Origin of the sequence: Thalassotalea sp. LPB0316 (genome assembly GCF_014898095.1) — a bacterium.
In the GTDB taxonomy this organism is placed as follows: Bacteria; Pseudomonadota; Gammaproteobacteria; order Enterobacterales; family Alteromonadaceae; genus Thalassotalea_G.
On the sequence record NZ_CP062946.1, the window covers coordinates 1,499,456 to 1,557,126 of the forward strand.

Consider the following 57,671-nt stretch of genomic DNA (forward strand, 5'->3'; position numbering starts at 1 on the left):
AATTAATCGCTTTGTAGATTGTTAAAAAAATGTTTAGCGCTATACCCGATTCAATGTAATAATACTTTCGTAGATGTAGGTAAAGATGTACCTACAACTTCTCCTTTTCGTTGTTTTCTCTTGTGTACAGACTGTTTATTACCGCTGGCATCATCAATTTATGATGATTTGAGGTATCTTGCTAAGAGTTATTTAAGGTCTGTTTTTCCCGGTTAGGTTTTGTTTAGATGATTGATAACACGCGTTATATAAAAATTGATGATTGGTACTTCGAAATTAAAATGGTTAAAGCGATCAAGGTCGACGAATTTGGTCAGCCATATTCCGCTGTTGCAAACTGCAATATTAATGGCGATCAAATGTACATTGATGGGCTACTCACTAAGGATGATGAAAAGTTTTCTAAAGATGACGTCAATGCGTTTTTAAAGTTCTGCCAAAAATTAGGCATTGAAAGTGTTTCTTATCATCGAATGAAAGATGGCCAAGCCGTGTTAAAACATATGAAACAAGATGAACAAGACTCGATTAAGATAGCTTAACCACAACAGGCTGCTCTATGTTGGCTAAAATAAGCTAGTGACATTGGTGTAGGCGATATATTCAAAATGAAAAGGTGATACCCGAGAAATCGGTTATCTTCTTATTTCATCGACTAATCATTAGATAGGCAAAATGACACTGACGTTTTCACGGAAATGACGATTTAGTGCCTAATTAGTAAGTTATCCAACCTAGCTTCTATAGTATTTAACCTTTCACTAAGTTGAAGTTTCAGTAACGCTAACTCAGACTTTAGCGCTTTCACTTCTTGATTCATTATTACATCCTGTAATTTTATTATTATTTTATTTCAGTTTATTACCTACTTAATAAATTTGCTACTAGAGATTTTTGTCAAACATGTGGTAGACAAATTATAGGGTTTTATACAACTGAACACTTAATGGTTTAACTCATGGGAACACATTTTAAGAAGTGAAAAGCTAACTGTAAGCCTTATTTTTTTGGCTTTTGGAGATAACGAGATAGTGCAGCTTCTGGCGTAGTATAAAAACAAAAAGCCCCATTACCAGAGGTTATGGGGCTTTAAATCACTTTGCCGAAACAGTACAGTGAGAGCGTTGATAAGGCTGCGTTTATGCCTCTTCTTCAACTTCTTTTTGTGGCGCAGCTTTGGTTAAAAACAACTCGCGTAGCTTGCCATCAATTTCTTGTGCAATAGCAGGGTTTTCTTTTAAGAAGTCGACTGCTTTTGCCTTACCTTGGCCAATCTTGTCGCCTTGGTAGCTATACCAAGCGCCCGCTTTTTCAATCATTTTGTTTTGCACGCCAAGGTCAATTAATTCGCCAAAGTTGTTAATGCCTTCACCGTAAAGAATTTGGAATTCAACTTGTTTAAACGGCGGAGCAATTTTGTTTTTAACGACTTTTACGCGAGTCTCGTTACCGACGATCTCATCACCGTTCTTTACAGCACCAATGCGGCGAATATCTAAACGGACAGAAGCGTAGAATTTTAATGCGTTACCACCGGTAGTGGTTTCTGGGTTGCCAAACATAACACCAATTTTCATACGAATTTGGTTAATGAAGATCATCATGGTGTTTGATTGCTTCAAGTTGGCTGTTAATTTACGCATAGCTTGTGACAGCATACGAGCCTGTAAGCCCATGTGAGAATCACCCATCTCACCTTCAATTTCCGCTTTCGGCGTTAATGCGGCTACCGAGTCAACTACGATCACATCAACTGCGCCTGAGCGCGTTAACATGTCACAAATTTCTAACGCTTGCTCACCCGTATCAGGTTGAGACACTAATAATTCATTAATGTTTACACCTAGTTTTTCCGCGTAAATTGGGTCAAGTGCGTGCTCTGCATCAACGAAGGCACAGGTTTTGCCATTTTTTTGCGCTTCAGCAATAACTTCAAGGGTTAAGGTTGTTTTACCACTTGATTCTGGACCGTAAATTTCAACAACACGACCCATTGGTAAGCCGCCAGCACCTAAGGCAATATCTAAACCTAATGAACCCGTAGAGATCGTTTCTACATCCATACTACGGTTTTCACCAAGTTTCATAATTGAGCCTTTACCAAATTGACGTTCAATTTGACTCAATGCTGCTGAAAGTGCTTTTTCTTTGTTTTGGTCCATTGCAATGGCTCCGGTTAATCATCAATATTTGTAAAATTGAAATTAGTATACTGTATAGTTTTACAGTATCAACAGTTTTCCATTAAAAATTTTTGTTATTTTTATAATATGCTGTTTTTTAATAGTTTATTTTGTATCTTTGACTTTGTTAGCGGTAATGAATCAGTTGTTTGATTTTTGTTCAACGCAAATATCCTCAGTAATTGTGCAAATTTCGCGGATTTATTTTCGTCTCTTATGGCATAATAAATTAATTGTAATCAGACTGATAAAAATAGCTAATAAACATGACAACAAGCCCTGCCGATTTCTCTTCACATACACCCATGATGAAGCAGTACTTAACGATAAAAGCGGAATTCCCAAACATTTTATTGTTTTATCGGATGGGGGACTTTTATGAGCTGTTTTTTGATGACGCGAAAAGAGCGGCAGATTTACTCGATATTTCATTAACCGCGCGCGGTAAGTCAGGTGGTAATGCTATTCCTATGGCCGGGGTGCCTTATCACGCGGTTGAAAACTATCTTGCGCGACTGGTTCAACTTGGCGAGTCGGTTGCTATTTGTGAACAAGTCGGTGATCCGGCGACGAGTAAAGGCCCAGTTGAGCGTAAAGTGGTTAAGGTGGTAACACCTGGTACCGTTAGTGATGAAGCATTATTAACCGATAGACAAGATAATTTATTGGTCTCGGTATTTGAAGAACAAGGTCATTTTGGTGTTGCTTATCTCGACATTAGTTCTGGTCGCTTTGTCGTTACTGAGCCAGCATCGAGTGAACAGCTTCAAGCCGAGTTGCAACGTCTTGCACCGGCAGAGTTGTTATATCCTGAATCGTTTCGTGAATACGGTTTAGTTCAACACTATAAAGGCGTGCGTAAACGCCCTGATTGGGAATACGATTTTGATACCGCAACCGCGGTGCTAACTCAGCAATTTGGCACTAAAGATTTGTCTGGTTTTGGCGTGAGTGATAAACAATACGCAATTTGTGCTGCGGGTTGTTTGTTTCAATACGTAAAAGATACTCAACGCACAGCACTGCCACATATTCGCTCGATTATTAGTGAGTCGGCAACCACTGGCGTGGTACTCGATGCCGCAACGCGAAGAAACTTAGAGTTGACCCAAAACTTACAAGGCGGTCTTGAAAATACCTTAGCGTCTATTCTTGATACGAGCATTACCCCAATGGGCTCTCGTTTGCTTAAGCGGTGGATCCATTTCCCGTTACGTGACTTACAGGTATTAACCGCGCGTCAGGTGGCTGTTCGTAATATTCTCGATTTAGAACTTGGTGATATTTTAGCGCAAACGCTTAAGCCGATTGGCGATATTGAGCGTATTGTTTCTCGTATTGCTATGCGCTCAGCAAGACCAAGAGATTTCGCTCGTTTGCGAAATGCCTTGATGAATTTACCAAATTTAGCCGAGGATCTCGCTGATGTTAGCGCACCACATTTAACCACAATTGCATCAGCCGTTGCGCCACAGCCAGTATTACAAGTGTTACTTGAAAAAGCGATCGTCGATAATCCTCCGGTATTAATTCGCGATGGTGGCGTTATTGCGTTAGGCTACAACGCAGAACTCGATGAATTGAGAAATTTAAGTCAAGGTGCGAGTGATTACCTTGAGCAATTAGAGCTTCGTGAACGTGAAGCCACGGGGATCGCAACACTAAAAGTTGGTTATAACAAGGTTCACGGTTTTTATATTGAGATTAGTCGAGCTTCATCAAATCAAGTCCCTGGACATTATATTCGCAGGCAAACGTTAAAGAACAATGAGCGCTTTATCACTGAGGAGCTAAAACAGCACGAAGAAAAGGTATTGACGGCACAAAGTCGATTTTTGGCGTTAGAGAAAAAGCTTTATGATGAACTGTTTGAGTTAATTTTACCTGATTTAGAAATACTGCAAGCGTTAGCGACAAATTTAGCCGAGCTTGATGTGCTAAATACCTTTGCGCGTACTGCTGAAAGACTGAATTACGTACAACCTGAGCTTACTGTTGAGCCGGGCATTCGGATTGAAGGCGGTCGCCATCCGGTCGTTGAACAAATGACTAGCGAGCCCTTTATTGCCAATCCCGTCACACTTGATAGCAATCGTAAAATGTTAGTGATCACAGGTCCTAACATGGGCGGTAAATCTACCTATATGCGTCAAACCGCATTGATTGTGTTAATGGCTCATATTGGCGCTTTTGTGCCTGCTCAATCTGCAACTATTGGCTTAGTTGATCGGATTTTCACGCGCATCGGTGCTTCGGATGACCTAGCTAGCGGCCGTTCAACTTTTATGGTCGAGATGACTGAAACCGCTAATATCTTGCACAATGCCACAGAAAAAAGCTTGGTATTACTCGATGAAATCGGTCGTGGAACCAGTACCTATGATGGGCTTTCACTTGCTTGGGCGTGTGCAGAAATGCTGGCACTTAAAATAAAAGCATTTACCTTATTTGCCACCCATTACTTTGAGCTAACGATGTTATCGGAGCAAATTGCTACTTTAGCCAATGTTCATCTAGATGCAGTTGAGCACGGTGATAACATCATTTTTATGCACGCCATTCAAGAAGGGGCGGCAAGTAAAAGTTTCGGTCTGCAAGTAGCGCAATTAGCAGGTGTACCTAAAGACGCGGTTAAACGAGCCAAACAAAAACTTGCCGAGCTCGAAAGTGATCACAAACAGCAACTTATGCCGGCTAGTAGTGATCCTATACCTCAACAGCAGTTGTCATTAATTGAGCAGCCTCATCAAGTGGTAGAGCGATTAACAAAACTTGATGTTAATGACATGAGTCCAAGACAAGCGCTAGACCTCTTATATGAGCTTAAATCCCTTATTTAATTATCAGCTAGCTTATTTTGTATAAATAAATTTGCGAGAAGTTGATTGATCACCTATAACTCTAGTGAACAAAATCAAAAGGAATTGATATGTCACTTGCCAGTAAAGGATTAGTCGCACAAAAGCACTGTTCAACTAATTCAACCCAATGTGTAATCGGCCTCAAACATCTTAAGCTCATACTTAGCTTGTTGATGCTACTCGCTTTTTTGCTATTCGGCTTTTTGTTTGATGCCATTCGGCTAGATGTGAGCCGATGGTTGTCTTTTGGCTCCCTTTCACAACCGGAATATGTTCAGCCGGTAACGGTTAAAAATGTTTGGATAAAGCCTGGTGATTACATTCACGTGGGCACAAAATTAATGACATTAACGATTGATGATAGTACTGAAAAGGGGAAAAAATTAGCCCATAAGCTTGGTAATTATGTAAGACAGCAAGTGGAATATTATCGGGGGCAAATCGCTGAACTTAAATTACATAAGCGCGATCAAACCTCGCTGCTAAATCAAGAATTGAAAAATGTCCAAAATCAACTTGTCGCGTTGAAATATTTCAACCACACAGCCAGTGAAGCGGCTATGAGCCAGCAAAATCGAGAGCATCATATCGGACGGTTATCAAAGCGCCAACACGACCTTACTATGCAATTAAGAGACTTGCCGCTAAATATTCAAGAGCAATTACGAGTGTTAAGTTGGTTAAAAACCGATCTACTTTATCAACTCGAAAATATTGAACAACACAATACTTACCATCTGATTGCCGAACAAGAAGGGCTTGTTAGGCATGTTTATTTTAACCATGGCGATATTGTGTTAGCTAAAAGTGCCTTAATCAGTATTTCACCTGCAAATACAGGGAGACTGCCGCACATGGCGAGTCGCCCAGAGTTCCGAGCGAACCTCATGCCATTAGAAACTGAGATTGGCTTAATTGGCAATCAAAGTGATGACTCTATTCGCACTGTCGATATAAAACTAAGAAAAGCCGCATTTCGCTATTTGCATCAATAGCTTTGTTTCCGCCTGTAAGCTTGCTATCCAAAGTTTCGTCATGCAAGGAACTGGTTTTATGCAGTGATATAAAATAGGCAATCGCTCTGCGCAATGGCTATATCGGTTGTCGCCATAAAAATCTGGAAGTCACAGGCGGCAATTAAACGGCTATCTTCAAAGTAAAAATAGTCGTCAATGACGTTGTTTTGATTTTCATCGATGAGCACTAAATTCTCTAAGCCCATGTGATCTAGCCAACCGAGAATTTGCCCTGCTCGGCAAACGCCGTAATTAAATTGAGTAATGTTTTCGATAATCGTCACGCCATCATCGCCTTTGTCCTCTAATGCAAATACAAGATCGGTATCTTTTGCCAGTTGTAAGCGCATTGGATGATGGATCACTTTAATTGCTTGTTTGTGTGACAGTGTTAAGTCAACACTATTTGCCAAAATAGCGATTGCATCAAAGGCAACTTTGTTGGCTTGAATGTCTTGGCAGCCACCACATTCTAGGGTGATGACGGGGCAGTCGATATCGATCTCCATCAACGCACCAAGAGCAATATGAGACAAAATGACGTTGTCACAGAAAAAGCTGGCAAGCTTCAGGTGTTGTTTAGTCATATGGCTACTAACACAAAATGCTGGACTGCTGCCCGAGGTGTTATGCATGTCGACAACGAGCACAGGGGATACTTGCCTGATCGCTTGTTCAATAATATTTGCCCGTAAATAGTATTCGCGATTTTCTTGGTGGTTAAAACAACGATTGATATCCTTGCCACCAGGTAAAAAACGATGGCTAAATAATGGCGTTGCTTGAGCGGCTTCTACCGAGCAGATAATAAAACGCAAGTTTACTTTATTTTGCCATGGTCTTTGATTTAGCCATTGATGTAAGGCGATAAATCCCGACGGCTCGTTGCCGTGTAGTAGTGTTGTAATGACATACCACTGATCGCTATCAGGGCAAGTAATATCGATAACTGTTGGACTACACAGAGAGAGTAAAAACTGTTTGTAGTCGGCTTTTAAAGTAATGTTATCTGGATTTTCTAGGTAACATACATCAGAAAAATCTATTGCCATATTTGTTCCCATTGACTGACCGGTTGGCAAGTTCTGCAATTCGATAAATACAATTGTGTGAGTTGGTGGCAAGCATCGTCACTTGATTGGCTTTTCATCAGGTGCTCGAGAGTTTTCTTTTGCCAGATGGCACCAGTGACGCCTGTCGCGAGCCTTTGACGAATAATAGTTAAGAATTTATCAGCTTCTTGTTCGCTAATGTTTAATGAAAGTAGGCCGTCTTTGGCAATGGGTAAGAGTTTGTCGATAACTTCGGTAATGTTCACTTCACCGACGTGATATTTGTGTTTTAACGGCCAAAGTACTTTTGCCGATAAGCCTGATTGAGCTGCTCGATAAAAGTTGTATTCGGCATATTGAAAAGGCAAAACACTGGTATAAGCGTCAATATCTTTGGCGACACCTGTGGCAAGGCCGATTGCAAAAGCAGCATTGGCTAACATGTCGATACTGGTTGGGCCGGCGGGAATCGCTCTAAACTCGAGACGAATATGGCCATTGCCGTCGTTACAGTAAACTGGTCGGTGCCATGGCCAAGTCGTACCTAAATGCAATGACAACTCTTTGAGCGGTGGTAATTTTGTCTCGCTTTTAGTGTCAAAAATAACTGGGATCACAGGTTCAAACAGGCAGACTGCTTGAGAAAATAATTGCCAAGCACTTCCTTGCAGCCAACCAAAGCCAAAGTTTACCCGCGGTTGCTCTTGCCAAGGCGTACTGTCTGGGCGCCGAATATCAATGGATTGTTTAAACAAGGCGATGCGTGTTTCATCCCAAAGTCTTTTACCCAGAAAAACTGAGGAGTTAGCGCTAATCGCGGTAACGAGCGGTAGCGTCAATTGCGCCGCATTATAGACGGCGGTAAATTGCTCTGGCGCTATCATTAAATGCACTTGGAATGAGGTATTGGCACCCTCTGCGCTAATATCTTCTAGATCAATAGCGAGTGATTCATCACCGTTAATATTGATTTGAAAAACATCGCCACGGGCTTTGTAGAGATAGTTTGACAAGCAGTGATAGCGAGGAATGTCGGTCATAAACTCAGCATTAAGGTGCTGTTTTTTTAAGGTCGGTAAAATACCGATTGGCAAGACATTGATATTTAATTGCTCCGCAACGCGCTCAAGGTGGTCAGTTTTGTCTTGCATTTGCCGTTGAAGTGTTGAAAACGGTGTACCCGCTAAATCAACGGGTGCTAGATTTAATTCTAAATTGTATCGGTTGAGTTCAGGTTGGTACTGAGGATCATCAAGTGCTTCAAGTAAGGTTTGGTTGGATAAGCTAATATCGCCATTGTCGTCGATTAAATACATTTCAAGCTCGGCGCCAAATTTTAATTTGCCACGACCAAAGTTAGGTTGCTGAACAATCTCTTGAAGCGTATCTAGTTGCTCGCGAATTACCTGTTTAAACGTATTAAACTGTGCTTGATCAAAACTTACTTGCTCAATGTTTTGCCCCATATAACTCTCCTGATATCTGCCACCAAAGACCAACTCATTGAGCTTATTAGTTTTTTATATTGGCTCGGGTTTTTGTCTAGGGGCTATGCAAATAATAGTTCCTATTAACTCATGTTGACATAAAGTGGTTGAGCTCTATTTGATATGAGTCAAAAAACGAACAGTTACTTTCGCGGTGAGATAAAAGACAAAGCCCCGATAACGAGGCGTTGATTGAGTATAATTGAATAAGTTATCGCACTTTATGGATGGCGCTTGAATACTTTGGCTTGGTCACCGGTTAAGTCAAAACATAGTCTATCGTGTAGTCTTGATGCTCGACCTTGCCAAAATTCAAAATAATGAGGCTTCACTCTAATGCCACCCCAAAAATCCGGTAACGGTACTGTCTGATCTTTAAATTTTTCGGTGAAGTGTTTTACGCTATCTTTAAGTTCGTTGTCACTCGCCATTTCTTTACTTTGATGTGATGCCCATGCCCCGATTTGGCTGCCGCGATCACGTGAGTGAAAGTAACGCTCTGACTGCGCTTTTGAGGTGTGCTCAATGTGCCCTTCAATACGCACTTGGCGTTGTAGCACCCCCCAGTGAAAGAGCAGAGCGATTTTACTGTTTTCTTCTAGTTGTCGATGCTTGTCACTGCCGTAGTTGGTATAAAAAACAAAGCCGTCATCGTCAAATGCCTTGAGTAAAACCATACGCGACTTGGGTTGGCCATCTTTACCACAGGTACTAATCGACATAGATTCAGGCAACAAAATACCTGCTTGATTAGCTTCGTTGAACCATTTAGTAAACAGCTCAAGTGGGGTTGTTTGATGGTCGAGTTCAGGCATTGGCAAGGCAACACCTTGACCAAACGTAAGTAAACAACGCAGTTTTTCGAGAAAAGTCATAGCAATAAAAAAGGTGTTAAAAATAATATTCTAACACCTTATACCGATTATAGAATTATCTAGATCAATGATTTTTCATATAATCTATTGTTAAGTTACTTAATAATTTAACGCCAAGCGACATACCGCTTTCGTCAATTTTAAACTCTGGGGTGTGATGGCCTGGCGCTTGGTCAGCGGGAATGTCGCGACTCTTACCGCCAACAAATAAATACAAACCTGGCACTTGCTCTTGGAAGAACGAGAAATCTTCTGCGCCAGTCACTGCTTTACTTAGCTTAACATTCTCGTCACCAGCAGTGGCTTTGAGCACGGGTAACATTTCACGCATTAACTCAGGTTGGTTGTAAGTGATTGGGTACTGGTAATCCAAGGGCAGTGTAACTTCGGCTGTGGCATTCATACTGGTGGCAATTGCGTTAACTTTGCGGTGCACAGCTTCGTGAATGTGTTTACGTGTATCTGGATTTAAGCTGCGAATCGTGCCGATCATTTCAACTTGATTTGGAATGATATTCGAGCGGTTACCACCGGTAATCTTACCAACACTGACCACCGCTGCACTATCAATTAACTCGACTTCTCGACTGACAATGGTTTGCAGACCCATAATGATCTGTGCAGAGGTCACAATAGGATCCGCGCTTAACCAAGGGTAGGCGCCGTGCGATTGCTTGCCATTAACAACGATTTTAAATGGATCAACTGCGGCCATAATACCGCCTTCTTTATAATGGACCGTACCAACGTCTTTGTCAGAAGATATGTGTAAGCCAAAAATAACATCTACGTCAGGGTTTTTCAGTACACCTTCTTTGACCATAACTTCAGCGCCGCCAACTTCACCTGCTGGCGCACCTTCTTCAGCGGGTTGGAAGATAAATTTAATCTTACCTCTTAGTTGATCTTTCATTTGAGTAAGAATCGTTGCTGCGCCCATGAGCATGGCAATATGGGTATCATGACCACAGGCATGCATAACGCCTACTTGATTACCGTCGAGCTCGCCGATAGCTTTAGAAGCAAACGCTAAGCCGGTATTTTCCGTAACGGGTAAGCCATCGATATCGGCGCGCAGTGCTATCGTTGGCCCTGGTTTGCCCGTATCGAGTAAACCAACTACCCCTGTTTTTGCAATCCCCGTTGTGACCTCGAGATTTAATCCTTGTAAAAACTCGGCGATAGTTTTCGCTGTTTCAAACTCGCGGTTAGATAGTTCAGGGTGTTGATGAAAATGACGGCGCCACTTAATGACATCAGCTTCGATGTTATCGGCAATTTTGGCGACTTGTTGAGTGTCAGCAAACGCTGGAGCAGCGAAAGATGTGCCAGCTAGTACTAGGCTAGCGATGAGTGTTTTTTTCATTGGTAATGCCATTTTTATTGTTAATTTATGACATTACCTTACTGAAATAAACGCATGATAGCTATTAAAAAACAATAAAATTAGAGCTCCCAGTCATCGGTGTCATCTAATAATAATTTGAGTCTTTTTTGTTCGAGTATATCGTCAATCCGCTTGCGAGCAATTGAATTTCTTTTATCTTGCTCATCCTGTAAAAAGCGTTGGTCTTGCTCGTTAAATTCTTCAGTGTTGTTTAAATTTTCAAGTTCGTGGTTATTCATAGTTCACCTACAAAATGGCCTAAACAATGATGCGATTATCTTTAATCGGCATAACTTGAAAATAGTCAAAAATTTTAGAAGTGTTAAATAAATATTTGTATTTTTATGTAATTGTAAAAGTTTTCAGATCAAAAAAGCCGGAAATTTACGTCTCATTTCCGGCTTTGCTATTTGGTATAGCTTGTACTTTACTGTTACCAGCCCTCAACACCTTTCATATCAGGCAGTTGATGAGCAATGCCTTTGTGGCAGTCGATACAGGTTTTTTCACCGCTCGCCAACGAGGTTGAATGCATCTCTGCTGCGCGGTTACTTTGTGCGGTAAAATCCATATAATCAAAGTTATGACAGTTACGGCACTCTAGCGAGTCATTAGCTTTTAACCTTGCCCATTCGTGTTCTGCTAACTCACGGCGCTTGGCGAGAAACTTCTCTCGGGTGTTAATGGTGCCAAATATTTTACCCCAAACTTCTTTCGAAGCTTGCATTTTCCGAGCTATCTTATTGGTCCACTTGTGCGGCACGTGGCAATCAGGGCACGTTGCGCGAACACCAGAACGGTTAGTAAAGTGAATGGTAGGTTTTAGCTCAGCATAGACATTGCTCTCCATCTCATGGCACGAAATACAAAATTCTTCAGTATTAGTAAGCTCTAATGAAGTGTTAAATGCACCCCAGAAGATAATGCCGGCAATAAAGCCACCAAAAGTCAGAAACCCTAAGCTGTAGTATTTACTCGGGGTTGAGAGCGTATGCCAAAACTCTTTCAGTTTTTTCATTAATTTCATGGCCGCTCCTTATTGAGAGTCCGATTTGGCTTTCATCAACTGATGCATATCAACAAAGGTATTGTCGACCAGCGGTTTAGCGTTTTGCTGGGTCACGTGACACTGGCTACAAAAATAACGCCTTGGTGAAATCTCTGCCAAGAAGTTACCATCTCTGTCCATAAAGTGAGTAACACTTACCATTGGCGCTTGTGATTCACCTGTACGCGTGCGACTGTGACAAGACATACATTTGTTGGTGTTTAAGTTAACCTCATAATTTCTAATGGTATGAGGAATAATGGGTGGCTGCATTGGGTAGTTACGAGCCTGTTTTATGTCGGTATTTTCAACCTTGTACATTTTGTTTGGTGTTTTTTGCTGTTCGATCTTCGTCGCATTACGCAAGGTTGAAATTTCTTGTTTTTCATTGGCAATAACTAGGCCTGAACATGCAATACTGGCGATTAAAAGCCCTTTGATAATAGTTTTCATGGTTATCTCCTTATGCCTTCATCACTTTAACCGCACATTTCTTGAAGTCAGTTTCTTTTGACAACGGATCTGTAGCATCAAGTGTTACTTTGTTTACCAAGCGACGAGCATCAAACCAAGGCATAAAGACTAACCCTTTTGGTGGTTTATTGCGGCCTCGCGTTTCAACTCGGGTTTCTACTTGACCGCGACGAGAGACTATTTTTACTAGATCTCCTCGGCGTAAACCTCTGTCTTTGGCGTCATCAGGGTGCATATAGATAAGTGCGTCTGGCATCGATTTATAAAGCTCAGGCACGCGTTGTGTCATTGAGCCTGAGTGCCAATGCTCTAACACACGACCGGTTGATAACCATAAATCATACTCGCGATCAGGTGACTCTGCTGGCGGCTCATAAGGCAGGGCAAAGATTACTGCTCGACCATCTGGCTTGCCATAAAATTCAAAGTCTTTTCCTTTACCAACGTACGGATCGTAGCCTTCTTTAAAGCGCCATTGGGTTTCTTTGCCATCGACCACCGGCCAACGCAAGCCACGTGTTTCGTGATAAGTTTCATAAGGTGCTAAATCATGGGCTTTACCGCGACCAAAGGCGGCATATTCTTCAAACAAGCCTTTTTGTAGGTAGAAACCAAAGTGGCGAGATTCGTCGTTTAATCTATCGTCTGGCACTTCACTTAAGGCATATTTATTGACTTGGCCATTGGCGAACAGTACGTCAAATAAAGTCTTTCCTTTGTAGCTAGGGTTGTCGTCTAAAATCTCTTTTGGCCAAGTTTCATCAGTGGTGAAGCGTTTTGAAAATTCAACGGTTTGCCATAAGTCAGATTTAGCGCCTTTAGGTGCTTCAACCATTTGATACCAAGCTTGCGTGCGGCGCTCAGCATTACCGTATACCCCCTCTTTTTCTACCCACATCGCCGTTGGTAAAATCAAATCTGCGGCTTGGGCAGTGACTGTTGGGTAGGGATCTGAAACGACAATAAAGTTTTTCGGATTGCGGTAGCCAGGGTAACCTTCTTCCATCATGTTGGCCGCTGCTTGCATGTTGTTATTACATTGCACCCAGTAGAAGTTTAATTTGCCATCTTTGAGCATGCGGTTTTGTAGTACAGCGTGATACCCAGGTTTTGGCGGAATGATACCGTATGGGATTTTCCACTTCTCTTCAGAGAATTTACGGTGTTTGGGATTAGCAACGACCATGTCCGCTGGTAAACGGTGAGAAAAGGTACCAACCTCACGCGCAGTGCCACAGGCCGATGGTTGACCAGTTAATGAAAATGGGCTGTTACCCGGCGTCGATATTTTACCGGTTAATAAATGGATGTTATAAACTAGGTTATTGGCCCAAACACCACGCGTGTGTTGGTTGAAGCCCATGGTCCAGAAAGAGCATACCTTGGTTTTAGGATCAGCGTATAGCTCCGCTAATTCGACGAGTTTGTTTTCTGGTACGCCTGAGAGTTTAGCGGTGTATTCGAGGGTGTAACTACTGACGAATTCTGCGTATTGTTCGAAATCAATCGCCGTTGAACCACCTGCTTTATCGGCATTTTTCGCGCGTTTTTCTAATGGGTGATCTGGGCGTAAGCCATAACCGATATCGGTATTGCCCATTCTAAAATTAGTGTGCTTATTAACGAAATCTTTGTTAACGCGATCGGTTTGAATAATGTAATTGGCAATAAAGTTTAAAATGGCTAAATCGGTTTGTGGCACAAAAATCATACCGTTGTCGGCTAGCTCAAAACTTCTATGTTCGTAGGTTGATAGCACTGCGACTTTAACGTGCGGGGCACTTAAACGGCGGTCGGTAATTCGCGTCCATAAAATAGGGTGCATTTCTGCCATGTTAGAGCCCCACAATACGCAAGCATCGGTGTGCTCCATATCATCGTAGCAACCCATCGGCTCATCAATACCGAAAGTGCGCATAAAGCCACCAACGGCCGATGCCATACAGTGGCGCGCGTTAGGATCGATATTGTTACTTCTAAATCCCGCTTTGTATAACTTAGCAGCCGCATAGCCTTCAAACACTGTCCACTGGCCTGAGCCAAACATCCCCACGCCAGTAGGGCCTATATCTTTAAGCGCTTTTTTGGCTTTTTCTTCCATGATGTCGAAAGCTTGTTCCCATGACACCGGCGTAAATTCACCATCTTTATCGTAGCGACCATTCTTCATGCGCAATAACGGTGAAGTCAGGCGATCTTTACCGTACATAATTTTTGATAAAAAGTAGCCTTTAACGCAATTTAAGCCTTTATTAACGGGGGACTTAATGTCGCCGTGCGTAGCCACGACTTTACCGTCCATTACCCCGACATTAACACTACAGCCTGTACCACAGAATCGGCATGGCGCTTTGTCCCATTTTAATTTTGTTATATCACTGCTAGTAATCAGGTTTGATGCAACGGAGGGTACCGAAACACCGGCAACGGCAGCAGCAGCGGCAACAGCATTAGCTTTGATAAACTCTCGGCGATTAATCGTCATGGTTTCACCTTGTCCTTAATTATGAAGCTTGTTGTTCATTTAAATATTGATGATACACAGGTGATAACGACATCACTTTTTTGTGTATCTGAATGGGCGCAATGAGATGGTCTACTGCTTTATGAGAACTGGCTTCGATGGTGAAGACAATTTTTCCATCCTCGCTAACAGCGTGAACTTGGCCACCCTGCTGTAAATTGATGAGCTCGCTCAATTCGTCGATATCCTCAGGCATCACGTGCGCGACGAAGCTAGCGACATGGTATTCAACGTTATTCATAACAACTCTCTGTTTGTAGTAGTGTGATTGCCTCTTGTGGGCAGGTCGATACACAGGCTCCGCAGGCAGTGCAATCTTGTTGAATGATTTCTGGTTGTGGCACTTGGTTGGCTAGCAGGGGAAATTTTATTGCTTGGGCATCGCAAATATCCCGACAGCTTTGACAATAGATGTTGCTTTTTGCCAAACACTTGTCGGTTATCTCGAGCTCTGCTTGCCACGGCCTAGTTTTATCTGGATCGTCAAACATATCGACGTCGCAGGCTTCGACACACTTTTGGCAAAACGTGCATTCGTTTACGGTAAAGTCAACATAGGGAAAACCTTGGCGATCGCGTTTAATAATGCTAGTTTCACACACTGCTATACACTGTTTGCATTGCGTACAGTTTTCGGTGAAGTTCGTTTCACTTTTCGACCAAGGTAATCTAAATGTTGTCGGTTTTTCTTTGTTGGCCGCAGCTGTGAAAAAGCGCCTGCGGGCAACGTCAATCGATTCAACCATTTATTTACTTCGCCTTTAACTGCTCGGTGGGCCAGTTAAGATTTGGCTGATCCAAATAGTAAAACCCAGTACGCCGACAATGATTACCGATAGAATAGGCGCTAAAAAAACCGTTAGAAAGATAAACATATTTCTTTCTTTGCGCTTTGTTGTTGCTTCATCTTCACTCAATGTACTCATAACAACTCTCTGTTTTAATTATTGATTGTTACAACGTGAATAAAATGTTGTTTATTAATTAACCATATTATGTCAGGAGCAAATGTACAACGAATCTTTTAGGGAGATCCTGACAAACATATCATTTTATGTTCTAGATCAAGTGTAGTTTAGATTTGCTGATATGGCTGATAGACTAGCGTTTATTTTTCGCTGAAACGCTAATTGTGGATCAAACACTTAAAAGCTATCTACTTGCCCAACTCAAGGTACTTGATAAGTATCGCATTCGACAATTGATTATCTTGGTTGGTGAAGTTGATTTTGCTTATCAGTATGTAGAGTTGATTGAGCAACAAGGTAGTCGCTGTTTGGTCTATAGCCAATATTCTGAAATTGTCAGTGATATCCAGCCATACGAGGTTAAGAAATACTTAGGCACAGAAGCGTCACATATTGCCCTATTGCCTCGTGAGTTTGAGCCTACGACTTTTGCTTTGCTTACCGGTGTGCTCAGAGGGGGTGGGGTCATGTTGCTCCATATCAGCCCTGAGAACATACAAACTAGCCGCTTTGCGCGATACTTTGTCAACCAATGTCGGCAACACGACTTTCATCTTGTGATCGAGCAAGCATCTTTTGATCAAGTCATCAATGACCAAACAATTAACAATCAACGACGGCAAGTAACAGCGTTAGCACAGGACATAGAGCGCAGTCAGTTGTATTTGAGGAACAAACTACCGTTAATTGGTGTCAATGATAGCGCTGAATTAAGTCAAAGACACTGCTTAACCCTAGATCAATCCCAAGCGGTTAATACAATACTTGAAAATACCTGGCAACATGATCACTCCGTTACCGTTATCACCGCAGATCGCGGCAGGGGCAAGTCATCAGCACTAGCGATTAGTTGCGTAAACTTGTTAGCCAAAGATCTCGGTAATAAAAGTGCTGGCCAAAACACAGGCTCAAACTTTGACCTTAACACCGACATAAGCATCGGTATAAGCGCACCGAAAAAATCAAGTTTGTCGGTGTTTTATCAACAATTAGATAGATCTATTGCGCAGCTTGCTCATGATAGTTCACAGCAAGAGCAACTCAGAGCACGCGTAAAGTTTTATCCGCTCGATGAGCTTGTTCTAGCGTCACCTGAACTCAATATCCTTATGGTTGATGAGGCATCGGGTATTCCTGTACCTCAATTGCAGTCGCTAGCTGCTAATTATTCTCACGTGGTATTCGCCACCACGATTCACGGCTACGAAGGGGCAGGGCGAGGATTTACCTTTAAGTTTTTAAACCATCTGAGCGAACGCGCTCAAAGACGTCAAATTTCGCTAAAACAATACCATCTTCACCAGCCTATCCGTTGGGCATCTGATTGCCCATTAGAGCAATTTAGTTTTGATAGTCTGTTGTTAAATGCCGAAATTAAACCGATTTCAAACGCTGATATCGCCGATCAAGTAACGTGTTTTGAATTCCTAGATAAAAACCAATTAGCTGAGCACAACGAGATACTGCGTGAAATATTTGCACTATTGGTTAGTGCTCACTATCAAACATCGACAAGCGATTTAATGCTTATCTTAGATCACCCTGCGATAGACGTATATCGCCTAACGATAGCAGGTCAGTTAGTAGGGGTTGCCTTGATGATCCAAGAGCGCGAGTTACCGAGCGATATACGCGCTGAGGTTATTGCGGGCGCTAGGCGTGTACGAGATCACTTTACCGCTCAATCACTCATTCAACACCTAGGGTTCGACAGCGCTAGCGCGTTGTCTTTTTATCGTGTGATGCGTATTGCTATCCACCCAAATTTACAAAGCTTAGGTCTAGGTCATCATCTGTTAGGTGAGCTTGAAAAACAAGCGGTAAAATTGAGGTTTGATGCGCTATCAACCAGTTTTGGTGTTAATGACAAATTACTGAACTTTTGGCGACAAAACCAATTTTCATTGCTGAGGTTGGGCTTAAAAAAAGATCAAGCCAGCGGTGAATATTCAGGTTTGTTGGTCAAGCCGTTATCTAGTGAAGCACAGCGTCTTAAACAACAGGCGAGGGAACAATTTACTCGTAGCTTTGAGACGCTCCACGCCATCAGTTGGCAGGCGTTACCTACTGCTGTCGTTAATCAAATTGAACAGGAATTTGTTGAAGTCAATGTGCTAAAGGTATGTGATTACGATTTAAAAGCCTTGTCAGATTTTGCCTGTGGTAGGCGCCAGCTCTTAAATTGTATTCACGGCATTAAAGTGGTTTTACTCGATTATTTAGCGTCTCATCAAGATCTATCATTTGCCGCGTTGATCAGCTTTGTGGTGGAGCAGCAGCCGCTTAAAAAGGTTTGTCAACAATATGGCTTTAGCGGCAAAAAAGCCTTTGAGTCTTATTGCCGCCAAGTGTGTAATGAGCTAATAAAGCAAGGCTATCGCTAGCTTCCTTACCTTTTGTTACTTTAATTTACTGGCAAAGGTCTTTTTAAACTTAGCCAGTTTTGGTGATACTACCATTTGGCAATATTGATTTTCTGGATTGTTGTTAAAGTAATCTTTGTGCTCTTGTTCGGCTGGGTAAAAAGTTTGCGCCGCCTCAATTTGAGTAACAACGTCACCTTGCCAAATTTCATCTTCGGTAATTTCAGTGATGATCTGCTCTGCCAATACTCTTTGCTCATCATTGTGATAAAACACCGCACTGCGATATTGGGTGCCAACATCATTACCTTGACGATTGAGTTGCGTAGGGTCGTGTAAGGCAAAAAAGATCTCTAATATTTCGCGTGTTGAAATAATAGTGGGATCATAACTTAACTTAACGACCTCAGCGTGTCCCGTATTGCCACTGCATACTTCTTTATAACTTGGATTTTGTGTTTCACCACCACTATAACCCGATTGTGCGCTGATAATCCCTTTGACACTCAAGTATGCTGCTTCAATACACCAAAAACAGCCGCCTGCTAATGTAATTTCTTGTGCCATGATTAAATTTACCTAAAACCTTAAATATTTCACTTAGCGCTAAAGATATACTATAGCCATTTAGACGTCTATAACTCTTTCGTGAATTTTTTATTTTTTATAGGTTATAAGCAATATGTTGATGAAAGCGCACCATAATCGTGTCTTTATCAGGGCTGATGTTTAATTCAGCCATCATCTGACTAACGGCAGCATTAATTTGATTGAGAAATCTACCATAGCCTACTTCCGTGCGGCTCTCTTCACTCGCGACAAAAATCAACTGACACTGATCAACGAGTTCACTTGCATCCCACCAACTCATCATGCCACAAGGTTTTTCATGCGGATTGTAGCCAAGCATTTGTAACTCTCCTTGTCGCGAAACGGTATTTGACGGTGAATAACGAACAATGGGCACAAGACCATTGGCAATGAGCGCACCGTTGTTCAAATTGTATTTTAAACTTGCTTTTGACAATGCTTTATTGATTGCACTGTAAAGAGGGTTGTATGGATCAGCAGCCTGATGATCGATTTCACATTCAGCTAAAAGCGCCTGACCTATTGGAATATTGATCACCGCGTAAGTCATTGCTGAGATATCTTCTGGTAATGAAACATGGTGCGCAAGATAGCGATTTCTGATCGTTCTTAGCTTGTGTACTTGGCTTTGTTCAAAGCCCTTGTGTTTGGCAAAAAGATCGTAGGTCAAATGCTGGTGGTCACGCAGTCTCATAACTTGATTAGGCAAGCCGATCACTTTGCAGTATTGAGTGAGTAGTTGTTTAACCTTGGCGTGAAAGCTCGCGGCATTGAATCGAATATCTTGGCCGCTACTTAAAAATAACAAACTGATTTTTTGTGCTTTTTTATCCGGCTCGTAGAAGGCTTTTTGCAAGTTGTGATACTGCGGATTGTAGTAAAACAATATTTGTTGATTGGTTTGCCACTGGTGGATTTCTTCACTAAAGCGCACGCGCACGAGCTTGTCATTAGCGATAAATTGCCCGTTATTCATTTCAAAATAGTGGCAAAGTTCGAAAAATTGTTGAGATAAGTGCTGGTATAGCTCATTAAAGTTATTGTTTATATTGAGTGACAAACGACCAACGAGTTGCTCAATTAGGTCGTCGTTAAGCCTAAATTCCGCCAAGATGTACTGATTGTCTCTAATATTACCGGTGATAAATGCCTTGTGAGCTGCACTGCGTTTTCTGATAATTGACATAACGTCCTCCACATCGATGAATGCCCATACTATAGGCACAGAAGATGACAGAAACGTGTCAGTAGGTGATGAAAGGACTAGTATCTTAATGAAATTTTTATGACAATATTACGATTGTCAAAGCGAAAGCGAAAGGTTCAGATGAATACGTTGTTAAATGATGAGCAAGGGCAAGCGTTTTTAAAACAAGCCGTTAATACTACCATGCCCTTTGGTAAATACGCGGGCAGTAAGTTATTACACTTACCTGAACCTTATCTCGTGTGGTTCAACGCCAATGGCTTTCCTGACGGTAAATTAGGTCAGCAATTAGCGTTGATGTATGAAATTAAACTCAATGGCTTAGAGAAAATGTTAACGCCATTACTTGATTAATCGAGATCTAAATCTTCCGCGGGCGCAGAATCACCATCATCATCGACTTTTCTCGAACCAAATAAGGTGTGAAACTGTCTCGGTGTGAGTACTTTATTCTGGTATTTTAGCCACGTTTTTTCTATTTTTGACTCCGCTTGGTAAATGCCGTCACATACCCCTTTAAAGCGAATTTCTGCTTCCGTTTGAGGTTCACGTGTTCCGTTGGCGATTTCCTGTAGAGCGACGCCATGGGTTTCTAAAATTTGCACTTCAGAAATAGAGTAGTCGCCACTTCGGCTCATACCTCTTGGGTAATTTTTATCATCGTAGAATCGACGGTTAGACAAAAAACTATCATTTAGATTAATTGCTGCGTTCATAGTGACTCACTTCAATAAATTAAAAATCAAATCAATTTTGGCAATATTTACCCCAAGATTTCGTTGTGATCAACAAAAATTTTATGACAATGTTAAGTCTGGGTTTAAGGTCATCGATTTTGTAGTGTCACCGCGTAAGAGTAAGCTATAGTTGACGATGAGTTATATATCGAAGTGACATAAACACTAGCTAAAATTGCGCCAATTTGAACCGCTTATTGCTAACTAGTTGATTTTATCTAGCAAAAAAAAACGCCAACACTTAATTACATATTTATGACGTTTTTCGCTTGCATTGTCATAAAAACTTCTTTTAAATGAAATTGTCACTCGGTTTTGAAATTCGTGTGGCCGCTAATATCAAATCATATAGTTTTCAATGTTTTATGAGAGGTTTTACCTATGAAAAGACAGAAGAGAGATCGTTTAGATAGAGCGTTTTCAAATGGTTACCAAGCGGGTATTTCTGGTCGCAGCCGCGACAATTGCCCTTATCAAAATACCGATGCCAAATCAGAATGGCTAGGAGGTTGGCGAGAAGCCATCCAAGACAGACACATGGGTCTCTTTAGATAAGTTTTCCTTCACCTCGTTAAAAGCAATAAAGCCTGCCTCTGAAGCAGGCTTTATTGATCTTGGCTGAGTGTTTTTTTCAATATGGCAAACTTACTTATTAAAAGGATTAAAATCATTTTTAGTATAAGATAGTTTTTTTAGTTATATGCGGTTATGATAACGCCAAAATTTATCTCTTTGGTCGTAAGATAATGCTTGCTTTACGTGATATTCAACCTCAAAAAAATGAAGTCTATTTAGACAACAATGCAACCACGCCGGTACTTCCCCAAGCTATTGAAGCTTCTACTCATACGATGCAGTTGTGTTATGGCAACCCAAGTAGTAGCCATATAACCGGCATTAAAGCGAAATATATTCTAGAAACTACCCGTGATTTAACGCGTCAAGTTATCGGTGCTAAAACTGGCCAAGTGATGTTCACAAGTGGTGCTACTGAAGGTATTCAAACGGCGATTATCTCATCGTTAATTGCTGCGAAGCATCAACAAAAATCGATTGAAAACCCTGTCCTATTGTACGGTGCAACCGAGCATAAAGCCGTTCCTGAATCATTAAAACACTGGAACAAAATGCTTGATATTGGCGCGCAAGTACTCGCTATTCCGGTAGATGAGCGCGGCATTTTAGATATGACGTTTATTGCTGAACACGTACCTAATGCACTGATGATCTGTACGATGATCGCCAATAATGAAACCGGTGTTTACCAAGATTTAGCCTTATTAGAGCAAACCATTCGTCAACACAACAGTGATGTTTATTGGATGGTTGATTGTGTTCAGGCACTCGGCAAGATCCAGTTATCGATTTCTGACACTAGCATTGATTACGCGCCATTTAGTGGTCATAAATTATATGCGCCTAAAGGTATTGGGATTTTGTACGTGCGAGAAAGTGCACCTTTTACACCATTTATTGCTGGTGGTGGTCAAGAAAGTGGCTTGCGCTCGGGAACGGAAAATCTGCCGGGGATCGCTGCATTACAAGCCGTATTAGCACTACTTAACGACGAGCAAGACGATACCTTTAAAAGTCACGAGCAACTAGAGAAATATCGCGAACAACTGGTTCAAACCTTAACCAAGGCATTTCCGGCGATTGTTTTTAACCATGACTTTACTTGTTCATTACCGACGACAATTAACTTTTCGGTTAAAGGCTTAAGCAGCAAAGATATTATGGATTTATTCGATGCGGCTCATATTCGCGTCAGTGCCGGTTCGGCCTGCTCGTCAAAAGTTACAGGTAGTTTTGTGCTTGACGCCATGGGCAAGCCAAAATGGCAAAGTAATAGTGCCATTCGCATGTCGTTCGGCCCAGCGACTAGCCAGCAAGAAATCGATGATGCCTGCCATGCAATTGAACAGGCAGTAAAAGCACTTAAAAGCAGTTGTTTGATCCTCTCTGATACCGCAGATAATAGTGCTATTGGGGTAGATGGTTTGCAGCAGTGGTTATATGACAACGGTTGTACTTGGTGTTATGTCGACAAAGCCACTAAACAATGTTTTGTGATCGATTTAGCACCTGAGCTAGTGGCTAAGTTTGAAACCTTAGTTGAATGTCAAGGCTATGAAGTTGTCGCGGTGTTAACAACACATATTCACCAAGCCAATGAAGCTCATCAAAATATGATCCAAACACTATGGCAAAACGATAGCTCTAGTTATGATGTGCTTGGTTGGCCACAAAATACTCGCTTAGTTTCGCTAGAAAATGAGTTAGCCGTTGAAGCAATAACGATTGGTAATAAAGTGATAGCGCGTTTACCTTTGCCTGGCCACACCGAAAATAGTGTCGCTTATTTGCTTGGTCGCGCGGATAATCAGCAACTTAAAGCGGTCGATATTGAGTTCGTGTTTGTCGGAGACCTAATACAAATTAACGGCTTGGGTCGCTGCGATGTTCAAGATGGCGACGCGAGTTCGTTGTATCGTTCATTGCAACTGCTTAATCAAGTCATCACCGAACAAACATTGCTTTGTCCGGCACACGATTATCTTCAGTTGTTTAACACGACGCTAGCACTTGAGATGCAGAGCCAGCCGATGTTAAAACAAATCATTGATGGGGAAATAAGCGAGCAGGCATTTATCGAATACAAGAACAAAGCGGATGAACAGTTGCCGCCTGCAGATTATCATCAGTACTGTGGTCCTGTTGGCTCGTTTAATAACATCATTGAAACGGTTCATCCGAATCAATTAGTTAAATTTATTAGTGACTCACCAAATACTGTAGTCGTTGACGTGCGAGAGCCTCACGAATATGATGCCTATCCAGATTCGACCATCGGTGGCAAAACTATGGTCAATATTCCATTGTCTCAGATCACGCAATTTGTCCAACGCAATAAATCTGGCCAAGCTGATAATCGATACGTGTGTATTTGTCGAAGCGGTAAACGCAGTGAAGCAGCAGCAAAAACGCTGCAGCGCAATAACTTTACTCACATTTATCACGTGCCTGGAGGCTTTGCCTTACTCAATAAAAGTTAATATCACTCTAGAGCTTTGATGAAATCTTGTTAGAATAGCGTTTAACTCTTTAAGCGCTATTTTTTTATGGCTAAAACACCACAACCCTCAGACAAACAGCCTTGGTGGCATACTGACTGCCCATTTTGCAAAAAAGCGAGACTTTTGATCATTTGGCTTCTCCTGATGCTATTGGCTGACTACGCGTGGTTTCAAGTGATTTTTTAGTGCGCGCTAATTGATCGAATATATCGCGCTCTTGATATTAAATATTTCTTTTTAATCATAAAGTTAAATGGTTGGCTTTGTTACTTCCTAGCGATGCACTATACTTCACGGCAATAAGATAGTGTTGCTCACTATTTAAAACCTCTTGTAAAAGTGATAACAAATTCAAATGACAACAGCAAAAAAACGCCCTTTATACATACCTTATGCAGGTCCTACATTAATTGAAACGCCATTGCTCAACAAAGGCAGTGCTTTTACCAAAGAAGAACGCGAACACTTTAACCTAGCAGGCTTATTGCCACCGCGCTACGAAACTATCGAAGAGCAGGTTTCACGCGCGTATATGCAATACAGTAGCTTTCACACCGATTTGAATAAACACATCTATTTGCGATCCATTCAGGACAATAACGAAACGCTGTATTATCGCTTAGTGCAAGCGCATCTCGAAGAAATGATGCCGATTATCTACACGCCAACGGTTGGTGATGCGTGTGAGCAATTTTCAGACATTTATCGCTCTTCGCGCGGTTTATTTATTTCTTATGAAGACCGTCACAATTTAGATGATATCTTACGCAACGCGACGAAAAACAAAGTAAAAGTTATTGTCGTGACTGACGGCGAGCGGATTTTAGGTCTAGGTGACCAAGGTATTGGCGGTATGGGGATCCCAATTGGTAAACTGGCACTTTATACCGCCTGTGGTGGCATTAGCCCTGCGTATTGTTTACCGATTACCTTAGACGTCGGCACGAACAATGAAAAACTGCTGAATGATCCAATGTATATGGGGACGCGACACAAACGTATTGAACAAGATAAATACGACGAGTTTGTTGATTTATTCATTCAGGCATTAAAGCGCCGTTGGCCACATGCTATGCTGCAATTTGAAGACTTCGCTCAGCCTAATGCGATGCCGCTACTTAACCGTTACAAAGATGAAATTTGTTGTTTTAATGACGATATTCAAGGTACTGCGTCAGTAACTGTTGGTACGCTATTGGCCGCTTGTCGAACCAAAGGCGTAAAATTGTCTGAGCAAAAAGTTGCTTTTGTTGGTGCTGGGTCAGCCGGTTGTGGTATTGCTGAGCAAATTATTAGCCAAATGATCAGTGAAGGTATTTCACCAGAGTTGGCGCGCAGTCAAATTTATATGGTCGATAGATTTGGCTTATTGACTCAAGGTATGACAGGTTTGCGAGACTTCCAAGAAAGTCTCATGCAATCTACTGAGACTGTCGCTAATTGGTCAATAAGTGGCGACTATGCGTCACTTGTTGAGGTGATCAACAATGCTAAGCCAGATATTTTAATCGGTGTTTCGGGGCAGGCGGGCTTATTCACTGAAGAAGTGATTACGACAATGCACAGCCATTGCCCGCAGCCGATTATCTTTCCATTAAGTAATCCATCTCGCCAAGTTGAAGCAACGCCTGAGCAAGTGATTAACTGGACACAGGGCCAAGCAATTGTCGCGACCGGCTCACCATTTTCACCGGTTGACTATAAAGGAAAGCTTTATCCGATAGCCCAATGTAACAACAGTTATATTTTCCCTGGCTTGGGTTTAGGGGTCGTGGCGGCTAATATTAATCGCATTACCGATGAAATGTTGATGGTGGCTAGTGAAACCCTCGCTAAGGCTTCACCTATCGCCAATACGGGGGAAGGCGATTTATTGCCACCAATTACACAAATCGCTAGTCTGAGTAAGGAAATAGCATTTGCTGTTGCCAAAGTCGCTTATCAGCAAGGCTTGGCGTTAGAAATTAGTGATGAGCAATTAATTGCTAAAATTGAGCGCAATTTCTGGCAACCTGAATACCGCGATTACCGCCGTATCAGCATTTAATCGCTGTGCTCAATATTTGATAAAAAGCCAACAACAGTTGGCTTTTTTCATTTGGTGCTAATGAATTACAACTAAGCTAGATTACCACTAGGTATTTTTGCCTATTTGGTCTATAATCGCGCCCAAAATTTTTACCTATTTTTAATTTACACAATTTAAGAGGGCTTATCATGGCTATCGAACGTACTTTTTCAATCGTAAAACCAGACGCAGTTGCTAAAAACGTAATTGGTCAAATCTACAACCGTTTTGAAACAGCTGGTTTAACAATCATTGCTTCAAAAATGGTTCACTTATCAAAAGAGCAAGCTGAAGGTTTCTACGCAGAGCACAGTGAGCGTCCTTTCTTCGGTGCATTAGTTGAATTCATGACTTCAGGTCCAGTGATGGTTCAAGTTTTAGAAGGCGAAGGTGCTGTGCTTAAAAACCGTGAAATCATGGGTGCAACAAACCCAGCTGAAGCGTTAGCGGGTACTTTACGTGCTGACTACGCAAACTCAATCGACGAGAACGCTGTTCACGGTTCAGATGCTTTAGAATCAGCTGCACGTGAAATTGCTTACTTCTTTACAGAAGACGAGATTTGCCCACGTACTCGCTAATTTGCCTTTAAGCGTCATATTTGGCGCCGTTTTTTTGTTGGAAGTGCTCACTTGGCTAAATTAGTTAGAAAAGCCAAGCTCCGCGCTTCCGCCTCAAAACAACGCCAACTATTTAAGCTTAAATATCAAATTATAAAAAAGGATTTTACTGGTTCCGGTAAAATCCTTTTGCTTTAAATGAAGTGGCTAATCGTAAGGGATTCATATCTAGATACTTTTACGATTAGCGGGTAAAAAATTGTCACCTGTGTCTAAAAAGTGTACAATTTCGCCCCTTTAAATTCTTTGTAATAAGACGTTTTGAGAATTATTTTATGACAGAAGTCGTTGTTCCAGCTGAGCAGAAAACCAAAATTAATCTATTGAATTTTGATCACCAAATGATGCGAGACTACTTTGAGTCGATCGGTGAAAAGCCGTTTCGCGCCGATCAAATGATGAAGTGGATATACCATTTTGGTTATGACGACTTCGAGCAAATGACCAACTTTAATAAGAAGTTAAGGGAAAAGCTTGCGCGCAACTGTGAAATTAAAGCGCCGGAAATATCAAAGAAACAAGTATCGAACGACGGTACCATTAAGTATGCCTTAATGCTTGAAGGTGGCCAAGAAGTTGAAACCGTGTGGATCCCAGAAAACAACCGAGCCACTTTGTGTGTATCTTCGCAAGTTGGCTGTGCTTTAGAATGCTCATTTTGCTCAACCGCGCAACAAGGTTTTAACCGCAATTTATCAATGTCGGAAATTATTGGTCAAGTATGGCGAGTTGCCAATGATATAGGTGCAACGCGTATTGCTGGTAAAAGACCTATCACTAATATCGTGATGATGGGCATGGGTGAACCCTTACTTAACATGAAAAACCTGATCCCATCATTAGACACCATGTTGAACGATTTAGGCTATGGTCTATCAAAACGTCGTGTTACCGTGAGTACCTCGGGTGTTGTACCGGCGTTAGATATGCTAAAAGAAAAGATCGACTGTGCATTAGCAATTTCAGTACATGCGCCGAATAATGCATTGCGCGATGAATTAGTACCTATTAATAAAAAGTACCCGTTAGAAGACTTCTTAGCTGCGTCACGTCGCTATATTGAAGGCTCAAAAGCGCAAAAAGCCGTAACCATTGAGTACGTGATGATTGATCACGTGAACGACTCTACTGAGCAAGCACATGAATTAGCTCATGCGTTAAAAGACACGCCAAGTAAAATTAACTTGATTCCGTTTAATCCATATCCAGGTTCACCATACAAGCGTTCGAGTAATTCTCGTATCGATCGTTTCGATAAAGTCCTGCAAAGTTATGGCTTTACCGTGATTACCCGTCGAACCCGTGGTGATGATATTGACGCGGCTTGTGGCCAGTTAGCCGGCGATGTATTAGATAGAACGAAGCGCACTGGTGCAATTCAAGCAAAAAAACAGGTGAATCCTGACGAAATTTCAGTAAAAATGGTTTAGATAAGACAAATAAAACGTTTATTGGAATTTTCTGCGAATGGATAAATGGCAAAAATTACTTCTTAGTGTCGCTTTAGCAAGCTCGCTAAGCGCTTGTGTTACCCAACAATACGGTAAAGACAACACCCCTGTTGTTGAGAATGAAGCTAGTAATGATGAAATTGCCATGACCCGTATCTCGCTTGGTTTGGGCTATCTCAATATTGGCAATACCACCCAAGCGAAAATTAACTTAGAAAAAGCCAAGCGATATTCGCCAAAACTAGTGCAAGTGCATACGGCGTTTGCCCACTATTACGAAACTGTAGGTGAACCCGAACTGGCTAGCCAGTCATTTCAAACGGCACTTAGTATAAAATCTGACGACCCTGACACGCTCAATAACTATGGTGTGTTTTTATGTCGTCAAGATGATGTTGAAGGCGCACAAACGCAGTTTTTAAAAGCGATTGCGGTGCCTGAATATGTCAGAGTCTCTGAAAGCTACGAAAACTTGGCCTTGTGTCATCTCAATAAAAACAATTTTGAGCAAGCAGAGTTTTACCTCACTAAAGCGTTAATGCATAGCCCAAGTAGTGACTCTGTGTTGCAGCAACTAGCCCAGCTTGCCTATATCAAGGCTGACTATAAAAGCGCGCAAAATTACATTGCTCGTTACGAAAAGGCAACGCGACAATTTAGCCCTAGTGCCTTGGCATTAGCATATAAAGTATACCGTGCTCAAGGTAATACACAGGTAGCGAAAAACTATGGTGCGATGCTCGTTAAAATGTTTCCAAGCTCATACGAGGCAAAGCAGTATTTGCTGAATGAACTTGCGAGAATACCGGCTGATGATTTAGCCGATATTTATGCTCAGCAACAAAATAAAAGCACTAAACGCGTTGTGGTGTTGTCACCGAAAAAACAAGCCAATGATGCGAATAGTAGTGAACAAGATTTAAACATCGCGAGTTTTTCAACTGAAGATAATCAGGTGAAACCCGTGTCTAAGTCTGAATCTGAACCTGAAAATAAGCAAAAATCTGAGCCGGTAGCGACATTAGATGAAAGCAGTCAAGCGCGAATAGAGCAGCTGCCAAGTATGCGCTCAGTCCCTGTTCATGTAGTCAAATCAGGGGAATCGGTTTATGGCATTGCTCGGCGATATAACCTAACGATGAGAGAAGTACAAAAGTGGAATCGTTTGTCTTCTCGCAGTATTTTAAAAATTGGTCAAGTGCTGGTATTAGCTGATCCTAACCAAGCTGATAAATAGTGAAAAAATGAGTGAAGTAACAGAAATTACCGAAGATATCGAAGTGATTGGCCCTGGCAGGCTACTCAGTGATGCTCGTCAAGCTAAGGGCTTAACGATTGAGCAAGTTGCAGAAAAGTTAAACTTTCGCAAAGGCTTAGTAATAGACATTGAAGCCGACCAGTTTGATCGCACTTTGCCATCAACATTTAACCGAGGCTATTTAAAAAACTACGCCAAGCTTGTCGAAGTGCCTGAAGAGGACGTTTTATCCAGTTATGAAATGCTCGGAGTTGCAGAAAAGCAAAGTACTGAAATGCAGAGCTTTTCAAAAATCACTAAAAAACAAGCACAGAATCGGAGCTTAATGTGGTTGAGTTACCTTATTCTAGCTGTATTAATTGGTTCAACCTTGGTGTGGTTTTATCAGTATCAGTCGAGTATTGAGGCAAAGTCAGTTGTACTTGAGCCTAAACTGGCGGACTCGACAAATGATAATTCCTCTCAAGCGCAGCAGCTAAAAGAAAGTGCTAAACAAGCTGAAGATGGTACTGAATTAACACCTAGCACTTCTGTGACAGAGCCGGCAAAAGAGGCTAGTGAGCAAACTTCGCAAGCAATTGAACAAGGTACTATTGAACAACAGCAGTCTGTTGAGGCTAGTACTGACACGGTTGTTGGGCAAACGCCAGAAAATACAGCTGAAATTGAGCAAACTTTAGAAATCGACCAAGCGGACACTACCGGCACAGAGGCAACCGCAATCGTTGAAGATGTCGCAATATTTACTTTTTCAGGTGATTGTTGGGTTAATATTTATGATGCGACTGGCGAGCGCGTTGCTTGGGGTGTCAAAAAAACAGATTATGTCATGACCATTAAAGGTCGAGCGCCATTTAATGTTACACTGGGTAAACCTGAATTAGTGACTATCGAGTTTGCCGGTCAAGCAGTCGATATGTCTCGATTTAACGCTGGTAATATTGCCAAATTCACGCTGCCTCTTGAGCAAAACTAATAGTCTAGAGTCTTAGAAATAGTAAAGTAATTTTATGTTTAAAGAATCACCGATAATTCGTCGCAAGTCTCGCCAAATTATGGTGGGTAATGTTCCCGTTGGTGGCGATGCCCCAATTTCAGTTCAGTCAATGACCAACACACTTACAACAGATGTTGATGCCACGGTTGCTCAAATTCGCGCGTTAGAAAATGTCGGCGCAGATATTGTTCGTGTTTCAGTACCAACAATGGATGCCGCTGAAGCGTTTAAAGAAATTAAAAAGCAAGTTAACGTGCCATTAGTTACCGATATCCACTTTGATTATCGCATAGCACTGAAAGTGGCCGAATACGGCGCTGATTGTTTGCGTATTAACCCAGGTAATATTGGTAAAGAAGATCGTGTTCGCGCTGTTGTTGAAAGTGCACGCGATAAAAATATTCCAATTCGCATTGGCGTAAATGGTGGCTCGTTAGAGCGTGATTTGCAGGAAAAGTACGGAGAACCGACACCTGAAGCCTTGCTTGAATCGGCGATGCGGCACGTTGAAATTCTCGACCGATTAAATTTCCACGATTTTAAAGTCAGTGTGAAAGCCTCTGATGTCTTTTTAGCTGTTGGCGCCTATCGTTTACTGGCAAAACAAATCGACAACCCATTACATCTTGGTATAACTGAAGCCGGTGGTTTCCGCTCGGGTTCGGTTAAATCAGCCGTTGGCTTAGGGATGTTGTTGGCCGAAGGTATTGGCGACACCTTAAGAGTGTCATTAGCGGCTAATCCGGTTGAGGAAATTAAAGTCGGTTTTGATATTTTAAAATCATTAAAACTCCGATCTCGCGGCATTAATTTTATTGCTTGCCCAAGTTGTTCGCGTCAAGAATTCGATGTGATTAACACGGTTAACGCCCTAGAAGAGCGTTTAGAAGATATTATTACCCCAATGGATGTCTCGATTATTGGCTGTATCGTAAATGGTCCAGGCGAAGCAACCGTATCAGATTTAGGCTTGACGGGAAGCAGTAAGAAAAGTGGTTTTTACCTCGATGGCGTACGTCAAAAAGAGCGGATCGACAACAATGACATGGTTGACCAGCTAGAAGCTAAAATACGTGCCAAAGCAAGCCAAATGGAACAAGCGCGCATAAACGTAAAAGAAGTTGATTAAGTTTATTCAAATCGAAAAGTATAAATGCGCGCGAGTCGTCGGCAGGTGATTTACGTTTGTCCAGATTGTGCCTATAATGCGCGCTGCAATTTAATTTAAGAGAGATCCTACGCCCGTGAGTAAAGCGATTCAGGCAGTTCGAGGCATGAATGATTGCCTACCATCAGAAACTAATATTTGGCAAATGGTTGAAGCAACCCTTAGACGTGTTGCTGGTAACTATGGTTTTGCCGAAATTCGCATGCCAATCGTAGAATCAACTCATTTATTTAAGCGCTCAATTGGTGAAGTAACAGATATCGTTGAAAAGGAAATGTATACCTTTGACGATCGCAATGGCGATAGTTTAACACTTCGCCCTGAAGGTACGGCAAGTTGTGTGCGCGCAGGTAACCAGCACGGTTTACTTTATAACCAAGAGCAACGACTGTGGTACATGGGGCCAATGTTTAGGCACGAGCGTCCACAAAAGGGGCGCTATCGTCAATTCCATCAATTTGGTATTGAAGCCTTTGGTATTGCGACACCTGATATCGACGCTGAAGTGATTATGTTATCAAATCGCTTGTGGAAGGAACTTGGCATCAAAGATGTTGTCACATTAGAATTGAATACCTTAGGTTCGAATGAAGAGCGTGCAACCTATCGAGATGCTTTAGTTGACTACTTAACTCTGCATGAAGATAAACTTGATGATGATAGCAAGCGTCGTATGCACACAAATCCACTGCGAGTTTTAGATAGTAAGAACCCAGAGGTACAAGCGGCATTAGTTGATGCGCCTAAGCTATCTGAGTTTTTAGGTGATGAATCTAGAGAACATTTTGCTAGCTTATGTGCTAAGTTGGACGCAGCCGGTATCGAGTATGTTATCAATGAACGCTTAGTTCGCGGTTTGGATTACTACAATCGCACAGTGTTTGAATGGGTAACTTCAAGCCTAGGTGCACAAGGTACGGTATGTGCCGGTGGCCGTTATGACGGTTTGGTTGAGCAACTAGGCGGTAAAGCAACACCGGGTTTTGGTTTTGCTTTAGGGATTGAGCGATTAGTCTTGTTGCTAACGAGCTTAGATAAAGTTAACAATATTCGCCCACAAGTTGATGTTTACATTGCCATGATGGGTGAAAACGCTGAGCTAGCCGGTAATGCTTTAGCTGAACAATGGCGCGATGAAGTCAAAGAAATCAGAATTCAATGTCACTGTGGTGGTGGCAACTTTAAAAAGCAAATGAAGCGCGCAGATAAATCAGGTGCAAACATTGCGGTTATTCTTGGGGACAACGAAGTTGCTGAAAAAACAGCAACGGTGAAATATTTACGTGAACAAAAAGATCAAGAAAGCGTGGCATTTGATCAAATGCCAGCTTTGTTAGAAAAATTAATGTAAGGAAGTACTGTGGAAACTTATCAAACAGAAGAACAACAAGTAGAAGCGATTAAAAAGTTTTGGCAAGAAAACGGCAACTTTATCATCGGTGGTATCCTTGTTGGTTTAGGTAGCTTTGTTGGCTTTAACTACTACAAAGACAGCAAATTAGAAAGTGAAGAAGCCGCGACATCTGCTTACATTGAGATGATGGAGTCAGTTCAAGAGCACAGCGACAACTTTGTCGAAGAAGGTGAAGCTTTTATTCAAGCAAACAAAGAAACAAGTTTCGCATCGTTTACCTCGCTTGCATTAGCTAAAGATGCTGTTAGCCACCAAGATTGGGCCGGCGCAGAAAAGCACTTACAAATGGCTATTGATAATGCCGCTGATGAAGGTGTAAAAAGCATTGCGATATTGCGTTTAGCTCGTGTTCAATTACAACAAGCGCAAGCGGATAAAGCGTTAGCAACATTAGCTAACGATATGGCCGAAGGCTTTGTTGGCGCTGCCGAAGAAGTTAAAGGTGACGCGTATTTAATGCAAGGTAAAAACGAGTTAGCGCGTAACGCTTACCAAGCTGCCATCGACGCTTTAGGCGCAGCTGCCGCAAATAACCAAAGCTTGCAAATGAAGCTTGATGATTTAGCTCAGCACGTTGAATTAACAACGTTACCTGAAATTAGCAAATAGGATTTATTGTGCAGTTGCTACATAAAAAAATACTAACAACACTAGCACTTGTGTTAACCCTTGCCGCTTGTTCGTCAACTGATGATGAAAATGAAGAGTTAGCGGTTGCACCATTAACTGAGATTGAACAGCAGTTTAAGCCAAAAGTTGTCTGGTCAGGCAGCGTTGGCAACGGTGTTAAACACTATTACTCACGCTTAAAGCCTGGTGTTGGCTACGATAAAGTTTTTGCTGCAAGCCGCGAAGGCGATGTGATTGCCTTTGATGAAAAAACCGGTAAATCTGTGTGGAAACTCAATTTGCGTAAGCCATATACGGGTAATGCGCTCATTTTCCGCTCCGACGAATCGGCCAAGTTAGGCGGTGGTTTAGTACCCGGTGGCAGAAAAGTTTACGTTGGTAGTGAACAAGGTGACGTATACGCACTAGAGGAAGCTACGGGTAAAATTGCATGGCATGCCAAAGTTAAAGGTGAAGTAATTGCTGCGCCTGCGTTTGAAAGCAACGTGGTATTAGTGAATACCGTTTCGGGTTTACTGATTGCACTAGATGCGCAAAACGGTGAAGAACTTTGGAAAGTTGAACAAGACGTACCGCCACTAACATTGCGTGGTACTAGTGCTCCGGCTGCGGCATCAGGTGGCGTCTTAATTGGCACGCCATCAGGTGAGTTGACGGTTTATATCTTAGAAAATGGTCAGCAAGGCTGGTCAGTAAACTTGGGTGAGCCAACAGGTTCAACTGAATTAGATCGCGTAGTCGATGTTGACTCAAAACCGCTTATCCTTGGTGAAACTGTTTATGCGGTCTCTTCTCGCGGAAACTTATCTGCACTTGAGTTGCGCAGTGGTCGCGTTTTGTGGCAACGTCAATATTCGTCATATCGCCAATTGAGCATTGCCCGAAACAACATTTATTTAACAGATGTTAAAGGACACGTATATGCGATTGATCGCTTAAATGGTCTCGAGCGTTGGAGTAATGTGTCACTTACCAACCGCAATGTGACAGGCCCTGCAGTACAAGGTAACTATGTTGTTGTTGGTGATCTTGAAGGTTACCTGCATTGGCTAGATGTTGATACGGGTGATATCGTCGCACGCATGGAAGTTGACTCAAGTGGTATATATGCGACACCAACAGTGTCAGACGATGTTTTGTACGTACAGTCAAGAGATGGCGACATCGCGGCGATTCAACTGCCATAGTGTGATTGAAAGTTGCTGTAAATAGACGAAGTTACAGCACAAGCGTTAAAATAAGCTAAAATTTAGAACAAGTTCATTCATTATTTAGTTAACTGTTAATTGAACTTGGTATTCTTAACGGCTCCTTGGTAAATCCATCGAGCCGTTGTGTTTTATTTGATTATCCCAAATTTGGGATAATAATGAGTTTTTTTGAGGTATACATGCTTCCTGTAGTCGCACTTGTCGGCAGACCAAATGTTGGTAAATCAACGTTGTTTAATCGTTTAACACGCTCACGTGATGCGCTTGTTGCAGACTATCCTGGCCTAACGCGTGACCGTCAATATGGTCAGGCGCAGGTTGAAGAACATCCGTTTATTGTCATTGATACTGGTGGTATTCACGGTGATGAAGAAGGTATTGATGCGTTAATGGCAGAGCAATCGTTAATGGCGGTTGAAGAGGCCGATGCAGTGCTGTTTTTGGTTGACGCACGTGCGGGTCTTACTGCCGCAGATCAAGCGATAGCTGAATATCTTCGCAAACAAAATAAGCGTGTATTTCTCGTTGCCAACAAAGTTGATGGGATTGACGCCGATTCTGCCGTTGCAGAGTTTTATTCGCTTGCACTTGGTGACGCTGTTCATCAAATAGCTGCTGCTCATGGCCGCGGTGTAACACAACTCATTACCTTAGCCCTTGAACCTCACATTGCAGCACTGGCAGAAGAAAAAGCTGCTCAAGCTGAAAATGACGAGTTTGACGGTGAAATCTTTGATGAAGAAGGTGAGCATTCACCGCTCGAAGATGACAAAATCAAACTGGCAATAATTGGTAAGCCAAATGTTGGTAAGTCAACGCTTACTAACCGTATTTTAGGCGAAGAGCGGGTTGTTGTTTATGATATGCCGGGTACTACTCGCGATTCAGTATACATTCCTATGGAGCGTAATGGGCGTGAATATACCCTCATCGATACCGCCGGCATTCGCCGTCGTAAAAACGTTAACGATGTTGTAGAAAAGTACTCAGTGATCAAAACGCTGCGTGCGATTGAAGATGCTAATGTCTGCTTATTGATCATTGATGCACGAGAAGGGATCACAGATCAAGATTTGAGTTTACTCGGTTTCATTTTAGAAGCGGGGCGTTCATTGGTGCTAGCTGTCAATAAATGGGACGGGCTAGATGAGTCGGTCAAAGATCGTATTAAGTCTGAACTTGATCGTCGCTTAGGCTTTATTGATTTTGCCCGTATTCACTTTATTTCAGCACTACATGGCACCGGCGTTGGCCATCTGTTTGAATCTGTCGAGGAAGCCTTTGTCTCGGCAACGAAACGGATTTCAACGTCTATGGTCACCAAAATCTTGGATTTAGCGGTGTTTGATCATCAGCCTCCGATGCACAATGGTCGCCGGATCAAACTTAAATATGCGCACGCTGGTGGTTATAACCCGCCAATTATTGTGATTCACGGTAATCAGGCACGCCATTTACCACCATCTTACAAGCGTTATTTAATGAACTATTATCGCAAGTCGTTAAAGATCATGGGGACGCCAATTAAAATTGAATTCAGAGAAACTTCAAATCCATTTGCCGGTAAGAAGAAGTTATCTTATACCGAGCAAAAGAAAAAAGCGCGTGCCACGCAAGGCTACAAAAAACCAGAGTAACTGGCTGCTAAGCTTAGCGCTATTCAACTAAAAATGTCGTGCCATAGCATTGATTTTGTTATGGCTTTTGGCTAGTGTAAATCTTTAATTAACAAAATATTCGTGCGTTGAGTTTATGGCTAGCCAAGTTGATATAGATACTAATGAAAGGTTGTATCGCAATGTAGGGTTGATACAACCCGGTGGTGTGGTCACAATCGATGTGACAACGCCTGCAGGCAAGCGAGGAAAGTTTCGGACAACCTTTATTGGCTTTTTACCTAAGCGCTATGTGCTTATTCAAATGCCGGATAAAAACAAACTTGGCAATTTTGCCCAGTATATCTATCCAGATACAACGGTGACAGTACGTGGCTTAATTGAAGGTCACGAAGGTGCTGTTGTTGCCTTTGTCGGTGTGGTTAAGCAAACCCTTCAAATTCCTTCGCGTATTATTGTTTTAGATTTTCCGACCCGAGTTTCACTTCAGAGCTTGCGCAGTGCAATGCGTATCGACACTGACATGCCAATTAAAGTTGGGGTCGATAAAGAGTATTGGCAAGCAAAAATGCTCGACTTATCGATTAACGGCTGTCAAATAGCTGTGCCGAATGCCGAAACTTTGTTATTGGCTAATGACAAGTCAATTGCCATTACCATCGAAGATATTTCTGGCGTTGCCGATGTTAAGCTCAATGGTCAAATTTGTAACGTTAAACAGCAGATAAACGATGTCTCCCTAGGGGTCAAATTTAAAGATGATGACAAAGAGAAGGTCGCCAAATTACTCAAAGAAACCGTGACACTCGAAACTCAACTGCGTTAGTGGTTTAGCCAAGCTTAGGGTTGTTTAGTCTTTCTCTACTTTGTTAAGGGCTGTCACTTTTGCCTCAATACTGCCGTCACTTACCTCGACTGAAATTGTTTGATTAACTTGCACATCACCGACGCGTTTTACAATAGCGTTGTTTTGATCACGGGTAACACTATAACCCCTCGCGATGGTAGCAAGCGGACTAATCATATGCAGTTGCTCAACTAAATAACCAAACTGTGACTTTTTATTATCTAGCTGATGCTTACTCGTTGCTACTAATCGTTTGTGTAGGTTAGTCTGCTGATCTTGCCATAGTGTTATTTGCTTGTTGGGCGCTGTTTGGTTTAACCGATGGCTCAGGCGCTCGATATTTATTTTAGCGTGTTGCTTTTGTTGAGAAATAATACGTAATAGTCGATGGTTTAATTCATCAACTTGCTGTTGTTTTAGCTGTAATTTTTGTACCGGGTGGCATTGTTGATGGCGATGTATTAAGCCGGTTAGTTTATCTTGCCAACGATTCATTTGTAGTTGTAGACGACTGGTTAGTTGCTGAATTAACTGGATCTGGCGTGTTATCATCTGAGTAAGCTCCCCTGAAACTAATTCAGCTGCAGCTGAAGGGGTTGGTGCTCGAACGTCTGCCGCGAAATCGGCTAATGTGGTATCAATTTCATGACCAACAGCGCTGATCACTGGTAGCGTTGAGGCTGCTATAGCACGAACAACTGACTCTTCGTTAAAACACCACAAGTCTTCTAGTGAACCACCACCACGGCCGACAATTAAGACATCACACTCCATGCGTTGGTTGGCTCGAACAATACTCTGAACGATTTGCTCAGCGGCTAGCTCACCTTGAACAAGGCAAGGGTAAATTATAATGTTGAGCAATGGGTTACGCCTACTAACGACAGCTAATATATCTTGAATTGCAGCGCCCGTTGGTGAGGTAACAATACCTACGGTGCTAATAGCTCTGGGCATCGGCTGCTTATTAGCAAGGTCGAATAGGCCTTCTTGGCTCAATTGCTGTTTAAGCTGCTCATATTGTTGGCGCAACAGACCATCGCCGGCATCTTCCATTTGCTCAATAATCAGCTGAAAATCACCTCGTGGCTCGTACAGTGAAACTTTTGCCCTAACCAATACTTGCTGACCATTGGTGGGTCGAATGCGAACTCGGCGATTACTGCCTTTAAACATCGCGCAGCGCACTTGTGATTTTTGATCTTTTAACGATAAATACCAATGACCCGAACTTGCCGCGATGAAATTTGATATTTCACCAGTTAGCCAAACGGTATTGAGCTCAGATTCCAGCATAAAACGTACTTTTTGTGTTAACTGGCTCACTTGTAAAATGTGGGGATTGGGCATAAATTTATCTTTGAACAGGGCTGATTACAATTTTATGCAAGATAGTATAAATTTTTTAAAGAATTAAGTTTACCTATTTTAATAAAACGGTTAAAATTCTGCCGCAATATTAAGTACCCTTCATTCTTATTCGGTGAGATATTGCGATGCTACGAATTGCTCAAGAAGCCCTAACTTTCGATGATGTTCTATTAGTACCTGCCCATTCGACGGTGCTACCTCATACTGCCAACTTAACCACAAAATTAACGCGAGATATTTCGTTAAATGTGCCAATGGTTTCTGCGTCTATGGATACAGTCACTGAAGCGCGTTTGGCTATTACGCTTGCCCAAGAGGGTGGTATTGGTTTTATCCATAAAAACATGACAATTGCGGAACAAGCAAAAAATGTTCAGCAAGTGAAAAAGTACGAAAGTGGTGTTGTTTCTCACCCGGTTACTGTCACCCCTGATGCCACGATCGAAGACGTGATGAAACTTGCTGATGAGCTAGGCTTCTCAGGTTTCCCTGTTATCGATGGCGCAAATAATTTAGTCGGCATTATTACTGGCCGCGATTTGCGTTTTGAAACGCATTTGGATAAAACCGTTTCAGCGTTAATGACGCCAAAAGACAAGCTAATCACTGTGAAAGCGGGTGCTAAGCGCGAAGAAATCCTTGGCTTAATGCACGAGCATCGCATCGAAAAAATCTTAGTGGTTGATGATGCATTTAAACTTGAAGGCATGATCACAGTAAAAGATTACAAAAAAGCTGAGAGCAAGCCAAACGCCTGTAAAGACGAATTTGGTAGCCTTCGCGTTGGTGCTGCTGTTGGTGTTGGCGCAGGTACCGATGAACGTATCGATGCCCTCGTAGCAGCCGGCGTTGATGTCTTGCTTATCGACACCTCTCACGGCCACTCGCAAGGTGTACTTGATCGCGTTGCAGAAACTCGTGCTAAATACCCTGATTTACAAATTATTGCGGGTAACGTGGCGACAGGTGCTGGTGCTAAAGCATTAGCAGATGCTGGTGTTGATGCGGTAAAAGTAGGTATCGGCCCCGGTTCAATTTGTACAACACGTATCGTCACAGGTGTCGGTGTTCCTCAGTTAACGGCTATCTCTGATGCTGTTGAAGCTTTAAAAGGTACAGGTATTCCGGTGATTGCTGACGGCGGTATTCGTTTCTCAGGCGATATTGCGAAAGCATTAGTTGCAGGTGCTCACTGCGTAATGGTTGGCTCAATGTTTGCTGGTACAGAAGAATCGCCAGGTGAAGTTGAGCTTTACCAAGGCCGTTACTACAAGTCATATCGCGGTATGGGTTCTTTAGGTGCAATGGCACAAAAAGAAGGATCATCAGATCGTTATTTCCAAAAAACGGATGGCGAAGCGGATAAGTTAGTGCCAGAAGGTATCGAAGGTCGCGTGGCCTATAAAGGTCCTGTAGCGGCAATTATCCACCAGCAAATGGGGGGCTTGCGTTCATCTATGGGCTTAACAGGTTGTGCGACAATAGAAGAAATGCGCACTAAGCCACAATTTATGAAGATCACCGCAGCAGGTATGGGTGAATCTCACGTACATGATGTAACCATAACTAAAGAAGCGCCTAATTACCGCATGGGCTAGTTGAATCATTATTTGATTGCTACTCGACACTATCACGACATCAGAAGTGCTCTAGTGTCGATTACCTGCCAAATAAGTGATTCTTACCATAACGACTTTTTTAAGGCTGACTAAAGACGTCAGCCTTCACTTTACATTTTATAGGGTTTGATATGACCAAAGATATCCATGATTCACGAGTCCTCATTTTAGACTTCGGTTCACAATACACTCAATTAATTGCCCGCCGTGTGCGTGAAATTGGTGTTTACTGTGAGCTTTGGGCGTGGGACGTTACTGAAGAGCAAATCAAAGAATTTAACCCAACAGGTATCATCTTAGCAGGTGGTCCTGAAAGTGTTACTGAAGCGAACTCTCCGCGTGCACCTGAGTATGTCTTTAATGCCGGAGTACCGGTGTTAGGTATTTGCTACGGCATGCAAACGATGGCTGAACAACTCGGTGGTGGTGTTCAATCTTCTGAACACAAAGAGTTTGGTTACGCTGGTGTTGAAATCATTAAGCAATCTTCATTATTTAAGAATATAGAAGACTCGATTGGTGCTAATGGCAATGCAGTATTAGATGTCTGGATGAGTCATGGCGATAAAGTATCAAATATCCCAGCTGGCTTTGAAACTATTGCTCAAACGCCTAGTTGTGCACACGCTGCGATGGCAAACGAAGAGAAAAACTTCTACGGCGTGCAGTTCCACCCTGAAGTAACACACACTAAACAAGGGATGCGTATTTTAGAGCACTTTGTTGTTGATATTTGTCAGTGTGAAAAGCTTTGGACTGCAAGCTCAATTATCGACGACGCTATCGCGAAAATAAAAGAGCAAGTAGGTGATGACGAAGTTATTTTAGGTTTATCAGGCGGTGTCGACTCATCTGTTGTTGCGATGCTGATTCACCGCGCGATTGGCGACAAGCTAACCTGTGTATTTGTCGATAACGGCTTACTTCGCTTAAACGAAGGTCAGCAAGTTATGGACATGTTTGGTGATCACTTTGGTTTAAATATCGTACACGTTAATGCTGAAGATCGCTTCTTAGACCGCCTAGCCGGTGTCGATGAACCAGAAGCAAAACGCAAAATTATTGGTAACGTATTCGTTGAAGTATTTGACGAGGAAGCAGGCAAACGAGCCAACGCAAAATGGTTAGCTCAAGGTACTATTTACCCAGACGTCATCGAGTCAGCTGCCTCGAAAACAGGTAAAGCACACGTGATTAAGTCTCACCACAATGTTGGCGGCTTACCAGAAGATATGGAGTTAGGCTTAGTTGAACCATTACGTGAATTGTTTAAAGACGAAGTACGTAAAATTGGCTTAGAGCTAGGTTTACCTTATGACATGCTTTACCGTCACCCATTCCCTGGCCCAGGTTTAGGCGTTCGAGTATTAGGTGAAGTGAAGAAAGAATACTGTGACTTACTTCGCCGCGCTGATGCTATCTTCATCGAAGAGCTTCACAAACATGATTTGTATAACAAAGTCAGCCAAGCGTTTACGGTATTCCTACCCGTGCGCTCTGTTGGTGTAATGGGCGACGGTCGTAAATACGATTGGGTTGTTAGCTTACGTGCGGTTGAAACTATCGATTTCATGACCGCCCACTGGGCACATTTACCTTATGATTTCTTAGGATTAGTCTCTAACCGTATCATCAATGAAATTGATGGCATTTCTCGCGTGGTTTACGATGTTTCTGGTAAGCCACCAGCAACTATCGAATGGGAATAAGACATTAGGTAGCGAGTGAAATCATTAAAAATGCGCTTAGTAAGCGCATTTTTTTTGCTTTAAATAACGAATTTGGTATAAATCGGTTGTTTGTTTTTGAGTTTTTTAACTAGGCTTACTTAAAAGTATAAAAAAGAGAGTTGTGTATGAGATCATTAGTGTTAACGATATTATTGTGTTTACCTTTGTTCGCGGTTGCTGGTGTAGAAAAAGATCGCAAGAAAGTGTTGGATGAGAGTGAAAAGATTTTAGCGCGTTTATATAAAGAAGAGCCGGATGCTAAGGGAAAAATTGCCAGAGCAGCTGGCTACGCAACGTTTTCTAACGTGGGTGTAAATGTTATCTTCGTTTCTGCAGGAGGCGGCAGTGGCGTTGTTCACAACAATAAAACGGGTGAAAAAACCTATATGAAAATGGGGACGGCAGGTTTAGGTATCGGTTTAGGTGTTAAAGATTTTAGAGCAGTCTTTATTTTCCATGAAGCCGATGCCATGACAAAATTTATCGAAAGCGGTTGGGATTTTTCTGGCCAAGCTGACGCAGCGGCTAAGTCTGGTGACAAGGGAGCTGAGGGCAGCACAGCCGGCACTATTGTTAATGGCGTGTCGATTTATCAAATGACGGAAAATGGCCTTGCTTTACAAGCCACATTGCAAGGAACAAAGTATTGGAAAGACAGTAAATTAAACTAATACTTTAGGGCTAATTATTTAAGCCTACTAGTAAATGTGAACGTTAGTAAAAAACGCGCTTGACTGCGCGTTTTTTACTTTATGTATTGTTATACCAAGTGAATTAAATATTTGATCACTCAGCGAGATTTAAAAGGCTTTTAGGCAAGGCTTTGATTGCCGATAATGGTTATTCCCTTATCAAAATCAGTAACGAAGCATAAAAGTCTTTTATACTCGCCCTTGGGAGCTCGTCAGAAAAGTGATAATTTCGCAAATTTATTTGATGGAGAATGACTACACCTGCATAAATTTCCTTTATTCTAACTTCCCTGACGCAGCTCTGAGTTGGTCAAATATTTATTTCAATTGGTATTGTTACTTGGCTTTTTGGCTTGAACCTCTAAACTAGCAGATAATACTCGAAGGGAATGATGTTATGTGGATAAAAATACTTACTAGCTTGGTTGGTGCGATCTTGTTGCTACTTGCCTCATTCTGGTTATTTAGCCCGCAGCTTATTACTTATATTGCCAATCAACAGCTAGCACAACAAAACATGGTTTTTGGTGAGCAAAGTCAGGTACGGATCAATCCTTTTGTACTGTCGCTTAGTGTTGAGAATTTGACGATTGAGTCATTAAAGGATCAAGAACAACTACTAAGATTAGACAATGCCGATGCCCAAATTGCGGTGTCGGGTCTCTTTAACCGGCAACTCGTGTTGACAGGCTTAAGTGTGTCTGGCTTTGAAACTCAGATAAAACAGCTCAACACTGGTTGGCAGGTCGCCGGTCATATCATTGAACAGTCGCCGAGCTCTGAACAAGAAGAGCAAGAGCCGAACCACCGTCAACCTAATGAAGTGGCGGACGCACCATGGCAATTAATCGCGAGCCAAATTTTTATCAATAATAGTAAAGTTATCCTTCATGCTGATCAGTTACATCAGTTTACGGTTAATCAACTAATCTTAACCAACGTAATATTTAGTGAACAATATCAGTCATTAATCGCAAAGCTCGACGCCGCGATAGATAATTCTCCACTGAGCTTTAGCCTCAATCTCGATATTATCGCTCAGCAATATCAAGGGCATTTCACGATTAATGATGTTGATCTGCAAGATTATCAACAGTGGCTCCCCGAGCAGTTAAAAAGTCTATCTGCTAAGGTGAGTTTTAAGACAGCTTTTGATGCTAATTTGGCAAATGAAACTCGATTGTCGTGTAGCGATACAGCATTAGCGCTCGAGCAGGTATTGGTTCAAGATGTGCTCGCTGACTCGCTAATCAATGCAGACAAAATAGCATTTGAAATACCGCAACTTAACGTGGTTAACACTGATATTAATGGTCAGCTGTCGGCTCAACTAGCAAATTTAACGCTAACTAAAGTCTCAAATAATGACTTGTTACTTGCTGCGGCATTACTTTCATTACCTGAGATAACAGCGTCGATGCAAAATAATCAGCTCATGCTAGCATTTGATCAACTCACAATTGATGAGCTAGCTGGCTCTCAATTGGCTGACGCAGAACAGCCATTAATAGGTTTTGAGCAGTTAGCGATCAAAGGGGTTAATGCTAAGTATGATTTAGCCCGAAGTACTGGTGGTGTTGAAGTTGAAGAAATCATGCTTGCAAAGCTAGCGAGTTACTTGCAAATGGAAGCACAACAACTTAAAAACTTGGTTAATGTCAGTCAAGAAAGTCAGCGTGAATCAATGCCTATTGATAATGTGACAGATCCCCAAGAGCAATCTAGTGCCCAAGTGTTTAATTTCGTGATTGATAAAATCAACGCGGATGCTATCGTGACTATAGAGGATACGGTGGCAAGCCCTGCATTTTCCGAAAGCATTGAGTTTTCATCTATTAGCTTGACTGATATCGACAACTCTCATGCAACTAACCCCGTTAACTACCAAGTTAACGGGACGACCAATAAACACGGAAGATTCGCCCTAAATGGCTTTTATCAGCCATTTAACCCTAAAATGAATCTGTTACTACAGGGCGATGTTCATGAGTTATCTCTGCCTAAGTTAGTTGGTTATTTTGCTAAAGGTGCGCAAGTTAATATTCTCAGTGGTCAACTAGATACACAACTTGATGTTAAAGTGGTAGACGATCAAATTGATGGCGAAACTAAGCTAGCAGTGAGAGGGTTAGAGCTTGCTAAGCAAGATAAGGCCAGTAAACAAATACAACAAGATAACTCGGTTATTTCGCTCAATACGGCGTTAACTATGCTTCAAGACAGTAAAGGCAACTTGGACCTCGATGTACCTTTATCCGGTGATGTTAGTTCGCCGGAGTTTGGCTTACAGAGTTTTATCGGTATTATCACTCAAAAAGCTGTGATGATGGCCGCCGAGAGTTATCTCATGCAAACCATGGTGCCATACGGCAATATTTTATCGTTGGCGAAAATCGCTGGCGAAATGATGTTAAAAGTCAGGCTTGAAGACTTAATCTATCGAGCGGAACAAATTGAATTGTCAGATGAGCAAATGACATTTGTTAACAACCTTATCAAGTTAATGACAGATCAAGATGAACTGCAATTTAAAGTGTGTGCGATTGCCACGGCTGCAGATTTACCGAAAGCGCACAGCTTGGATGAAAAGCAACAAGTTACATACTTACATCGGCTGAGTGAACAGCGAGGTCAGGCGTTTAAAAACTATTTGGTGCATCAAGGTGGGATCGCCTCTAAGCGTCTACTTTTATGCCATGGCCAGATTGAACTATCGGGTACCAAATTACCGCGAATAGAGTTTGAGGATTAATAAACCTGAACTCGGGATAACAAATTGCTTTCTAGCGGTTATTTTTCCTTATTACGTTGTTAAATTTGTGTGCAATAGCGGGCTATTCCAAACAAATTTGTCTAGTACTAAGAAAAAATCCCTCGCTAGAAGAGTTAACAGTGATTGTAAGTTTTTACTTTTAATAGGTTAGCTAACTTCTTATCCCGAGTTTAGGTTAATAAGGTAAATATATGCGATATATCCTGCGACAAAAAATATTTTCATTGCGCGATGTTTTCAGAATTAAAGACGAAAATGATGAGCTTGCATTTGAAATTGTTTCTAAAATTTTGGCTTTGCGTCGAACTTTTGTTATGCGCGACCATAATGAAAATGAAGTCGTCACTATCAAACGAAAAATATTTGCCATTAGACCAACCTTTTATTTGAGTTTTGTTGATGGCACACATGCGCTACTCAAGAAAAAGTTTTTTACCTGGTTTTCGAGTAAGTACTATTTGAATTTCAATGGCCAAGATATTGTTATTATTGGTGATTTTTTAGATCACGAATACGATTTTTTGATTGATGATCAGGCTATCGCTTCAGTGTCGAAAAAGTGGTTTTCATGGACAGATACCTATGGAGTAGACGTTGCCGAACAACAATTTGCACCGTTAATTTTAGCGTCTGTGGTGATCATTGATGAAGTTCAGCACAACAAAGATAACGTATCTTCTGACTAAAAGGTTATAAATCAATGAAAATATGGGTAGACGCAGATGCATGCCCTGCGGTGGTTAAAGAAATTTTATTTCGCGCCGCTGATAGAGCAAATATCATGACGACGTTATTGGCCAATCACCCAATGCGAGTGGCTAACTCACCCTTTATACGTTTTGTTCAAGTTGAGTCCGGTTTTGATGTTGCAGACAACGAAATAGTAAAACGTGCACAGGTTGGCGATTTGGTGATAACCGCTGATATTCCATTAGCAGACGAAGTGATAACTAAAGGGGCTTTTGCTTTGAGTCCGCGAGGAGAAATGTTGACTAAGCACAATATAAAGCAGCGGTTGAACATGCGTGATTTTATGGATACGTTGAGGGCAAGTGGTATGCAAACTAAAGGGCCAGATAAACTCTCGTCACAGGATAAACAGGCCTTTGCCAACCAACTCGATAGCTTTATCGCTAAACACAAGTAACGTGTTTAAACATAGGGGTCAGAGTCAATTGACTCTGACCCCTTAGCTATTTTTACGCTGAACCTTAGGTTGATTATGGGTAATCAGTCACCCAGATCATTAAAATAAAAAAGGCGATAATTATCGCATTAAACGCAATAATGTAGGCAAACCCCTTGATGCCATCTTTTGCTTGGAAGCCCTTACTTCTTAGATACCACCACCAAATTGCACACATTATTATTGGTATTAAGAAAAACAGTCGAATCATGTGGTTACCTATAAACTAACAGTATTTTTATACTAAGTTGCTTTCTTTGTCTGTGCAATTATTCTTCTCAATAATAGCGTTAAGTGGCTTTCTTATAGCATATAAAAACAGCAAGCTTGGTATCACCATTAACGCTGTTAAGACAAAGAACAAGGCCCAGTTACCGTTTAAGTAGTCAACGACGATACCTGAGTATGAACCGAGCATGACTCGACCAAAGGTACCTAATGAGGCCATAAGCGCATATTGACTAGCGGTAAATGTTTTATTACACAATACGGATAATAGTGCGACAAAGGCCACTGAGCCCCAAGCCGAAGTAAAGCCATCAACAATAACGGTAAATGCGAACAAAGGTTTATTAGGGCCGACGATTGCTATAACTGAAAATAATAAATTACTTGCTGACATCGCGATACCGCCAATAAACAGCCCCTTTAAAATGCCATAGCGAATCGTGAAGATACTGCCGATAAGTGAAAAAATTATGGTTACCGACCAATTGATCATTTTAGAGTAGTAAGCAATGTCGGCATTGGAAAACCCAACCTCGCGGTAAAAGACTATAGACATACGTCCTAAATAGGCTTCACCTAATTTAAACAAAAAGATAAACAGCAATATCGATAAGCTGAGCTTGAAGCCATTGCGACTGAAAAACTCATGAATTGGTGCAACTAACGTGGTAAGTAGCCATGCGGTGAGACGAGTACTCGTGTCACTAATTTGATTTCGATAGTCAGCAGGCTTTCGGGTTAGTGTCATAGAGACTTGTTTATTCAGTGTTATCATCTGGCTGATGAAAATACTTAGCATTAAGATCACCATCAAGCTAGTCGCGCCAAATTGAAGATTGGTATCTATTAGTTGCTCTGGCCAATAGGGATAGCCAAAATTGGCATAGCCAATGGTTAGTATTATCAGTGGTAGTGTGAGTAGTACAATGAGCTGTCGAGTTTTGTGGCCTTGCAAAGCGACTTGATATTGTCGTTCAATATTGCTTTGATTTTGTTCCCGTTGACTTTGTGGCTCTTTGACGAATAAGACGACAGTGGATAGCGCTAACATAATTAAGGCTAACACGATATAAATCTGTGGCCAGTGCCAATCCGGTTGGTCAGCGAGTAAAAATGGAATTGCGCCAAGGCCGGCGTAACCGGTCCACCAACCAGAGGTCGCCATTGCCGAGCCGGCTGCCATTTCATTGTTGTCCTGCTCGCCCAAGCTATCAATACGGTATGCGTCAATTGCTATATCTTGTGTTGCTCCCGCTATTGCGATGATTAAACCCAATACAGCCATTACAGCAAGTGATTGATTCGCTTCTAAGCTACTCATTTGCCAACAAGTAAAGGCGATAATTAATTGGGTAGTAAAGATCCAACTACGACGTTGACCAAGCTTTTTGTGCAAGAGAAATAGCTTGATGCGATCGACCAGTGGCGACCACAAAAAATTGATACTATAAGCGACAAAAATAAGCCCAAATAATCCAATACTTGAGCGCGATAGCCCTTCATCTTTTAGCCAACCGCTCATTGCTGAGCCGATCATTACCCAAGGAAAACCAGAAGCGATGCCAAAACAGAAAATAGTTAGCAGGGTTTTGTTTTTAAAATATTGGAGAGCTTGCCAAAAAGAGCGCGTTGACGACATCGAAAGTACTTTATGGATTGTTATCTGCTAAGACTATCAATAAGCAAGGGGAGGGTAAAGCGTTGAAATGCTGGAATGCTTAAACGCGGAAATGTAGGAATGTAGGAATGTAGGAATGTAGGATGGTACACTACCTTGAAACCTTGAAACCTTGAAACCTTGAAACCTTGAAACCTTGAACCTTGCCGCGCTTTAAGCGATGGGTCGCCAGCCAATACAATCGACGGGATAACTGCCTTTGCCATAGAAAAAGTCGAGGCAGGTATTGATTTCAGCAATAAAAAACAAGTCGTGTTTCAACGCTTGGCCACCGTGTAAGGTGAGTTCGTGAATTAAATGCCAAAACACCCGCTCGCGAGCATTGCCAGGGGTGTCATCGATAACCTTTAGCAATGTCCACTCTTCCATCGTATCGTTAATGAACCGATCTAACTCCGTGTAATGGATCTTTTTGTTAAAAACCGCTTCAACATAGGCGGTTATTTGGCTAATTTTTTCATTGATAAACTGCTCAATTATCATGGATTTTCTCCAGCGACAATACGTTATAATTATTATTTTTATTAACGAAACAAGATAAAAGGAAAAAGCTGGAAAAGGCACTATCTGCTCTCTTCAATAAACTAAGTGTAGGTACAAATAATCTATTTTGCTGATTTAATTTGTATCAAATTTGTTTCGTCAGTAGCTTTGTCTACGTTATTGAGTCAATTTAACTATCTGACATTCTGACCAATTGGTCTAATAACATATCGTTATATCTTTATAACAGAAGTGAGGGCTCATTCACATTTTTTAATGAGTCCCTCGAAATAAAAGTAAGAAGCCTGGTCTCAGGCTAAATGATTAAACGGCAGGTAATAGCGTGGCTTTGATTAAAATGATTGGCTCAACCGGAACATCTTCCCAACCAAGCTCAGCATTAAAGTCGGTTTTTTGTTTGGCGATTTCTTCGAGCACTTCTTCCCCTTGGGTAACCGCGCCAAAAACAGCATAACCCCAGTTAATACCGGGATCTAAATTGGTGTTGTCGGCCATATTGAAGAAGAACTGTCGGTTAGCCGTGTGAGGGCGATGCTCTTTTGCCATTGCTATGGTGTATGTTTGGTTTTTTAATCCGTTACCCGATTCGTTAACAATATTTTCGCCCACTTTTCTCGGTACATAGTTTTTGTCGTAACCACCACCTTGGACAACAAACCCTTCAATTACTCGGTGAAAAATCGTGTTGTTGTACTCGCCTGTTACCACATAGGTGAGAAAGTTATCAACGGTTATTGGTGCTTTGATTCGATCAAGCTCAACGACTATTGTCCCTTTACTGGTTTCTAATTTTACTTGAGGAAACAAATTATTGGGATCGATGGCAACGTTTTTCGCCATCACCATACTGGTAAATAAATAGCCAATTAAAATGAGTATTCTAGCCATAAAAATATTACTCGCTATTGGTTGATGTAGTTGAACAGCTCTTGATCAGTTAGTATCTGGTTTAACACTTTAGTTAATGCTTGGTTGAAATCACGGCCTAGCACAGCAATGTCGGCTTTTAATGCGCCTTCACTTGTCCCTTTGTGGTGATAACTTTTAGTCATTTTGCCAAGTGCAGTTTGCACATCGACATTAACGAGCAAATCACTATTTGATTTGTACTTTAACGTTTGCTGTTCAACGTTTACTAGGGCTTTTTCAACACTCACTGTGATGGCTGGTTGAGCTGTGTTATCGATTGAAATATTGCGGCTTTTTAGTGCATCTGCTAGCGTGTTTTCAATAATTTCACTGATTGGCTGTTGACTGTTAAACAGGTTAGCCGCTTGACCTTCTTTGAGGATTTGCACCAAGTGTTTTGATGCGCGCAGATCCTTCACTGCTAGGCTGATTTGGCTAATATTTAATGGTAGCTCATTTGTTTGAATAAAATCGGGGGCAACAACAACCTGAGTTGGCGTACTACCACAACCGGCTAAGGTAATTACTAAAGGTAAAATAAGTTTGAATACTTTCATTATTTTCTCGCAGATAAAACAACAAATTTCTTGTCACTAGCAATGGTTTTACAACCACCAAAAATTCTTTTTAATTTTATGTGATAGGCTAAATTTCTATTGCCTATTATCCGTAATTCGCCACCGTGCTTTAATACCCTGTGGGCATCGTTAAACATTTGCCAAGCGATGTGATCAGTTGTCGCTTGTTGTTGGTGAAATGGAGGATTGCAAACCACTACATCAACGCTATTGGCTTCAAAACCAGATAAACAGTCATTGACGACAAATTGGCAGTGCTCAGCTGCATCCGGCAGATTATTTTCTATATTTTGTTTTGCCGAAGCAACCGCCATAAACGATTCATCGACAAAGGTTAACTGAGCAGCCGGTTGTGTGTTGAGCAAAGTTAGGCCAATAACCCCGTTGCCACACCCCAAGTCAATGACTTGTTGGTTGGGCTTGATATTGGGTAGGTGAGGAATAAAAAAGCGCGCGCCTAAGTCGAGTTTTTCGCGAGCAAATACATTGGCGTGGTTGCTGATGTTATAAGGTGTACCTTCTAATGGCCAAACGGTTGGGAATGGCGATTGATGTGTTTGTTGGTTATCGAGTTGACAAAATACTAACCGAGCTTTCTTCACCGCTAGTGATGTTGTTGTCGTGCCTAAATATTTCTCAAAGACTTTTAGTGTTGAGCTGTGAATGTCCTTTGCTCTTGCAGCGGCGATGAAGATTATATCACTTGATAATTGCCGTTTAATTTGAATTAACTGCTCAGCCAGTAATGCTTTGCTTTTGGGGATTTTATACAGGACTACGTTTGCATCATTAGGCAGGTTAGTTAGGCTATCACTAATGGTTAAATTATCAGCCGATAAATGATTTTGAGCGATATTTTCCTCTAGGCCGCGATGGGCAAGCCAAGAGTCAGAAACCATAGTTGTTGAGTAATTTAATAGATTGATACTCAGTGCGCCAAAACTGTCATTAACCACTAAGACCTTACTATCTTTGTTGAGTAAGTCATTTTCAGTGAGATAATTTATTAAATATTCATCGGCAGCATCCCACGCTTGTAAGGAACGATTATTTTGCGAAATAGGGTAGCGATAAAGTGATAAAGCTTGTTCGTTAACAATGAAAGGACTCTGCATTACTTACGCGGATCTCGGTTTTTATACTAGTTTAATGGTATTATTTTCTCAGATTAATAAGACATGTGCTAGCAATACCCACCATGAAAATACCTGCGCCTAACGCTTCACTCGATTATCTACCTCATTTTATTTCGCTAAGCCGAGCACGCGCTTTAGAAAAAAGGCTTAAAGATGAAATAGCATTTTCTCAAGATAAAATATCCCTTTATGGCAAAGCATATGATATTCCTCGGTTGCAAGCGTGGTTTGGCGATGCGAGTTACACCTATTCTGGGCTGAAAATGAATCCACAACCTTGGACACCAGCGTTGCTTGAAATAAAACATATGGTTGAGGAAAAAACACATTGTTTGTTTAACTCTGCGCTAGTGAATTTGTATCGCAATCATCAAGATTCGGTTGGTTGGCACAGTGATGACGAACCTGAATTAGGCGATAACCCGATGATTGCTTCTGTGTCACTCGGCGCTAAGCGAACATTTAAACTAAAACATAAAAATACCGCTGAAAAGCTTGATATTCCTTTGGTTGAGGGGAGTTTACTAATTATGTCAGGTGAAACCCAAAGGTATTGGCAACATGCTGTTTTAAAAGAAAAATGTAACACTGCGCCGCGGATAAATATCACCTTTAGACAACTCGTTTTAGCGCAATAATATAGCTAAAACTTTATCTTCAATAATTTCAGTAAGGTGCGAGTTTTTGCTGATGATTCGTGTCGATTGTATGGCATAATAAGCAGAAACCACTAGACTTAAGCAGTAGGTGGATGGCGTTTATGCAAGGATTTTTATGTTAGTTGAAACAACCATAGAACAAAAATTACTGTCGGCGTTTGAGCCGAGCCATTTAGAAGTGATCAACGAGAGTCATCAACACAATGTACCGCAGGGCAGCGAGTCTCATTTTAAAGTTGTGATCGTTAGTGACAAATTTTCTGGCGAGCGTTTAATTAAGCGTCATCGCGCCATTAATTCAGTGTTGGCGGAAGAGCTTTCTGATAAAATTCATGCGCTTGCCTTGCATACTTACACAAAACAAGAATGGCAAAATTACTACGCTGATAACGTGCCGGGGTCGCCGCGTTGCCTTGGTGGCAGTACCGTTTAATTCTTTCTTATCAAGTGTAAAAATGGTTAATTGCCCTATGCTCTTATTATTTTTGCGTTCCATTTCTTAGCATTTTCTGGTATTTCTGTACCCCTAAAAATAATAAAGAATTCGCGCGCTTGGTCAAAAATAAGCGCGCATTTGGGGGGAGTTTATGCCGGCTAGCTCGCTTAGCTGCATTGCGCAATTTATAGATACTATTACCGATAGACTCGGGCGAGCTATTATTTGGCTTACCCTTGTCATGGTGTTGTTAACATTTCTTATCGTATTACTTCGCTATGGCTTCAATATTGGTTTTATTGCCATGCAAGAGTCTGTATTGTACCTACACGGTATTGTGATTATGCTCGGTGCCGCGTTTGCGTTGAAGGAAGATGCGCATGTGCGAGTCGATATTTTCTATCAAAAATTTTCACAAAAACAGCAAGCATTAGTCAACGCGCTTGGTATTATTTTTCTCCTGCTGCCCGTTTGCTTATTCTTCTTTTATATCAGTCTTGATTATGTCTTAGCTTCGTGGCGCGTGTTGGAAAAGTCATCTGAAGCAGGTGGTTTGCCTTTCGTTTATCTCAATAAAACCTTATTGCTGTTGTTACCTTTGACCCTGTTTTTACAGGGGATTAGTGAGCTGTGTAAATCGGTGCTGAGCTATCAAGTAGCTACAGGAGAGAATGGGTAAATGGAATATTTAGCATTATTAATGTTCTTCGTTGTGTGTTGTGTCTTATTACTCGGTTTTCCTGTCGCGTTTTCACTTGCCGGTGTTGCTTTACTGTTTGCCGGAATAGGTATCAGTGCTGATATTTTTGATGCGGCGTTCTTACAAGCATTGCCGAGTCGTTTATTTGGCGTGATAAATAACCAAACGTTGTTGGCTGTGCCCCTATTCGTCTTTATGGGAGCGATGTTAGAACGCTCCAAAATTGCTGAAAATTTGCTGACCGCGATGACGATTTTATTTGGCCGTTTTCGAGGTGGCTTGGGCATTTCAGTTACGCTTGTTGGAATGATGCTTGCCGCCAGTACCGGTATCGTTGGCGCGACAGTCGTAACGATGGGGCTACTTTCATTGCCGACCATGTTAAAGCGAGGTTACAGCCCGTCTTTTTCAACCGGCATTATTTGTGCAACGGGCACTTTAGGGCAAATTATTCCACCGTCAATTGCATTGGTGTTATTAGGTGATGTCCTTTCGAGCGCGTATCAACAAGCGCAATTGAAGATGGGGATTTTTAACCCTGAGACTGTTTCTGTCGGTGATTTATTTGCTGGCGCGGTAGTGCCTGGGCTTATGCTTGTTGGCCTTTACATGACTTATTGTATTGGGATGGCCATTTTTAGGCCGCAAGATGTCCCGAGTATTGACGTTGAAGAGCTCAAAAAAGACCACCCTAGTGAGTCAGTCGTTAAGTTAGTACTTACTGCGTTAATTCCTCCGCTTTTATTAATGGTTGCCGTGTTGGGGTCAATTTTATTCGGTTTTGCAACGCCAACAGAAGCAGCCGGTGTTGGCGCTATGGGCGCAATGTTATTGGCTATTTGGCAACGTCAACTCAGTAAAGAAAACCTTAAAGCAGTGATGGAAAGCACGCTTAAAATTACCTCGATGGTCTTTATGATTTTGGTTGGTGCAAGTTTGTTTTCACTCGTCTTTAGAGGTTTAGGTGGTGAAGAGTTAGTAACGGGCTTTTTTGAACAAATGCCAGGCGGCGTGATCGGCGCTATGTTTGTTGTGATGTTAGTCATGTTCTTACTAGGTTTTATTCTTGATTTTATTGAGATCACCTTTGTTGTAGTGCCAATTGTTGCGCCAATTTTACTTGCTATGGGCTTAGATCCCATATGGCTCGGTATTATGATTGCGTTAAACCTACAAACCTCATTTTTAACGCCACCATTTGGTTTTGCGTTATTTTACTTGCGCGGCGTTGCCAGTAAAACGGTAACAACTATGCAAATATATAAGGGCGTTATTCCTTTTATCTTAATGCAATTAAGCGTTCTCGGCGCTTTGGCGATATGGCCAGAGCTAGTGACTTGGTTACCTGAATTAATCTATGGAAAATAATATGAGTACTTCGTTTATAAAGCACATTGTTGCCGCTGTTATTAGTCTTTCCTTGCTTGCCGGATGTGGCGATAACAAGCAATCACAGACAAGCCAAGTGGCTGAAGTTAAAACCTACAAGTGGAAGTTGGTGACTTCATGGCCAAAAAACTTTCCTGGTTTAGGCATGGCACCAGAGAAGTTCGCTGAATATGTTAATGAAATGAGTGGTGGGCGCTTAAGCATTCAAGTCTATGGCGCTGGTGAGCTGGTGCCTGGTTTTGAGGTATTTGACGCTGTATCACAGGGTACAGCACAAATGGGCCACAGTGGTTCATATTACTGGAAAGGCAAGATCCCATCATCACCATTATTTGGTGCTATTCCTTTTGGCATGACGGCAACAGAGCTCAATGCTTGGCTACACTATGGTGGTGGTTTGGAGCTTTGGCGTGAAATGTATCAGCCATTTGGCATTATTCCAATGGCAGGTGGTAATTCAGGCGCTCAGTTTGCCGGTTGGTTTAAAAAAGAAATCAATTCAATGGATGATCTTAAAGGCCTTAAAATGCGCATCCCTGGGTTAGCTGGAGAGGTGTTACAACGCGCTGGCGCAGTACCTGTTACGCTAACTGGCGGTGAAATCTATTCTTCACTGCAAAGTGGTGCGATTGATGGAACCGAATGGGTTGGCCCGTACAATGATTTAGCCTTTGGTTTCTACCAAGCGGCAACTTACTATTATTCAAGTATTTGGCATGAGCCGGGCACAGGTTTAGAGTTTTTAATTAACGAAAAAGCGTTTAACGAATTGCCAAAAGATCTGCAGAAGATCGTTGAAGTGGCAGCTCGCGCGGTTAATGAATCGACCCTTGATGAATACAACGCTCGCAACAATGCGGCGTTGAAAACCTTAATTGAAAAACACAATGTGCAGATGCGTAAATTACCACCTGAGGTTATCGCGCAGCTTAAAGCAATCACCGCGCAAGTAATGGCTGAACAAGCGGCGCAAGACGAAGGCTTTGCCAAAGTGTGGGCAAGCTATAGTGCGTTTCAATCGTCAATTAAAAGCTATCACGACTTAACCTTGAAAGAATATTTCACTCATCGTTAATCGCTAGGTGCGGCTGGTAATGAACTTTATTACCTGCCAACCGACCTTTATTTGATAAATATTCGATCTGCTCGTACCTCTTTAACGCTAAAGATCAGTACACTATGGGCAATTTTCAAAATAGCAAAGAAATACAGAAGGCATTTTCTATGGTTATTAAACCAAAAATTCGTGGTTTTATTTGTACAAACGCACACCCAGTAGGATGTGAAGCCCACGTAAATGAACAGATTGCTTACGTTAAATCTCAAGAGCAAGCGTCAGAAAAACCAAAAAATGTACTCGTTATTGGTGCATCGACGGGTTACGGATTAGCGTCGCGTATTACCGCGGCATTTGGTTGTAATGCAAAAACGCTAGGTGTGTTTTTTGAAAAGCCACCAACAGAAAAGAAAACAGCGTCAGCGGGTTGGTATAATACCGCTGCCTTTCAAAAAGCAGCTGATGCGGCAGGTCTTTGGGCAAAAAATATTAATGGCGATGCTTTCTCACATGAAATAAAAGCACAAGCGATTGATATCATTAAAGAAGAATTAGGCCAAGTAGATCTTGTGATTTACTCGCTTGCTTCACCTCGCCGTATGGATCCGGATACGGGTGAAGTTTATTCATCAACGTTGAAGCCGATTGGCGAAACAGTGACCACTAAAAACTTAAATACCTCAAAAGGGGTGATTGATGAAGTGACTGTTGAAGCGGCGAATGACGATGAAATTCAAGGCACAATCGATGTTATGGGGGGGCCGATTGGGAGCTTTGGATCAAAGCACTAAGTGAAGCGGGTGTGTTGGCTGATAACTTTAAAACCACTGCCTACACGTATATTGGTAAAAAGTTAACTTGGCCAATTTATGGCCACGCAACGATTGGTCGTGCAAAAGAAGATCTAGATCGCGCAGCTAAAGCAATTACTGAAGGGTCAAGCGTTGGTGGTAAAGCATACGTGACCTCGCTAAACGCAGTGGTAACTCAAGCGAGCTCTGCCATTCCAATTATGCCGTTGTACATTTCAGCCATGTTCAAAGTGATGAAAGAAGATGGCACTTACGAAGGTTGTATAGAGCAAATTCAGGCGCTATTTAAAGAAAACCTCTATGGCGAGAGCCCGAGATTTGATGAAGCGGGTCGTTTTAGTCAAAACTACAAAGAGCTAGAGGACAGCGTGCAAGATCGCGTACAAGTGATTTGGGACAGTGTTGATACCGACACCATTGACTCAATGACTGATTACGCTGGCTATCACCACGAGTTCTTGAAGCTATTTGGTTTTGCTGTTGATGGTGTGGATTACGACGCAGATGTAAGCCCTATGGTTGACATTAACAACCTCGTTTAATCCACTTTACTCGCTCAACGAGAAAAAATGTAAGAAAACCAGCAATAAAATGTGCTGGTTTTTTTATTTTCGGCTATTTTTTGTGTAGTAAGCGAAAATTGTGCGGTGCTGTAATTTTTTTTTCTTTTTTGTAATTAAAAGTGTCCTGCATAGATGGAATCTCAGGTTCCTTTCATGCTAAAATCCGCGCAGAAAATTTTAACTAAGTAGTGGTGGGAATTTGTTTTTTAACAATGAACCGCTGAAATACACTGAAATTGGCGAAAATATAATCTCTACATAAGGTTGCATTTTCAACAATTTTTATACTCCCGTCAAAGTAGTGCAAGTGGTTATGATTACAATAAAAAAAGGTCTGGATGTCCCAGTTAATGGCGCTCCCCAGCAAGTAATCCATGATGGTCAAACCATCAAAACTGTTGCCGCACTTGGTGAAGAGTTTGTGGGCATGCGCCCAACGATGCATTGCAAAGTTGGTGATCGCGTTAAAAAAGGTCAGGCTCTTTTTGAAGACAAAAAGAACCCTGGCGTATTGTTCACAG

General features: G+C 41.8%; 52 protein-coding genes and 1 pseudogene (1 of these 53 cut by a window edge). 31 read left to right on the top strand and 22 right to left on the bottom strand.

The annotated features are described in order from the left end of the window. The first annotated feature begins 227 nt into the window (after positions 1-227). Complete coding sequence (locus tag LP316_RS06580) at positions 228-542, top strand: hypothetical protein (protein WP_193023526.1); 315 nt, start codon at positions 228-230, stop codon at positions 540-542. 597 nt (positions 543-1,139) lie between these two features. Here the strand turns inward: LP316_RS06580 and recA are convergent. Then, positions 1,140-2,162, bottom strand: coding sequence for a recombinase RecA (gene recA, locus LP316_RS06585; RefSeq protein ID WP_193023527.1), 1,023 nt, complete (start codon positions 2,160-2,162; stop codon positions 1,140-1,142). Positions 2,163-2,449: 287 nt separating this feature from the next. Between recA and mutS the strand changes: the two genes are divergently transcribed. Together mutS and LP316_RS06595 are read left to right on the top strand one after the other, a co-directional pair. Beyond that, positions 2,450-5,023: a DNA mismatch repair protein MutS gene (gene mutS / locus LP316_RS06590; RefSeq protein ID WP_193023528.1), complete on the top strand. Its 2,574-nt coding sequence runs from the start codon at positions 2,450-2,452 to the stop codon at positions 5,021-5,023. 89 nt (positions 5,024-5,112) lie between these two features. Continuing rightward, positions 5,113-6,039, top strand: a complete 927-nt coding sequence (locus LP316_RS06595; protein WP_193023529.1) for a hypothetical protein — start codon at positions 5,113-5,115, stop codon at positions 6,037-6,039. 56 nt (positions 6,040-6,095) lie between these two features. On the opposite strand, the gene LP316_RS06600 is transcribed toward LP316_RS06595, so the two are convergent. The 11 genes from LP316_RS06600 to napE form a co-directional block, all read right to left on the bottom strand. Continuing rightward, entirely contained in the window at positions 6,096-7,112 is a 1,017-nt protein-coding gene (locus LP316_RS06600; protein ID WP_193023530.1) for a succinylglutamate desuccinylase/aspartoacylase family protein, read from the bottom strand. Next, entirely contained in the window at positions 7,103-8,578 is a 1,476-nt protein-coding gene (locus LP316_RS06605; protein ID WP_193023531.1) for a hypothetical protein, read from the bottom strand. Before LP316_RS06605 ends, LP316_RS06600 begins: the two co-directional genes overlap by 10 nt. Before the next feature lie 242 nt (positions 8,579-8,820). Next, positions 8,821-9,474 carry a pyridoxamine 5'-phosphate oxidase gene (gene pdxH, locus LP316_RS06610; RefSeq protein ID WP_193023532.1) on the bottom strand — a complete coding sequence of 218 codons (654 nt, stop codon included), beginning with the start codon at positions 9,472-9,474 and terminating at the stop codon, positions 8,821-8,823. A gap of 64 nt (positions 9,475-9,538) precedes the next feature. Beyond that, positions 9,539-10,840 (bottom strand): amidohydrolase, encoded by a 1,302-nt coding sequence (locus LP316_RS06615; protein WP_193023533.1) that lies wholly within the window; start codon positions 10,838-10,840, stop codon positions 9,539-9,541. An 80-nt stretch (positions 10,841-10,920) separates the two neighbouring features. Then, the gene (locus LP316_RS06620) at positions 10,921-11,100 is read right to left on the bottom strand and encodes a PA3496 family putative envelope integrity protein (protein ID WP_193023534.1); all 180 of its coding nucleotides are present in this window, start codon (positions 11,098-11,100) and stop codon (positions 10,921-10,923) included. 194 nt (positions 11,101-11,294) lie between these two features. Further along, on the bottom strand, positions 11,295-11,888 hold the full coding sequence (locus LP316_RS06625) for a cytochrome c3 family protein (protein ID WP_193023535.1): 594 nt from the start codon (positions 11,886-11,888) through the stop codon (positions 11,295-11,297). Positions 11,889-11,897: 9 nt separating this feature from the next. Then, a complete protein-coding gene (locus LP316_RS06630; RefSeq protein WP_193023536.1) occupies positions 11,898-12,362 on the bottom strand; it encodes a nitrate reductase cytochrome c-type subunit in 465 nt (154 codons plus the stop codon). Positions 12,363-12,372: 10 nt separating this feature from the next. Then, complete coding sequence (gene napA, locus LP316_RS06635; RefSeq protein WP_193023537.1) at positions 12,373-14,868, bottom strand: nitrate reductase catalytic subunit NapA; 2,496 nt, start codon at positions 14,866-14,868, stop codon at positions 12,373-12,375. 19 nt (positions 14,869-14,887) lie between these two features. Further along, positions 14,888-15,148, bottom strand: coding sequence for a chaperone NapD (locus LP316_RS06640; protein ID WP_193023538.1), 261 nt, complete (start codon positions 15,146-15,148; stop codon positions 14,888-14,890). Continuing rightward, positions 15,141-15,653, bottom strand: coding sequence for a ferredoxin-type protein NapF (napF, locus tag LP316_RS06645; protein ID WP_193023539.1), 513 nt, complete (start codon positions 15,651-15,653; stop codon positions 15,141-15,143). Before napF ends, LP316_RS06640 begins: the two co-directional genes overlap by 8 nt. A 15-nt stretch (positions 15,654-15,668) precedes the next feature. After that, a complete protein-coding gene (gene napE, locus LP316_RS06650) occupies positions 15,669-15,833 on the bottom strand; it encodes a periplasmic nitrate reductase, NapE protein (protein ID WP_193023540.1) in 165 nt (54 codons plus the stop codon). 206 nt (positions 15,834-16,039) lie between these two features. Here napE and LP316_RS06655 point away from each other — a divergent pair, with 206 nt between their 5' ends. Beyond that, on the top strand, positions 16,040-18,259 hold the full coding sequence (locus tag LP316_RS06655; protein ID WP_193023541.1) for a GNAT family N-acetyltransferase: 2,220 nt from the start codon (positions 16,040-16,042) through the stop codon (positions 18,257-18,259). A gap of 15 nt (positions 18,260-18,274) precedes the next feature. Here LP316_RS06655 and msrA read toward each other — a convergent pair whose 3' ends face one another. Next, on the bottom strand, positions 18,275-18,805 hold the full coding sequence (gene msrA, locus LP316_RS06660; protein WP_193023542.1) for a peptide-methionine (S)-S-oxide reductase MsrA: 531 nt from the start codon (positions 18,803-18,805) through the stop codon (positions 18,275-18,277). A gap of 97 nt (positions 18,806-18,902) precedes the next feature. Continuing rightward, positions 18,903-20,015, bottom strand: a complete 1,113-nt coding sequence (locus LP316_RS06665; RefSeq protein WP_193023543.1) for a DUF3083 family protein — start codon at positions 20,013-20,015, stop codon at positions 18,903-18,905. Positions 20,016-20,156: 141 nt separating this feature from the next. Here LP316_RS06665 and LP316_RS06670 point away from each other — a divergent pair, with 141 nt between their 5' ends. Further along, positions 20,157-20,390, top strand: a complete 234-nt coding sequence (locus LP316_RS06670; RefSeq protein WP_193023544.1) for a DUF3820 family protein — start codon at positions 20,157-20,159, stop codon at positions 20,388-20,390. On the opposite strand, the gene maoP is transcribed toward LP316_RS06670, so the two are convergent. After that, positions 20,387-20,752 carry a DUF413 domain-containing protein gene (gene maoP / locus LP316_RS06675; RefSeq protein ID WP_193023545.1) on the bottom strand — a complete coding sequence of 122 codons (366 nt, stop codon included), beginning with the start codon at positions 20,750-20,752 and terminating at the stop codon, positions 20,387-20,389. The two genes, LP316_RS06670 and maoP, sit on opposite strands and share 4 nt — an antisense overlap. Positions 20,753-21,154: 402 nt before the next feature. Here maoP and rmf point away from each other — a divergent pair, with 402 nt between their 5' ends. The 13 genes from rmf (at position 21,155) to LP316_RS06740 (ending at position 37,109) form a co-directional block, all read left to right on the top strand. Next, on the top strand, positions 21,155-21,328 hold the full coding sequence (gene rmf, locus LP316_RS06680) for a ribosome modulation factor (RefSeq protein WP_193023546.1): 174 nt from the start codon (positions 21,155-21,157) through the stop codon (positions 21,326-21,328). A gap of 191 nt (positions 21,329-21,519) precedes the next feature. Continuing rightward, the gene (locus tag LP316_RS06685; RefSeq protein WP_193023547.1) at positions 21,520-23,829 is read left to right on the top strand and encodes an aminotransferase class V-fold PLP-dependent enzyme; all 2,310 of its coding nucleotides are present in this window, start codon (positions 21,520-21,522) and stop codon (positions 23,827-23,829) included. 376 nt (positions 23,830-24,205) lie between these two features. Next, positions 24,206-25,897, top strand: coding sequence for an NAD-dependent malic enzyme (locus tag LP316_RS06690; protein ID WP_319020985.1), 1,692 nt, complete (start codon positions 24,206-24,208; stop codon positions 25,895-25,897). A gap of 170 nt (positions 25,898-26,067) precedes the next feature. Continuing rightward, positions 26,068-26,499 (top strand): nucleoside-diphosphate kinase, encoded by a 432-nt coding sequence (ndk, locus tag LP316_RS06695; protein ID WP_169075475.1) that lies wholly within the window; start codon positions 26,068-26,070, stop codon positions 26,497-26,499. A 314-nt stretch (positions 26,500-26,813) separates the two neighbouring features. Continuing rightward, a complete protein-coding gene (locus LP316_RS06700) occupies positions 26,814-27,968 on the top strand; it encodes a bifunctional tRNA (adenosine(37)-C2)-methyltransferase TrmG/ribosomal RNA large subunit methyltransferase RlmN (RefSeq protein WP_193023548.1) in 1,155 nt (384 codons plus the stop codon). A gap of 37 nt (positions 27,969-28,005) precedes the next feature. Continuing rightward, a complete protein-coding gene (gene pilW / locus LP316_RS06705; RefSeq protein WP_193023549.1) occupies positions 28,006-29,226 on the top strand; it encodes a type IV pilus biogenesis/stability protein PilW in 1,221 nt (406 codons plus the stop codon). 7 nt (positions 29,227-29,233) lie between these two features. Next, a complete protein-coding gene (locus tag LP316_RS06710) occupies positions 29,234-30,223 on the top strand; it encodes a RodZ domain-containing protein (protein WP_193023550.1) in 990 nt (329 codons plus the stop codon). 34 nt (positions 30,224-30,257) lie between these two features. Then, positions 30,258-31,373 carry a flavodoxin-dependent (E)-4-hydroxy-3-methylbut-2-enyl-diphosphate synthase gene (gene ispG, locus LP316_RS06715; protein ID WP_193023551.1) on the top strand — a complete coding sequence of 372 codons (1,116 nt, stop codon included), beginning with the start codon at positions 30,258-30,260 and terminating at the stop codon, positions 31,371-31,373. Positions 31,374-31,488: 115 nt separating this feature from the next. Beyond that, entirely contained in the window at positions 31,489-32,763 is a 1,275-nt protein-coding gene (gene hisS, locus LP316_RS06720; protein WP_193023552.1) for a histidine--tRNA ligase, read from the top strand. Between the two features lie 9 nt (positions 32,764-32,772). Continuing rightward, on the top strand, positions 32,773-33,435 hold the full coding sequence (locus LP316_RS06725) for a YfgM family protein (protein WP_193023553.1): 663 nt from the start codon (positions 32,773-32,775) through the stop codon (positions 33,433-33,435). Between the two features lie 8 nt (positions 33,436-33,443). Next, complete coding sequence (gene bamB, locus LP316_RS06730) at positions 33,444-34,643, top strand: outer membrane protein assembly factor BamB (protein WP_226960822.1); 1,200 nt, start codon at positions 33,444-33,446, stop codon at positions 34,641-34,643. 203 nt (positions 34,644-34,846) lie between these two features. Continuing rightward, entirely contained in the window at positions 34,847-36,304 is a 1,458-nt protein-coding gene (der, locus tag LP316_RS06735) for a ribosome biogenesis GTPase Der (RefSeq protein ID WP_193023833.1), read from the top strand. A gap of 115 nt (positions 36,305-36,419) precedes the next feature. After that, positions 36,420-37,109 (top strand): PilZ domain-containing protein, encoded by a 690-nt coding sequence (locus LP316_RS06740; RefSeq protein WP_193023554.1) that lies wholly within the window; start codon positions 36,420-36,422, stop codon positions 37,107-37,109. 24 nt (positions 37,110-37,133) lie between these two features. On the opposite strand, the gene xseA is transcribed toward LP316_RS06740, so the two are convergent. Continuing rightward, positions 37,134-38,480: an exodeoxyribonuclease VII large subunit gene (gene xseA, locus LP316_RS06745; RefSeq protein ID WP_193023555.1), complete on the bottom strand. Its 1,347-nt coding sequence runs from the start codon at positions 38,478-38,480 to the stop codon at positions 37,134-37,136. A 146-nt stretch (positions 38,481-38,626) separates the two neighbouring features. Between xseA and guaB the strand changes: the two genes are divergently transcribed. The 6 genes from guaB (at position 38,627) to LP316_RS06775 (ending at position 46,462) form a co-directional block, all read left to right on the top strand. Then, a complete protein-coding gene (gene guaB / locus LP316_RS06750) occupies positions 38,627-40,099 on the top strand; it encodes an IMP dehydrogenase (protein ID WP_193023556.1) in 1,473 nt (490 codons plus the stop codon). 152 nt (positions 40,100-40,251) lie between these two features. Then, positions 40,252-41,829 carry a glutamine-hydrolyzing GMP synthase gene (guaA, locus tag LP316_RS06755; RefSeq protein ID WP_193023557.1) on the top strand — a complete coding sequence of 526 codons (1,578 nt, stop codon included), beginning with the start codon at positions 40,252-40,254 and terminating at the stop codon, positions 41,827-41,829. Between the two features lie 146 nt (positions 41,830-41,975). Next, the gene (locus LP316_RS06760) at positions 41,976-42,521 is read left to right on the top strand and encodes a hypothetical protein (RefSeq protein ID WP_193023558.1); all 546 of its coding nucleotides are present in this window, start codon (positions 41,976-41,978) and stop codon (positions 42,519-42,521) included. A 418-nt stretch (positions 42,522-42,939) separates the two neighbouring features. Continuing rightward, the gene (locus LP316_RS06765; protein WP_193023559.1) at positions 42,940-45,294 is read left to right on the top strand and encodes a DUF748 domain-containing protein; all 2,355 of its coding nucleotides are present in this window, start codon (positions 42,940-42,942) and stop codon (positions 45,292-45,294) included. Positions 45,295-45,506: 212 nt separating this feature from the next. Further along, positions 45,507-46,001 carry an LURP-one-related/scramblase family protein gene (locus LP316_RS06770; RefSeq protein ID WP_193023560.1) on the top strand — a complete coding sequence of 165 codons (495 nt, stop codon included), beginning with the start codon at positions 45,507-45,509 and terminating at the stop codon, positions 45,999-46,001. 14 nt (positions 46,002-46,015) lie between these two features. Next, a complete protein-coding gene (locus LP316_RS06775; RefSeq protein WP_193023561.1) occupies positions 46,016-46,462 on the top strand; it encodes a YaiI/YqxD family protein in 447 nt (148 codons plus the stop codon). A gap of 73 nt (positions 46,463-46,535) precedes the next feature. Here the strand turns inward: LP316_RS06775 and LP316_RS06780 are convergent, their stop codons facing one another. The 6 genes from LP316_RS06780 to LP316_RS06805 all read right to left on the bottom strand — a co-directional run bounded on the left by LP316_RS06780 (position 46,536) and on the right by LP316_RS06805 (position 51,513). Beyond that, positions 46,536-46,712 carry a hypothetical protein gene (locus LP316_RS06780; RefSeq protein ID WP_193023562.1) on the bottom strand — a complete coding sequence of 59 codons (177 nt, stop codon included), beginning with the start codon at positions 46,710-46,712 and terminating at the stop codon, positions 46,536-46,538. A gap of 27 nt (positions 46,713-46,739) precedes the next feature. Further along, positions 46,740-48,368 carry an AmpG family muropeptide MFS transporter gene (locus LP316_RS06785; protein WP_193023563.1) on the bottom strand — a complete coding sequence of 543 codons (1,629 nt, stop codon included), beginning with the start codon at positions 48,366-48,368 and terminating at the stop codon, positions 46,740-46,742. Between the two features lie 192 nt (positions 48,369-48,560). Beyond that, positions 48,561-48,890, bottom strand: coding sequence for a hypothetical protein (locus tag LP316_RS06790; RefSeq protein WP_193023564.1), 330 nt, complete (start codon positions 48,888-48,890; stop codon positions 48,561-48,563). A 324-nt stretch (positions 48,891-49,214) separates the two neighbouring features. Further along, positions 49,215-49,799 carry a peptidylprolyl isomerase gene (locus LP316_RS06795; protein ID WP_193023565.1) on the bottom strand — a complete coding sequence of 195 codons (585 nt, stop codon included), beginning with the start codon at positions 49,797-49,799 and terminating at the stop codon, positions 49,215-49,217. Positions 49,800-49,813: 14 nt separating this feature from the next. Then, entirely contained in the window at positions 49,814-50,377 is a 564-nt protein-coding gene (locus tag LP316_RS06800; protein WP_193023566.1) for a YajG family lipoprotein, read from the bottom strand. Further along, positions 50,377-51,513 carry a methyltransferase gene (locus tag LP316_RS06805; RefSeq protein WP_193023567.1) on the bottom strand — a complete coding sequence of 379 codons (1,137 nt, stop codon included), beginning with the start codon at positions 51,511-51,513 and terminating at the stop codon, positions 50,377-50,379. Before LP316_RS06805 ends, LP316_RS06800 begins: the two co-directional genes overlap by 1 nt. 83 nt (positions 51,514-51,596) lie before the next feature. Between LP316_RS06805 and LP316_RS06810 the strand changes: the two genes are divergently transcribed. The 7 genes and pseudogenes from LP316_RS06810 to LP316_RS06840 all read left to right on the top strand — a co-directional run. Further along, positions 51,597-52,172: an alpha-ketoglutarate-dependent dioxygenase AlkB family protein gene (locus LP316_RS06810; protein WP_193023568.1), complete on the top strand. Its 576-nt coding sequence runs from the start codon at positions 51,597-51,599 to the stop codon at positions 52,170-52,172. A 136-nt stretch (positions 52,173-52,308) separates the two neighbouring features. After that, entirely contained in the window at positions 52,309-52,626 is a 318-nt protein-coding gene (gene bolA, locus LP316_RS06815; RefSeq protein ID WP_193023569.1) for a transcriptional regulator BolA, read from the top strand. A gap of 154 nt (positions 52,627-52,780) precedes the next feature. Beyond that, positions 52,781-53,308: a TRAP transporter small permease subunit gene (locus tag LP316_RS06820; protein ID WP_193023570.1), complete on the top strand. Its 528-nt coding sequence runs from the start codon at positions 52,781-52,783 to the stop codon at positions 53,306-53,308. Beyond that, the gene (locus LP316_RS06825) at positions 53,309-54,697 is read left to right on the top strand and encodes a TRAP transporter large permease (protein WP_193023571.1); all 1,389 of its coding nucleotides are present in this window, start codon (positions 53,309-53,311) and stop codon (positions 54,695-54,697) included. It begins immediately after the preceding gene. A gap of 1 nt (position 54,698) precedes the next feature. Next, entirely contained in the window at positions 54,699-55,793 is a 1,095-nt protein-coding gene (locus tag LP316_RS06830; RefSeq protein WP_193023572.1) for a TRAP transporter substrate-binding protein, read from the top strand. 149 nt (positions 55,794-55,942) lie between these two features. Then, positions 55,943-57,129: pseudogene (gene fabV / locus LP316_RS06835) on the top strand (enoyl-ACP reductase FabV). Positions 57,130-57,463: 334 nt separating this feature from the next. Beyond that, positions 57,464-57,671 carry the beginning of a Na(+)-translocating NADH-quinone reductase subunit A gene (locus LP316_RS06840; RefSeq protein WP_193023573.1) on the top strand. 1,130 nt of this gene lie beyond the right edge of the window, so 208 of the gene's 1,338 nt are visible here — the first part of the coding sequence; the start codon lies at positions 57,464-57,466; the stop codon falls past the right edge of the window.

Excerpts from the sequence above, each read along its gene's own strand:
- LP316_RS06580 (WP_193023526.1), top strand. The coding sequence starts at position 228 with ATGATTGATAACACGCGTTATATAAAAATTGATGATTGGTACTTCGAA.
- recA (WP_193023527.1), bottom strand. The coding sequence starts at position 2,162 with ATGGACCAAAACAAAGAAAAAGCACTTTCAGCAGCATTGAGTCAAATT.
- mutS (WP_193023528.1), top strand. The coding sequence starts at position 2,450 with ATGACAACAAGCCCTGCCGATTTCTCTTCACATACACCCATGATGAAG.
- LP316_RS06595 (WP_193023529.1), top strand. The coding sequence starts at position 5,113 with ATGTCACTTGCCAGTAAAGGATTAGTCGCACAAAAGCACTGTTCAACT.
- LP316_RS06600 (WP_193023530.1), bottom strand. The coding sequence starts at position 7,112 with ATGGCAATAGATTTTTCTGATGTATGTTACCTAGAAAATCCAGATAAC.
- LP316_RS06605 (WP_193023531.1), bottom strand. The coding sequence starts at position 8,578 with ATGGGGCAAAACATTGAGCAAGTAAGTTTTGATCAAGCACAGTTTAAT.
- pdxH (WP_193023532.1), bottom strand. The coding sequence starts at position 9,474 with ATGACTTTTCTCGAAAAACTGCGTTGTTTACTTACGTTTGGTCAAGGT.
- LP316_RS06615 (WP_193023533.1), bottom strand. The coding sequence starts at position 10,840 with ATGAAAAAAACACTCATCGCTAGCCTAGTACTAGCTGGCACATCTTTC.
- LP316_RS06620 (WP_193023534.1), bottom strand. The coding sequence starts at position 11,100 with ATGAATAACCACGAACTTGAAAATTTAAACAACACTGAAGAATTTAAC.
- LP316_RS06625 (WP_193023535.1), bottom strand. The coding sequence starts at position 11,888 with ATGAAATTAATGAAAAAACTGAAAGAGTTTTGGCATACGCTCTCAACC.
- LP316_RS06630 (WP_193023536.1), bottom strand. The coding sequence starts at position 12,362 with ATGAAAACTATTATCAAAGGGCTTTTAATCGCCAGTATTGCATGTTCA.
- napA (WP_193023537.1), bottom strand. The coding sequence starts at position 14,868 with ATGACGATTAATCGCCGAGAGTTTATCAAAGCTAATGCTGTTGCCGCT.
- LP316_RS06640 (WP_193023538.1), bottom strand. The coding sequence starts at position 15,148 with ATGAATAACGTTGAATACCATGTCGCTAGCTTCGTCGCGCACGTGATG.
- napF (WP_193023539.1), bottom strand. The coding sequence starts at position 15,653 with ATGGTTGAATCGATTGACGTTGCCCGCAGGCGCTTTTTCACAGCTGCG.
- napE (WP_193023540.1), bottom strand. The coding sequence starts at position 15,833 with ATGAGTACATTGAGTGAAGATGAAGCAACAACAAAGCGCAAAGAAAGA.
- msrA (WP_193023542.1), bottom strand. The coding sequence starts at position 18,805 with ATGGCACAAGAAATTACATTAGCAGGCGGCTGTTTTTGGTGTATTGAA.
- LP316_RS06665 (WP_193023543.1), bottom strand. The coding sequence starts at position 20,015 with ATGTCAATTATCAGAAAACGCAGTGCAGCTCACAAGGCATTTATCACC.
- LP316_RS06670 (WP_193023544.1), top strand. The coding sequence starts at position 20,157 with ATGAATACGTTGTTAAATGATGAGCAAGGGCAAGCGTTTTTAAAACAA.
- maoP (WP_193023545.1), bottom strand. The coding sequence starts at position 20,752 with ATGAACGCAGCAATTAATCTAAATGATAGTTTTTTGTCTAACCGTCGA.
- rmf (WP_193023546.1), top strand. The coding sequence starts at position 21,155 with ATGAAAAGACAGAAGAGAGATCGTTTAGATAGAGCGTTTTCAAATGGT.
- LP316_RS06685 (WP_193023547.1), top strand. The coding sequence starts at position 21,520 with ATGCTTGCTTTACGTGATATTCAACCTCAAAAAAATGAAGTCTATTTA.
- LP316_RS06690 (WP_319020985.1), top strand. The coding sequence starts at position 24,206 with ATGACAACAGCAAAAAAACGCCCTTTATACATACCTTATGCAGGTCCT.
- ndk (WP_169075475.1), top strand. The coding sequence starts at position 26,068 with ATGGCTATCGAACGTACTTTTTCAATCGTAAAACCAGACGCAGTTGCT.
- LP316_RS06700 (WP_193023548.1), top strand. The coding sequence starts at position 26,814 with ATGACAGAAGTCGTTGTTCCAGCTGAGCAGAAAACCAAAATTAATCTA.
- pilW (WP_193023549.1), top strand. The coding sequence starts at position 28,006 with ATGGATAAATGGCAAAAATTACTTCTTAGTGTCGCTTTAGCAAGCTCG.
- LP316_RS06710 (WP_193023550.1), top strand. The coding sequence starts at position 29,234 with ATGAGTGAAGTAACAGAAATTACCGAAGATATCGAAGTGATTGGCCCT.
- ispG (WP_193023551.1), top strand. The coding sequence starts at position 30,258 with ATGTTTAAAGAATCACCGATAATTCGTCGCAAGTCTCGCCAAATTATG.
- der (WP_193023833.1), top strand. The coding sequence starts at position 34,847 with ATGCTTCCTGTAGTCGCACTTGTCGGCAGACCAAATGTTGGTAAATCA.
- LP316_RS06740 (WP_193023554.1), top strand. The coding sequence starts at position 36,420 with ATGGCTAGCCAAGTTGATATAGATACTAATGAAAGGTTGTATCGCAAT.
- xseA (WP_193023555.1), bottom strand. The coding sequence starts at position 38,480 with ATGCCCAATCCCCACATTTTACAAGTGAGCCAGTTAACACAAAAAGTA.
- guaB (WP_193023556.1), top strand. The coding sequence starts at position 38,627 with ATGCTACGAATTGCTCAAGAAGCCCTAACTTTCGATGATGTTCTATTA.
- guaA (WP_193023557.1), top strand. The coding sequence starts at position 40,252 with ATGACCAAAGATATCCATGATTCACGAGTCCTCATTTTAGACTTCGGT.
- LP316_RS06760 (WP_193023558.1), top strand. The coding sequence starts at position 41,976 with ATGAGATCATTAGTGTTAACGATATTATTGTGTTTACCTTTGTTCGCG.
- LP316_RS06765 (WP_193023559.1), top strand. The coding sequence starts at position 42,940 with ATGTGGATAAAAATACTTACTAGCTTGGTTGGTGCGATCTTGTTGCTA.
- LP316_RS06770 (WP_193023560.1), top strand. The coding sequence starts at position 45,507 with ATGCGATATATCCTGCGACAAAAAATATTTTCATTGCGCGATGTTTTC.
- LP316_RS06775 (WP_193023561.1), top strand. The coding sequence starts at position 46,016 with ATGAAAATATGGGTAGACGCAGATGCATGCCCTGCGGTGGTTAAAGAA.
- LP316_RS06780 (WP_193023562.1), bottom strand. The coding sequence starts at position 46,712 with ATGATTCGACTGTTTTTCTTAATACCAATAATAATGTGTGCAATTTGG.
- LP316_RS06785 (WP_193023563.1), bottom strand. The coding sequence starts at position 48,368 with ATGTCGTCAACGCGCTCTTTTTGGCAAGCTCTCCAATATTTTAAAAAC.
- LP316_RS06790 (WP_193023564.1), bottom strand. The coding sequence starts at position 48,890 with ATGATAATTGAGCAGTTTATCAATGAAAAAATTAGCCAAATAACCGCC.
- LP316_RS06795 (WP_193023565.1), bottom strand. The coding sequence starts at position 49,799 with ATGGCTAGAATACTCATTTTAATTGGCTATTTATTTACCAGTATGGTG.
- LP316_RS06800 (WP_193023566.1), bottom strand. The coding sequence starts at position 50,377 with ATGAAAGTATTCAAACTTATTTTACCTTTAGTAATTACCTTAGCCGGT.
- LP316_RS06805 (WP_193023567.1), bottom strand. The coding sequence starts at position 51,513 with ATGCAGAGTCCTTTCATTGTTAACGAACAAGCTTTATCACTTTATCGC.
- LP316_RS06810 (WP_193023568.1), top strand. The coding sequence starts at position 51,597 with ATGAAAATACCTGCGCCTAACGCTTCACTCGATTATCTACCTCATTTT.
- bolA (WP_193023569.1), top strand. The coding sequence starts at position 52,309 with ATGTTAGTTGAAACAACCATAGAACAAAAATTACTGTCGGCGTTTGAG.
- LP316_RS06820 (WP_193023570.1), top strand. The coding sequence starts at position 52,781 with ATGCCGGCTAGCTCGCTTAGCTGCATTGCGCAATTTATAGATACTATT.
- LP316_RS06825 (WP_193023571.1), top strand. The coding sequence starts at position 53,309 with ATGGAATATTTAGCATTATTAATGTTCTTCGTTGTGTGTTGTGTCTTA.
- LP316_RS06830 (WP_193023572.1), top strand. The coding sequence starts at position 54,699 with ATGAGTACTTCGTTTATAAAGCACATTGTTGCCGCTGTTATTAGTCTT.